We start from the raw sequence: 57671 nt of genomic DNA on the forward strand, positions 1-57671 counted from the left end.
ATTAAAGAGATAAATGAATAATACAGATATGTGTATTACGGTTTTATCTAAACATTTTGCAGGTTATTTCGCTTTTGATTTAGGAATAGCCTCGGCAATAGAAACATAACAGCCAGTATCAATAATTCGATTGAGTTTTAAGTCGGCGCTATCAAGTAATTCTTTCAATTCCTCTTCGCTGCGAGTTTGTCCGCCATCAAAACTTGCTAAGAGTAATAGGTCAATCAAATTACCGCCATGCCAACGGTTACCTGCCGGAATAATAGGTTCTAAAATTAGCAATTTAGAGTTGTCATGCATTGAGTTACGGCAAGTTTGTAATATTTTTCGTGCCTGATCAGTGGGCCAATCCATAGTAATGTATTTCAATAAATAGAAATCGGCCTCTGGGCATGATTCGAAGAAGCTACCTGCTTGAGTTTTCCACCTATTGGGATTTTCTAAATCACCAAGTCGATGTTTTTTCAAAATTTCAGGTTGATCGAACAATATGCCATGTAAAGTCTCGTTACTTTGTAAAACGGTTAGCAGTAGCCCGCCCATACCTCCTGCAATATCGACGACGGTTGAATTATCTGTAAATTCATATTTTTTCGTTAAAAAGTAGTTTTCAATTGTAGACATTGAAGACATGCCTGTATGGAAACTATAATTATCTTTATAATTTTTTTTGTCGGCCCAATATTCATAAAACGATTCTCCAAACATATCTTTAAAAGGAGTATCGCTACGTAAGCTATGAATCAGGTCACCTAAGGGTTCCCAAAATGTTTTATCCGTTAGCATTAACACGGCATCATGTAATGAATGGAATTGATCGGTACGAAGAAATTCAGCTGCGGGGGTTAACTCAAATTTACCGTCACTGGTTTGCGCAAAGATATCTTTGGCGGCCAACATCCGCATAACTCTGAAAAGTTGCTTAGGATTCACATCAGTTTCTTTTGCGAGTTCATCAATCGTTTTCGCACCATTTTTTAGCTTATCAGCAATACCTAAAAGTGTAGCTGCTCGTAGTGATGCTTGGAATGTAATCCCCATTGCTTGCTCTAATAAATAGATGGCCGCACTTTCATTTTCAGATATAGAAGTATCATTCTTTAACATATATTTATTCCTCTTAATAATTAAATAGTTAAAAACACGGCTAAAATTAATAAATGAATCTATCTTCTATTGAAGCTATATATTTAAATTTAGTTTCATGAGCACTCATTAACATTCATGAATGAAATCATTCTTATTTTTAATGTTTTTATCAACAAATACATGTGAGGTTTAAAATTAACAAACCAAAAAACGCTAAATCAATCTTGCACCCACTTTCATTTATGATTTCAAATCAATAATAATATCAATTTGAAATAAAACCCTGAGAAACTATTACATTTGATTTTTAATCATTACAAATACATTTAACCTTTACGTTTAATACTTATTGATTCTGGCTGTTTTTCACATAAAGTCAAGATGATAATAATTCATCTTCAAAAAGTTGAAGCTTAAATTAATTCATTATTTATCATTGAATTGCAAATATATGAACTTATAATTAACTTGGTTTTATTTTATTTAACGATTTATTTTTAAAAAAATTATAATTTTAATTACGTAATAATATATATAAGATACAGTTAGCTTTATAAACATTTCCAACAATTAAAAGTAAGGTATGAAATTACAAATCACGAACTAATATAGTCAATAAATAATTAACACTGTAAATAACCACTCATTTAATGTAACTGAAACTGAATGACTTTATTGTATTTCTTATTAAAAACAATAAAAATGAGTAATGACTGGAAGTTATGGAAGGAAGGAAGGAAAAAAAATAAAAAATTGCCGTACCTTGAAAGTTTGTCATTAAATTTCTAGATACGGCGAATTTTACTAGCGACCGCCGAATAACGACATGCTATTTAAATCTTTAAAAATACTTTGCGAAGCTTCAAACATCGCTTTTTCTTTATAGTAATCCGTGGTGGTACCCGTCCAGTTAGTACTTAACAACTCACTTTTGCGCTGTTCGTTTTGAATAGTGCGTGTGTCTGCCAAAAAATCTAACTTATCGATTTCTTGTAACTGGAGACCTTGTTTTGCTTCAATATTAGAAACCTGATCCAATGCTAATTTAATCGCACTATTAGCGTTCCCTATTGCGGCTTGCGCAGCATCCACCTCATCTTTCGATGCATTTTCCTGTGGCATTTTCAGGGCTTTAATCCCTTCATTCAGTGATTTGAAAACATTCACAACATTATTGCTATCTGTTTCAAAAACTTGAGCACCCGTAAAATAAGCGATCATTTCACGGTCACTAGAGACATTTTGGGTGATGGGTTTGTCGCCACCGTGATAAACCACTTCGCCATTCGCATCAATTTCAAAAGGCGGTTTATCCGATTTAAACCCGGCAAAAATATAACGCCCGTTACCATCAGTGGTATTACCCAACGCTACGAGCTGATCTTTAAGACCCGTTAATTGCTCCGCTAGTGAATTACGGTCTTTATCACTTAAACCACCTTGGCTTGAAGCTTGAATAATCGTGGTATCAATTTGCGTTGTTACATCGGTCATTTGTGACAAGATGCTCATTTGCAGTGTCATACCGGTTTTTGCAAAACCACGGCTTGAAACATATTGCTGATTACGATTTTCAGACTGGCTGATCCGCACCGCTTGGGATGACGCTTGCGGATCATCGGATGGCTTACTCACTCGTTTACCCGATGCGAGTTGGCTACCTGCATCCATCCAACGCGACTGTGCATTATTCATATCTTGCAAGCGTTGGTGGTAAATCATATTGGTACTTAAACGCATAACTAAACCCTTCCTTAATCGCCATACTCGTCATACTTCAAGTGCATTTAAATTACGCGACTTGAAGTATGGTGAATAAATTAGAACGCACGCATCAATGCATTGAATAAATCATCTACCGTTTTTAAAACTTGTGCATTGGCATTAAAAAACTGTTGAATTTTTTGCATCTGAATACTTTCTTCATTCATATTTACGCCAGAAATTGCTTGTTCTTGTTCATAAAAACTTTCTGTCATTTTATTTTGTGTTTCAGAATCAATTTGCGCTTGCTTCGTTTTGCTACCGACATCATTAACCAGTGATGCATAGAAATCTGAGAAAGTAGAGCCGCCATCAATCAATTTTTGATCTTGCAGTTTAACCATCTCTTTTAAATTTTCATTGTCACCAGGCCCGCTATCTTTGCTACCTGCCGCAGCAAAAGCAGCCGCATCACTCACAATGGTATTCATTCCGTTGATCACACCGCTAACCGGTTTTACAACAAATGAATCCCCTTTTGCCACCGTGCTATTACTGATTTTAATTTCAATGCCATCAAACTTTAATGTATCTGCCGTTGCACTATCCACGGTTACCTTTGTACCTTCAGGTAAGCGAGTCACATTCCACTCATTGCCATCAAAGCGCATTTCGTAGTTTTTACCTGTGACGTTAGAAACATCGCTATAGCTTAGATCAAAATCTGCTTTTCCTTGGTTAAAGGTATTACTAACAACATTACCTTTACCAATTTCAAAAAAGTCTTTACCGGTATTGCCGTTCGCGTCAAAACCTTTGCTATGTACTTCGTTGAATTTTGTAGCAAACACCAGTGCAAGTTTGTTCAACTGCTGATAAGCCGGATCAATCACTTCTTGGCGTGATCGCAAAATACCGCTTAGCTCACCGCCACGAAATGATTCATCGGGAATTTCACGTGCCTGACCGTTTGCACCGACAAAACCGATACTAAAACGGCTGTCATCTTTTGATGATGGAACGGCTTCAAGTCGGTTAGCCTTTTCCCCAGTCACTAACGGTAACCCATTGGCAAAGGTCACATTATAGTTACCGTTTTGCTCGATAACTTTAACGCCAACCAAGGAATTTACTTCATTAACCAGACGATCACGCACATCAAGTAAATCATTTGGCTCAGAACCGCTAACGGAACGTACTCGTGCAATTTGTTGGTTTAAACCGGCAATTTTTTCTGCATAAGTATTGATATCTTTCACCTTATTTTCGATTTGGTGATTAACATCGCGTTCCATTTCTTGTAGCCGTCTATCGGCTTCTTTGAATTGACTGACTAAAGCATTCGATTTGCCCAAAAAAACATCAATTAATGTTTTATCGCTGGCATCACTACTCGCGGCATCCAATGCAGTAAAAAAGCTACCAATGTTACTTGAAATATCTTCAATATCATTGGTAAGCAAATCATCGACTTTATTACAGTTCTTAACATACGCTTCATAATCGCCACTGCGTGCACGCGACTGGCTATATTGAGCGTTAATAAACTCATCAAACTCACGGCGAACATGGCTGAAATAAGTGCCGTTACCAAAATAGCCATTAGGTGTCATCGTACCGGGATTCTCCCCGAAAACAGCACTTTGGCGGTGATAGTAGCCCACACCGGCGTTGGCTAAGTTGTTAGAAATAACACTTAACCCACCTTGCGCGGCATTCACACCACTTAGCGCATTATTCATTACATTGTTCAGCATCAGCTTTTCCTATTCTTGGTGCTCATCGTCTGGCGATAGCAACCTGAATTTCTTCACTTAATTAGTTATCGGAGAATTGCTAAAAATATTTAGTACTAACTACCATTAATACCTTAAATAATTCACGGTACCGCCTAATTCCCATTAACCGAAATAGGATGGGAATCAAAAAATGTCATTTAAGTCGATACTGTAAGCCTGTACGGCTTTTGAAGCGGACGTATTCATCGGTTGCGCCCCTCTAATTTGGTTAATCAAACTAATTAATTTATCCGAATAACCTGGGTCAGTTGCATACCCAGCCTGATGTAAACGTCGTGCGGCTATTTCTGGGGTTGCCGCTTGCTTAACCCCTTTATAGCGCGGGTTGTCCGTTAATAAGCTGATATAATCTGAGATCGCTTCCTCATAAGAACCATAAACCCGAAAATCATCCCGCATTTTAATGGTTTTACCGTTGATAACTTCGGTGGTCATAATATTGGTGCTCGCGCCTTGCCAGCTTTTGCCGGCTTTTATGCCAAATAAGTTATGACTGGTTTTGCCTTCTGCGGTGAGGATTTCTCGTTTCCCCCAGCCACTTTCCAGTGCTGCCTGCGCTAAAATCAAAAAATGTGAAATACCGCTTTTTTGGCTAGCCGCTTTTGCAGGTTCGAGTAGTCGACCAATAAAATTGCTACTATTAAGGGATAAGGATTTAATTTTTTGAAACGGCGCTGATAGCGCATCCCCCATTGGGGCAAAACGCCGCATCATTTGTTCCATCGCAAAAGGGGGTAATGATTGCAACGCTTTTTCATCCAATGGCATGAACGTCGCTTTAGTGGGTAAATCATTTTGTTGCTGTTCACCCGAGAGCTGTTGGTACATCATCTCGCCAAAACCTAACCCTTTTTGCGATAAATCTTGGGCGATTTGTTGGTCATACATACTGGTTAACATACGCGTTTGGTCATTGGAAAAAAGACCATCTTGTGGCAAGGCCTCACGCATACTTTTTAGCATCATCTGGACAAATGTTGCTTCAAGTTGCTGAGTAACCTGACGCAGCCCTTGCTCAGCGTTTTTGTTAAGCTCGCCTTTCAAACCGCTTAGGGACTGTAAATCAAACGCCGCGCCTTGCAATAGCTGCATATCACTCATTAGATGATCTCCAATTTCGCACGTAAACACCCAGAACTTTCCATGGCTTGTAAAATTGACATCAAATCGTTCGGTGTTGCACCCAATGTATTAAGTGCTTGAATAACTTGGTTCAGTTGTGCACTCGCATTCACTTTTTGCAGTGCACCACCCTGATCGCGGACACCAACATTGGTATTCCGTGTCACCACCGTTTGACCGCCCGCAAAAGGGGTATCTGGTTGGCTAACTTGGGTTTGCCTTTCGACGGTGACCGCTAAACTACCATGAGCCACGGCGCAGCTTTCTAAGGTCACACTTCGATTGATAACAACCGAACCTGTCCGTGAATTTAAGATAACTTTGGCTTCCGCGATTGGGGTACGGACATTCAGTTCTTGTACGCGGGATAAAAAGCGCACTTGAGCTTGATTATTCGCTGGAACCAGTAATTGAACGGTACGTGAATCCAATGCCGTTGCGGTGCCCACGCCGCCCATTCGGTTAATCGCGTCAGTAATATCTTGCGCTAAGGTAAAACTGTCGTCATTAAGTTGTAGATTGATAGCCCCACTTTGGCCAAAATTGCTCGGCAATTCACGCTCTATTGTCGCACCACCGGTGATACGTCCACCATTAAGCTGATTGACTTTAATACTACTACCGCCACCACTTGCACCTACACCACCAACTAAAATATTGCCTTGTGCCATGGCATAAATTTGCCCATCCACCCCTTTAAGTGGGGTCATTAATAACGTACCACCCCGTAAGCTTTTGGCGTTACCCATGGAAGAGACCACGATATCAACGGACTGACCTGAACGAGAAAAAGCCGGTAACTTCGCTGTTACCATTACCGCCGCAACGTTTTTGAGCTGCATATTGGTGCCAGCAGGCACCGTGATCCCCATTTGGGATAGCATGTTATTTAGACTCTGAGTAGTAAATGGTGTTTGCATGGTTTGGTCACCCGTACCATCCAACCCAACCACTAAGCCATAACCAATTAATGCGTTATCACGCACCCCTTGCACGGTAGTGAGATCTTTAATACGTTCGCTGTGCGCAGGTGCTATAAAGATGCAAAGTAGTGATAGCAGAATTAATACTGTGTTTTTCATTGAATTCTCTCAGCTATTTTCTTGTTTGTTTTCTAGGCTATTCTTTTGTTTAATAAGGAGAAACATTTAAGAAAAAGCGCTGTAACCAGCCCATGTTTTGCGATTCATTAATATAACCATCACCGACATATTCAATTCGCGCATCGGCGACCTGCGTTGAGCTCACGTGATTATCCGCACCAATTGTGCGAGGGTTAACAACCCCTGAAAAACGAATGGATTCCGTGCCTTGATTGATAGCAATCCGCTTTTCACCGACAACATGCAGGTTGCCATTCGCCAATAATTGGTCAACTGTCACGGTAATGGTGCCTTTAAACGTGTTGTTCGCATTCGCACCACCTTTGCCGTTGAAATCACTGGTGCCTTTAATATCTAATTCCGTATTTTTACCGCCGATCCATCCTTGCATGAATCCCGGGAGGATCGCCGCCAAGAAACCTGTTTTCCCGCTACGATTGGCATTCGCTGATGAATTTTTACTCGCACTCACATTTTCTTGTAGGTTGATGGTGAGAATGTCACCAACGTTGCGAGGTCGCCTATCTTCAAATAGTGGTTGATAACCATAGTAAGCAGGCTGCGCACTTTGAAATATGGCACCATTCGGGGACGGTGCAGTCGGCGCAGTGGGTATTGCAGTTGTTTGTGTGTCGACCAATGGACGCGATTTTATTTGCGCACAACCACTGGTGGTTAACACCAAAACGGCCACCAGCCATGTCTGTTTAGGCGTCAACGAACGCGAATGCAAAACTGTTTTTTGCTGTTGTGGAACCATGCCGCTTTCAATCATCATGCTACTCTTTTGCTGCTGTATAGGTTTTGATATCACGAAGAGTTCCTTCTCACTGTCAACTCACAACTGACTGCGTTGTGAGTTGTCGCTCATTAAGGTTTCCTATCAAGTCCCCGAATTACAGTTGGGTCAGACGTTGAAGCATTTGGTCTGATGCCGATACGGCTTTACTGTTGATTTCATAGGCACGCTGAGTTTGGATCATGTTGACCAATTCTTCGGCAACATTAACGTTAGAAGTCTCTAACATATTTTGATAAAGCAGACCGGCACCATTAGTCCCCGGCGCGCTTTCATTAGGCGCGCCTGAACTCGCGGTTTCCATGTAGAGGTTTTCACCCATACTTTCAAGACCTGCATCATTAATGAAAGTTGTCAGAGTGATTTGCCCAATTTGCTGCGGCTGGTTATCACCAAATACGGTGATAGACACGGTTCCATCACGGGCAATACTGATGCTATTAGCGTTATCGGGCATCATAATCGCTGGAACGATTTGATAACCGCTAGACGTGACCAGTTGCCCGTCTTGATTGGGTTGTAAAGCACCATCACGCGTATAGGCATCAGTACCATCTGGCATTTGTACGTGTAAAAAACCTTGGCCTTTAATCGCAATATCCGTGGTATTACCGGTTTGATTCAAATTACCTTGAGCATGAATTCGCATGGTAGAGACGGGTCTCGCCCCGGTTCCCATTTGCAAACCTGATGGCAATGAAGTCTGTTCTGAGCTATTCGCCCCCGGCTGACGGATATTTTGGTACATTAAATCTTCAAATACCGCGCGTTGGCGCTTAAAACCATTGGTACTCACGTTTGCCAAGTTATTGGAAATAACGTCAAGGTTAGTTTGTTGAGCATCAAGCCCTGTTTTCGCAATCCATAGAGAACGGATCATAATAATTCCTTACTGAAAATTAGCTGACGGCAAGCAGTTGGTTTGCCCGCTGTGCATTTTCATCAGCACTGCGAACGACTTTCATTTGCATTTCAAAATGCCTTGCATTGGCAATCATCGATACCATCGCTTCGGCGGCATTGACGTTACTTCCTTCAATCACCCCCGCAGTGACGATGCCACGTTCGCTTTGAGGTAAAACGTTGCCATTAGTCGCTTGCGCTTGGGCTGATAAATGAAATAGCCCATCTTCGCCTCGAATAAGATCTTGCGGCTGCGCTTCAACCACTTTTAAACGGCCGATTTGCCCTAACATTGTTGGCGGATCAGTTGCCAATAATGCGGTAATGGTGCCGTCTGCGCCGATGGTTAAATCTGCATTCGGTGGGACATTGATAGGCCCGCCATCCCCTTGTAGGCGACGCTCACCAATCATCAATTCACCTTCCGATGAAATTTGAATATTACCGTTACGGGTATAAGCCTCTGCACCATCTGCCAATTCAACCGCAAGGAAGTGTTTGTCGTTAAGGGAAACGTCTGTCTGTTTGCCGGTATAGTTAAGCGGCCCTGGACTCATATCTGCACCCGGCGTTGAGGCAACCACCAGTGTGCGAGTGGCTGCAGTATCCCCATTAATCGGAACCGCACGCATCGCAGAAAGCTGCGCTTTAAAACCTGCCGTTGATACATTGGCAATGTTATTCGAAACAATCGCTTGGTTTTCAAGCGCATGACGCGCTCCACCCATCGCGGTATAAATGACGTGATCCATGGCCACCTTCTCGGATTATCGTAAGTTAACCAGTGTTTGTAACATCTGATCTTGCGTTTTGATGGTTTGCGCGTTTGACTGGTAATTACGCTGCATCACGATCATGCTGATTAGTTCTTGGCTCATATCCACGTTCGACGATTCCAATGCGCCACTGGTTAATTTACCAAACTGCCCCACACCCGGAACACCATCCATTGGGTTTCCTGATGCATTGGATGATGCCCAAACGTTACCGCCTTGAGAAACTAAGCCATTTGGATTAGCGAACGCAGATAGCGCAACTTGGCCCACGACGCGTTTTTGTTGGTTGGAATAGTTAGCAACGATTAAACCGTTGTCTTCGATTTTGAATGTGGTGTATTCACCTGCGGGATAACCATTAACATCGATAGCACTAACCGAAGATTCACTGACTTTTTGTTGACGAGTCTTACTAAGATCAACTTGAAGCGTGTCGTTATTTGCGCCATTTAACCCGGTATAAGCAAAAGGGAATGTTGCATTTTCAGCATCTTTCAATTTACCGTTGCCATCAAACTCCATTTCGCCAAGCAGCTTCGCTTCCTTATCACCGGCATCTTTCGCATAGGCCGTCCATTTGTTGTCTTCAGTTTTCACAAAATAAACTGAGATTTCATGGGTATTTCCTTGGCTGTCAAACGCACTCATGGTGGTGCTAAAATTATAACTTCCGGTGTCATCCGGTTTGGTCACATCAAAAGGTTTATCTCTGATTTTATCTTCTGAATTCAGATTGATGGTCAATTTAGCGAGTTTAGACGCTTGCGCATCCATCATATCGGTTGGAATATTCAGACCAGCAGGCACACCGCCACTTTGTACCGTGATATTACCTTTTTCATCCACACTTGCAGGGTAGCCAGTGACAACCATGCCTTGGTTATTGACTAAATTACCACTTTTATCACGTTGGAATTGACCATCACGGCTATAAAAAACGTCGCCATTTTGATCTTGAACACGGAAAAAACCATTGCCAGAAATCGCTACATCCGTCCCTCTATCGGTACGTGTAATAGGGCCATCTTTGAAGTTTTGTGTGACCGCAGCAACGTTAACACCAAGGCCAACACCTGAACCTGCGAACATATCAGCAAAGGAAGCTGTTGCACCTTTGAAACCATTAGTTGCGGAGTTGGCAATATTATTACCAATCGAATCTAGCCCCGCGGAAGCTGCATTTAAGCCACTGACTGCTTGTGAAAAAGACATATTTTCTCCATGAGTATTGGGGGTATAAAATTAAGAAGAAGGATACACTTTGAAAATGCTGCTAAGGGGCACACTCTGCCCAATACCAACATCCAATAAAGGCGCGTCAGCACCCGGTGTAACGCCATTGACACGGGTATAGCCTAGTTTGGTAACTTCAATTTCAGCCCCCATCCTGACGGCTTTCACATCAAAGAAATATTTACTTTTTGTGTCTAAAACTAAATTACCGTTGTTATCACGCCCGTCCCATGCCATATCATAAATATCGGGTTTAACTTCAGTGTCATAAGAGATGGTGCGTACCACCATTCTATTTTTATCTCGGATGGTGATTTCAACGCTGTCGGCCAATTTTGGTAAAAAGAAACCAAACGGTGATGAGATATAATCCGTTTGCGGCTCTTCCGTTCCCTCTTCACCCTCAATCGCGCCTTTATCACTTAAGGCTTGGCTGTTTGGTGTGATCCCTTCATCGGGTAATGGGTTAGATGGCTTAGATATGCTGCTAGGCTCACCATTGCTTTCTTTTTTCAATGGTGCTAACACAATCTCGTTGCGCGGGATTAAGACCCCTTTACCCACCAATTGAGTCGTCTGTAATGATTGCCCTGAACCAATTTGCTGAGAAATACCGCTGACACTATCGCTGAGCTTATTCATGCTTTCCAGCGTTGCTATTTGCGCTAGCTGACCGGTCAAATCCGTATTATCCATTGGCTTGGTTGGGTCTTGGTTTTGCATCTGCGTGATAATCATTTTGAATAAAGTATCCCGCATATCATCACTTTGGCTTTTCTTTGGTACATTGCTCGCTGCCGGCGCAGGGCCAGCAGTGGTATTGTCCAAAGGGTCGTACATCGTGGCTGCAATCCCCATACCGAGTCTCCGTTACTGACCGAGAGTTAATGTTTTTTGTAGCAAGGTTTTTGCTGTATTCATCACTTCTAAGTTGGCTTGATAGCTACGTGATGCTGAAATGGTGTTGATCATTTCGCCTACCGTGTCGACGTTTGGCATCTGAACATAGCCTTTTTCATTTGCAAGAGGATGACCGGGTTTGTATTCCATACGCGGTGGCGCTGGGTCTTCAATCAGTTGGCTAACACGAACACCACCCACTTCATTGCGCCCCTGTGGTGCCATCTGAAATACCACTTGTTTAGCACGATAAGGCTGCCCATCAGGACCCGCTACACTTTCAGCATTCGCCATGTTGCTCGCACTTACGTTTAGTCGTTGAGATTGAGCTGTCAGCGCAGATGCTGAGATATCAAAAATACTCAGTAAGGCCATAAAGATTACCCTTGCTGTAAAACAGCCAGCATGCTTTTGATGCGGCTATTGATGAATGTAAGATCAGCTTGATATTTCAAGGTGTTGTCTGCAAATTGGCTGCGTTCTACATCCATATCAACGGTATTACCATCCATCGATGTTTGGTAGGGAACACGATATTTAAGGTCAAGGTTAGGGGCTTTCATACCACCACCTTCGATATGACCTTTCGCTGTCACTGCCAGTGAAATACCTTTTCCTTTCACGACACCTTTATCCATCGCTTGTTGTAATTGACGATTAAAGTCAATGTCGCGTGCCTGATAACCTGGTGTATCCGCATTGGCGATGTTAGATGCTAAGACGGTCTGCCTTGCCTCTCTTATTGACAAAGCCTGTTGCTGGAAAGCAAACGTGGCATTTAATTTATCAATCATGGTTACCCTCAATGGATGTAAAACGGTTCTTGGATCATTTTGGGCATATATTAGCTGTTCGATAAAAAATCTAATGGAGGGATAAAGGCAAAATAATTGACCTATTTGACTCATTCATTATTCAGAGGGTGCGTAAACTGCAAGCGTGAAAAAGTTTGTTTTCCGAGGAGGCCACTTAATATGCATCGAATTCATACACTGACTTGTTTGTCGACAATCAGTCTATTTGGCCTATTCCCTACTCTTGTAGCAGCCTCATTACCACAGGATATTAATCAATATTTTCGACAAATTCATGGAAAACAAAATACCGTTTCAATTGAAATAAAAACCCCGATTGATCGCTGGCCTAATTGCGAAAAACCGCAAATTAGTCCCCCTATTGGTGGAAGAAATATGGGCAATATTTCTTTACCCGTTCAATGTGGTAAGAAAAAACAATTTATTCAACTAACCGTTAATGTGACGGGGCAATATTATGTCGCTACTCGCAATGTAAGCCGTGGTGAGACGGTTGAGTTTGTCGATATTGGAACAAAAAAAGGCCTGCTTCATAAGCTACCGGCAGGCTCTGCAACTGATAAAATGGCAATACGCGGTGGTATCGCGCTACGCAATATTACTGCTGGGCAAACCTTTACCCATGCCATGACAAGAAAGCCTTGGGCAATTAAAGCGGGACAAACGGTATTTGTATTTGCTACCGGAGATAATTTTTCAGTCAAATATGAAGGTCGTGCCATTAATAATGCCGTCACGGGTAACAATATCCGCGTACGCTTAGTTAATGGGCAAGTTGTGAATGGTGAAGCACTAGAAAATGGCAGTGTTAATGTTGCTTTAAAGTAATTAAATCAATAAAATAAATTAATTCTAAAACTAATTTAATAGTTACTTTTCAGAGTATCTCTAAAATAATTTGAGATACTCGCAGGGGATATTAAAGAAATTTTAACCACCGCCGATAACAGTTATATGACAACTATCGGGAACAGGAAAACACATTATGGCCATTGAGCAAACATCTGCAATTTCTGCGTTGACTCAGGTGACAAACCGCGATCCACAGGATGCGACAGCCCCGATGCGTGATAAAAAAGTTTCAGCTAATGAAGCAATCAAAGAAAGCGCATTTGCACCGAGTGAATTGCAAAAAAAATTATTACAACCTCAAGCAACTGATATCGACAGCGCTAAAGTTGAGAAAATTAAGCAAGCGATTAAAGACGGCACATTGAAAATGGATGCTGAGAAAATTGCTGATGGCATTTTACGCGATGCCCATGAATGTATGTTATTAATGAAATAAAATTATTATGAATGACGAATTGTTTTCCTTACTCGAACAACAACTATCCCATTTGCAATCATTGCATATCGTGATGAAAAATGAAGCGTTATTACTGGGTTATCACCAAGTACCCCCATCTCCTTTTCAGGAAACGACTGAGCAAAAACGTTTTCTTGTTGCCGCGATTGGACATGGGGAAAACCATCGATTACAGCTTGAAGAGCAAGTTCAATTAGCCGCTCCCTATGAGGATAACCCTGAACTCAGTGGTATTTGGGATGCGATAAAAATACTGACAACTGAGCTAAAAGAGCTAAATTACCGCAATCATCAGCTACTGCAATTGCATATTGAACTCAACTCCGAGCGCCTAAACTTTGTGAAAAAACACAATAATCAATCAACCTACGGCGCAGACGGCTTAGAATCAAAACGTCCTGTTTTGGGTAAAAAAATTTCGATTTAGGGTATTAAAGGCTTTATAGCCTTTAAACTTCGATGAAATGAAATCAGTGCCCACCTTCCCCTCAAGTTTAAAAAATTTCAATCCCCCTTGATTTGGGGTAATTTCGCCTTACTCTCACTTTAATACGCTGAATAGATCTCGCTAACAATGAGTTAGACTCAGCAAATTTAGCTTTTGGTTCCTTTGCTTTTATTCTAACTTGTCTACTTCGGTCAACAAAAAGAGGACCGATAAAGTCCCCTTGTTATTCAAATCATAGTGAAAAGGATAATTTAGGATCCGCTGATCATTGACGTCATCCTAATCTCTCGGCGATCGCTCAGCTCAAGGTTCGACATTACCACCAATTGTGGCAAACTGCGGCGTAAGAAGCGTGACAAAATCAACCTTAATCCATGATTAACTAGTAATACCGTCGGCGCGCCCATCGCTTCTTGATGAGCAACGGCCTCTTCCGCTTGGGTTTGAATAAACTGTGCAAGATTCGGCTCTAATCCACTGCCATTTTTTGCGGCTTGCAGTAAAATTTGCTCAAGCCCTGCATCCAACCCAATAACTTGAATGTCTTCTGAATTTCCAAACCATTGTTGGGTGATCGCACGGCCTAATGCAATCCTGACTTGAGACGTCAGATAATCGGTATCTTTTTGCTCACCATTTTCTCCTGCCATCTCAGCCAGAGTTTCTATAATGGTACGCATATCGCGGATCACCACATCTTCCATTAACAAATTTTGTAAAACACGATGCAAAATAGTTAATGAAATAGTGTCTGGAATTAAATCATCTGCCAATTTTGGCATCTCTTTTTTCACCCGGTCATACAACATTTGTGCTTCTTGGCGACCAAACAATGAACTTGAATTTTGCAATAGAATTTGATTGAAATGTGTCGCCACGGCGGTACTTGCAGAGACAACCGTATAGCCTTGAATTTGCGCTTGTTCGCGCAAATCATCATCAATCCAAACCGCAGGTAAACCAAAAGCAGGCTCTTTCGTCGCATCCCCTTCTAATGACCCTGCCGCATTACCCGGGTCAATCGCAAGGCTTCGCCCCGGCTGAGCTTCACCACGTCCCACTTCCGCACCTTTAATTAAAATGCGGTATTCACAAGGGGATAACGCTAAGTTGTCGCAGATATGCACAACTGGAGGTAAATAACCGACCTCTTGAGCAAACTTTTTACGTAGCCCTCTTAAGCGCCCTAACAGCTCACCTTGCTGGTCATTATCAACCAATGGAATTAAGCGATATCCCACTTCCATCGCCAATAAGTCTTCCAGCTGTACATCATCCCATGTCGCTTCAACCACTTTATTGGCTTCTTTAAAGTGTTGAGCTTGGCTATTATCACCCGTACTTTCAGGTTGTTTGGATTTTCGAATCAAATACCAGCCAAGTCCAGCTAACGCAGCGGTAAACAATAAAAATACAAAATTGGGCATACCGGGAATTAAACCAATTAACCCAAGTACTCCAGCACTCAACCACATCACCCGCGGGTTATTAAACAGCTGGTTAACCATCTGCTCGCCGACGTCTTCATCGGTGGCAACTCGAGTGACAATCACCCCTGCGGCGGTTGATATGATCAACGCAGGAATTTGCGCGACCAAACCATCTCCAATGGTTAACAACGTATAAGTACTGCTCGCATCCCCCAGAGACATATTGTGCTGTCCAACACCAATAATCAGGCCACCAATTACGTTAATGACCATGATCATGATCCCGGCAACCGCATCTCCTCGGACAAACTTACTCGCACCATCCATAGAGCCATAAAAATCAGCTTCTTGCGTTACTTCTGAGCGGCGTTTTTTAGCCTCATCATCACTGATAATTCCAGCGTTGAGATCCGCATCAATCGCCATCTGCTTACCCGGCATACCATCAAGGACAAAGCGCGCTCCAACCTCGGCAATACGACCCGCACCTTTGGTAATAACCATAAAGTTAATTAAAACCAAGATGATAAATACCACAATACCAATCGCAAAATTACCGCCGACGAGAAAGTGCCCGAATGCTTCCACCACTTTCCCTGCCGCATCCGGTCCCGTATGGCCATCAAGCAAAATAATTCGTGTTGAGGCAATATTTAGCGAAAGCCGTAGTAATGTTGCGAAAAGCAAGATGGTTGGAAATGCAGCAAAATCAAGGGTGCGCTTAGTGAACATCGCCACTAATAGCACCATGATAGAAAGTGCAATATTAAAGGTAAAAAGCAAGTCCAATAAAAATGCCGGCAGAGGTAACACCATCATCGACAAAATTAATAGGATAAGAATCGGGCCGGCGAGTATTTGCCACTGTGTACCCTGTAAACTTTTCGGCAATTTTAAAAGTGCAGCCAAATTAGCCATCGCGATTGTTATCTCCAACAAAATCCAGCGTCGGTGGCACTGGTAAATTTTTCGGTTTTTTGGGTCTGAGTCCACCTTCACGACGCCAACGGCGCAGTTGGTAAACCCATGCTAAAACTTCTGCTACCGCTGCGTACAAGGCAACAGGAATACTTTGTCCTATTTCTGCATGACGATATAACGCTCGAGCCAACGGTGGGGCTTCTAACTGTAAAATACGGTTTTCTTCACCAATCGCTTTAATACGTTGGGCTATCACGCCTGCACCTTTAGCTAATACTTTCGGTGCCCCCATTTTTTTATCGTCATATTTCAGTGCAACTGCATAGTGAGTCGGGTTGGTGACGATAACATCTGCACTTGGTACATCCGCCATCATGCGATTACGGGCAATTGCCCGTTGCTGCTGGCGAATTTTTGCTTTGATGTGTGGGTCACCCTCTTGTTGCTTAAATTCGTCCTTAATCTCTTGGTGACTCATGCGTAATTTTTTCAAATGAGAACGAAATTGATAGAACACATCAAATGCCACCATCGGGATCAGCAAAAAAACAATCAAATAACCCGCAAAAATAACCTTCTCCAATGCATTGCCAAGCGCTGTCACTGGTGGCTCCATCACTAAATGCAACAGTGATGGGAAGCTTTGCCATAAAAAAATGTACGTGCCCAACCCAACAAATAAGCATTTCAAAATAGCTTTAAATAGCTCGGAAAGTGCATTCATCGAAAAAATGCGTTTTAACCCTTTGATAGGATCTAGTTTTTTCGGATCAAACTTAATCAACTTACTATTAAAAACTAACCCACCCACAAGAGACGATGCCGAAATCCCCACTAGCGCTAATCCACCAATGACGGGTAATAAAGCAAACAACGCTTCGCTCACGACACGGCCTAAATAGCTGATCATCAAACCTGTATTTTGCAAATAATGGCCATCAAAAATAAAGCCTTGGCGTACCGTTTGGCGCAGTTGATCCGCTAAGTGTCCACCACTAAGCCATAGTAAGCTGATACCCGCTAACATCATCATCAGCGAATTCAATTCTTTTGAACGAACTATCTGCCCATCATCTTTGGCTTTTTGCTTTTTATGGGGGGTGGGTTCTTCTGTTTTTTCTACATCGCTTTCGTCGGACACACGAGTTCCAAAATTTAAGCACATTGCCAGTTATCGCTATAGCATGACAGACTGTCAAAAATTCAATGCAGGAAAATAGGGACACTTCGAGGGGGTTATTTGGCAATTGGGTGATATACATTCATTTTGCGAAAGGCCTCTCAAGGAATTAAATTCTATTTTGAAGCACTGATACCTAAAATAAAAATGAAGGTAAAGTACACCTATTCATCACAAACGTGCTACATTACACGTGTTTTAACACGTGTAATAAAGGAGTTACCATGAGCTCTACAGCGCATAGAATGAAAAAAACCGTTAGTGTCACTGTGACACCTGAGTTATATGAACAAGCTAGACGCGCTAAATTGAATTTCTCTGCTATTTTATCTAATGCTTTAATTATTGAGCTAAAAAAGGCTGAAGCATTAAAATGGAAAGAACAAAATAGAGAAGGTTTCAATGAGTTAAATAGAATAAGTGATGAAAATGGATTACTGTCCGATAAGTACAAGGAATTTTAATGCAATATCACCTTTATCTAAATCGTGGCGATCGTATCCGGTACCCATATTTACTTGATATTCAAAGCGATATTATTGATATGCTCAATACTCGTCTCGTTATTCCTTTATATGATAGTAAACTTGTCCAGAAACCATTACCTGAACGATTAAATCCAATTATATACATCGATACCCATGCCTTTATTTTAATGACCCATCAAATGGCTTCAGTACCTCTATCTGTATTAGGAAAAAAAGTTATCCATATTAAAAATGAAAGAGAAAAAATCAAACAAGCCATCGATTTGTTAATTGATGGATTTTAATTATTTATCGCTCACTAATCTTACTTAGAGGCCTAGTACCATGGATATTTGTCACCTTGTTGCCCCGGATATCAGTTTAGAAGATGCCCCTAAAGAAGCGCAAAGAATGCTGAGTTGGCTAAAATCACAAGGCATTATTGATCCTGATTTCCAAGCCGTTGAAGACGACGAAACTATTTATCGCCCACCCCCTGAATACAAACAACCTGTTAACTATATTATTGATGGCAAAATAGTTCCAACGCAACTCCCTGAAGATTCAATAAAAAATTGTTTATCCATCGTTACAGAGCGCACTGTTTTTCATGCGGGTGGTAACGGCTTTGGAATTTATTGCCCACAATGTACCAGCGAGCAAAGTGAACGCTGTCATGCATGGAGTGATACAGTAACCGATTGGTATGAAGGCAAGCCTGAGAGCCTTTGCTGCATTAATTGCGGCTTTACCGCCCCACTATCAGATTGGCGGTTCGACCCTCAGTGGGCTTTCGGCAATCTAGGTTTTAGTTTTCACAATTGGGAGATGCAGGATGATTTTATTGCAGCGTTTGAACAAGCGCTTGGTAATGAAGTTGTCGTTGTTTATCAACATGATTGACCTATCCTGAATCGTCAGCGATTTTTTAATAAAACAAATTTTGTTTGTATTAACTTATTTTTGAGAAAAATCGACAGTAATCCGGCCACCCACAGCCTCTGCATATTTTAATAATGTACCGAGTTTAGGATCAAATTCGCCTTGTTCTAGACGAGATACATTCTGCTTTTGCGTATGCATTCTGTCTGCGACTTGCGATTGTGTTAATTTTTTGGCAATACGTGCTGACTTGAGATCATAAATTAAAGCTTTACGTACCTGTAATTCAAGATAACGCTGTTGAACCTCATTATCTTGCAATAACTCAGCTTTTAAGTCAGCAAGAGAAACAAGCGCTAAATCATCATTTTTCATTGTTTATACTCCTTTTAAGGGCCTTCATTCGCTGCTCAGCAACTATTAAAATTGACTGAGGCGTTTTTTGGGTCTTTTTTTGATAAGTTAATACAATGTATATTTGTTTGCCTTTTTCGAAAAAAACAGACTTCGAGCAATTCCTTCTTGGGAATTAATCCTTAGCTCTTTTAACCCATGTCGTCCTAGATCTCTTACGCTTGGCTCCTTTAACGCAACGCCATATTGGGCAAGCTCCTCTAAACCATCCAACATCGCAGCTTGCAACCCACTCGGTAATTTTTTAATTTCTTTGCGTACAGCGTTAATAACATTAAGTCTATACATTAGCTCAAACATCCATGTGAGTATTAATGACTTAATGTAATCATACATGATGACTTTTATATTATCATTAACCAAACCTAACAATAGATAACAGACAAAGTTATGACGGAAAAATAAACAACGATATCGTCCTTATAACTTAAAGGATCAATAGCACAATAATAATCTAAATAATTTGAGTTATAGGAGGACAGTAAACCAAGATACCCCTAGCCACATAGGTTGCTACATGACTAGGGTGAAACTGACCACTCAAAGAAAGAGCGGAATAGTCAATTAAAAGCCAAGCTCGTCTAGCAAATCATCGACTTGTGATTGTGACGCCATCACATTCACACCTTCTTTATTGATTTGCGGACCATTTAATAAGCTATCATTTTGCTGCTTAGCACGCATTTCGGGTGGCGTATTCTCCACTAACAAAGCCAGTAGCTGTTTTTCAGCTTCTTCAACTACTTCCATCATTTTTTTGATCACTTGACCCGTTAAATCTTGGAAATCCTGCGCCATCATGATTTCTAATAGCTCGGCTTTAGTGATTTCACTGTCTTGGATCACTTGACCTAAAAAGGCTTGTGTTGATTGACGCAATTCTACGGGAACAGTATCGGCGGTACAGTCTTGCCATTGCTGCTGCAACACGATGGCATCTTTGTTCATTTCCACTTGTAATGGTTTGATCACATCAATGCCATTGAGGGTTTTTTCTGCGGCTTGCGCTGTCATTTGAGCAATATAGCGCAACCTGTCTTTTCCATCAGGAATGCTCGCTACCGCTTGTTGCACACTTTTTTCAAGACCAAGCTCACGCATGCTCTCTCTGAGTGTTCTCATCAAGGTTCCAATCCGGGTAATGACTTGTTTCAAATCTTCATTACCGCTGCGATTGCTTCCCATAAATGTTGGTTCTGTCATCACAATCTCCTTTGGCAAGCGCGCTTATTGCAGCCCCATTTTTTCAAATACTTTATTCAATTTTTCTTCAAGAATGGCGGCAGTAAAGGGTTTCACAACATAACCGCTCGCCCCTGCTTGCGCAGCAGCAATGATATTTTCTTTTTTCGCTTCAGCCGTTACCATTAATACAGGGATATGCTTAAGTGCTTCATCGCCACGGATAGTTTTAAGTAACTCTAAGCCATCCATATTTGGCATATTCCAGTCTGCAACAACAAAATCGATATTGCCTGTACGAATTTTTTCTAATGCATCTACACCATCTTCTGCTTCTTCTATTTTATTAAACCCAAGTTCTTTTAATAAGTTACGAACGATACGACGCATTGTGGAAAAATCATCAACAACCAAAAAACTGAGATCTTTAGCGGCCATAACCACTCCTTCAAAATACAATGATGAAATTCTGTGACCGTTAAACGCTCACAGAAGAAAGTTTTGCGAGAATACTTGGGGCGATTTTAGTGATATCTTGCACCTCATCTACCGCATCCATTTCAATCGCAGCGCGTGGCATACCAAATACCACACAACTACTTTCGTTTTGGGCGTAGGTGATCGCGCCTTGTTTACGTAAATTAAGTAACCCTTTAGCGCCATCCATCCCCATTCCGGTTAGAAGAACACCAATACATTTACGTCCAACACATTGAGCGACTGAATCAAACAGCACATCGACAGAAGGTCGATGGCGATTAACAGGCTCACTTTGCTGCAAGATAATTTGAGAACCTTTGCCCTTGTCGACTATCAACATATGAAAATCACCCGGCGCAATATAGGCATACCCTTTTTGCAGCAACTCGTTATGCTCGGCTTCTTTTACTGTTAGAGCACATAGCTTATTGAGCCTTTCAGCAAATGAACGCGTAAACCCGGCGGGCATGTGTTGAGTAATCACCACAGGAGGACATTCGCGAGGTAACATTTCTAAAAATTGGCGTATTGCCTCCGTTCCCCCCGTTGATGCACCAACCGCAATAACGCGACTTTGACACACATAGGGTGGCAACGGTTTCGCTAACGTCGTTGGTTCGGTAACATTTTTTTCTGTACGCGAAAAACGGCTTTTTATCGTAATTTTCGACATCGCTGCCGCACGGATTTTCTCACCGATCATATCTCGGTAGCTCATCATGGTTTCGCGAATACCAATTTGTGGTTTAGTGACAAAATCCACCGCCCCTAGCTCTAAAGCTTTTAATGTCACCTCAGAACCTTTCGAGGTTAATGTTGAAACCATCACCACAGGCATTGGATGTAAACGCATTAATTTTTCTAAAAAATCAATACCATCCATTCTTGGCATTTCAACATCTAGCGTAATAACATCCGGTTCTAATTGTTTAATTAAATCACGGGCAACATAAGGGTCTGGCGCGGTATCAACTACCACCATATCCTCATGACTGTTAATAATTTCACGCATCAACTGACGCATAAGTGCAGAGTCATCGACGCAAAGAACTTTAATTTTTTTCATTACCGCTTCCTCGCAGCCTGTACGCTGTAGACGGTTTGACCTTTAATCACAAAGCTTTGGGTTAGCTGTGATAAATTTTCAGAATGACCAATAAACAGCAATCCATCAGGCTTAAGCAATGGAACAAAACGCTCAAGCATTTTTATTTGCATTTCTTTATCAAAATAAATCATCACATTACGACAAAAAATGGCATCAAAACTATTTTGTAACTGCCAATCAGGATCACTCAGATTGAGATGGCGAAACTCGATCATTTGGCGCAATGCAGGTTTTACGCGGGCATAACCTTCGAATTCCCCTACCCCTTTCATAAAATAACGTTGCCTTTGCAAGGCACTCAATGACTTGAGCTCCTCAATGCGGTAAACACCCTGCTTCGCTTTTTCTAAAACTTCGGTATCAATATCACTGGCGACTACTTTGGCATTAATTGCATTAGGGCCGAGAACATCACTTAGCGTCATCGCTATGGAATAAGGCTCTTCCCCTGTAGAAGATGCTGCGCACCAAATATTAATATTGCTGTTACGCCTTGACCGAACAAAATCGGTCAATGTGACAAAATGATGAGGTTCACGAAAAAATGCCGTTAAATTGGTGGTTAATGCATTAACAAACGCCTGCCATTCAATATTTGACGGCTCCCGCTCTAACATCCGTAAGTAGTCAGAAAAATTGTCGACATGACATTCACGTAATCGTTTTAATAACCGGTTATAGACCATGTTTTTTTTATTCATGGTGAGGACGATGCCTGATTTTTTATAAATAAATCGACAAACCCGACCAAATTCATCATCAGTCAGTGGTTCTATTTGTGGTACAAAAAGCATCGTACTTGTCGTCCTATTCAATAAAAATCCAGAGGCAGCCATTTATTGGCTGCCTAATAATTACTTCAAAATTAATTAAACTCACCGTTGGAGGCGGATTGTTTGGTTGTCCGGTAACTCAAAGAAAGCCACGGTATCGACTAAGTTATTGGCTTGATCTTCTAGAGCGGCAGTCGCACTGGTTGATTGCTCAACTAACGCGGCGTTTTGCTGCGTGACTGAGTCCATTTGGCTTACTGCAGTAGCAACTTGTTCAATACCCCGGCTTTGTTCATTAGATGCCGATGCGATATTTCCCATTAATTCAGTTACCTGATTAACAGCAGCAACGAGTTCAGTCATCGTTTGTCCTGCATCATTAACCAATTGAGAACCTTGACTAACTCGACCAACTGACTCATCAATCAAGCTTTTAATCTCTTTAGCCGCTTCTGCACTACGTTGTGCTAAGGCACGAACTTCGCCTGCAACCACTGAAAATCCGCGACCTTGTTCGCCAGCCCGAGCCGCTTCGACGGCTGCATTCAGCGCTAATATATTGGTTTGGAATGCAATACCATCAATCACGCTAATAATGGCGCTAATTTTCTGCGAACTATTCGAGATTGCGGTCATGGTTTCAATGACATCACCGGTAATTTCGCCGCCTTTTGTTGCTGTTTTCGAGGCCGTGACAGCTAATTCGCTGGCTTGACGGGCATTATCTGCGTTTTGTTTAACGGTTGCCGTTAACTCTTCCATACTCGCTGCGGTTTCTTCTAGCGATGCCGCTTGTTGCTCTGTACGAGATGATAAATTGTTATTACCTAACGAAATTTCACGGATCCCCGTGTACATTTGGTCGGTATTCGAGCGCAATGCAGTGACCGATGTGGCCAGTGATTGCTGCATCAATTTTAATTGTTCAAAAACTTCGCCGATTTCATCACGCGTTGTCACTTCAATATGCTGATTGAGCTTACCTTCCGCGACTTTTGCAAAATGTTCATTCATACTTTTCAGTGGCTGAAGTAATTTCCGTTTCATCCAATAATGTGCAAAAGTGCAAATAATAATGATGATAACAATGACACTGGCAAATGAACTCCAAGCAAAGTTGTTATAGAAAATGGCATCATCTAACGCATCTTTATTTTCTGTATCAAGGATTGAATAATACTCATCGATAACAGCGGACATCTGATCTTGATGTGCTTGTGCGGGTAATTCAATATAAGACGCTAAGTCATTATTATTGAGAAAATCTTTTAACGAATTAAGTGTTAAAACAAATGCCAGATATTTTTGTTCAAGAGCGCCTAAATTTTCTTTGTCGGTAAGAATAGGCAATGCTTTAAATGTTGCATAATCTTTCTCTGCTGCCGCAAGCAATTTATCAAACGTTGAGTGAGTTTCTTCCATTAATGACTCATTGCCACCCACTTTGCTCAGCAGAGCAATTTGAGTCAAACTATTACGAGCTTGAATTAAATGTTTATTGGTTTCTTCAAGTAACGCGCGTTTTTTAGAACCTAAATCGACGCGTTCTAATGCGTTTAATTCACTCACCACAATTCCGACAGACACGCCGCTAGACACAATCTGCATTCCACAAAATAAAACCAGAAGCAGATATAAACTTATTGAAATCCGTATATTTTTACCAAACATAAACAATCCCCATGTGTGCTAGCTAAGTGACCTGCTCGTTTAAAACGTTGCTTTGTTTTCTAATGCACAGAAACGCTGCAAAGCTTGGCCTTGCAGCGTTAAGCTGGACTTAACCTTTAGAAAGTTTCCCAATTGTCATCATCTTTATGCTCTTTCGATGATAGTTTTTTCAGATCCGGAGTTTTAACAATATTGGAAATTGTTCTTGCTGCGGGCTGAATATTTCGAACCTCTTTATGCGTTAGAGCTGGTAGGCGGAAAATAGAAATCAATTGCGATAATTTCGCAACTTGCTCTTCCAACACATTGGCTGCTACCGCAGATTGTTCAACTAATGACGCATTTTGCTGAGTCACTTTGTCCATTTCTGCAACGGCAATGCTGACTTGTGAAATACCTTTGCTTTGTTCATCAGATGCCGTGGCGATATGCGACATAATATCGGTGACACGCGTTACAGCATCGACAATTTTAGTCATCGTCTCACCGGCATCTTCTGCCTGACGCGCCCCTGTTCCTGTACGTGAAACCGAGTCTTCGATTAGCGTTTTGATCTCTTTTGCTGCATCGGCGCTGCGCTGTGCTAAGTTACGAACTTCATCCGCAACTACCGCAAACCCACGACCATGTTCCCCAGCTCTCGCCGCTTCAACCGCTGCATTTAAAGCTAAGATATTGGTTTGAAAAGCAATGCTATCGATAACCGCTGTGATATCAGAGATTTTCTGTGAGCTATCAGCAATATTCAGCATGGTGTTAACCACGTTTGACACCACCTTGCCACCCTCTTTCGCGATAGAGGAAGCTTGATTAGCGAATTCACTCGCTTGATGCGCATATTCTGTATTTTGCTTAACCGTCGCAGTCAACTCACTCATACTTGCAGATGTTTCTTCTAGGCAAGCCACTTGCTCTTCTGTTCTCGATGACAGATCATTATTGCCAGCCGCTATTTCAGTCGTGCCTTGATAGATGGTTTCACTTCCATCCAGCACACCACGTACGGTATTAATGAGTTCCTGCTGCATGTGTTGGACACCGCGTGCAAGCTCACCTATCTCATTGTTGGCGGAGGTATCCACATTTGGCGTTAAATCACCAGATGCAAATACTTTGATACGTTCAATCAATAAAATAAGCGGTTCAATAATGCCTTTGCGTACATAGCGATAGCTCAATAACCCAACCAACACTAACGCAATCGATAAAATCACTAACATATAAAGTGATTGACGATAATTGTTATCCGCATTGACAACTTCGGCTTGGAAGTCGGATGAAATATCGGCAAAGTAAGCATTGAATTGCTCTTCAAACTTCACTTGATGACCTGAAGTTCTATGAGCGTAGAATTTTTCAAGATCCCCCTGCTCTGCATATTCGCCTAACTTAACGAGTGCATCACGGTAGGTTTCATAGGTAGCAAACAACTTTTCAAACTTTTCTTTATCATAGGTCGAGTCCTGCGTGAGCTTGTTGTAGCGAATATAAGCATCATCCGCTGCTTTAAAGTTACGCTTAGCCGCTTTAATCAAGTCTTCAGTTGTAGCATCGTCTTGAATTTTACGACCTTCCAATAAATAAGCGTTTATTGACCTATTTAAGTTGGCACGAGCCTGTAATAAATTAACCCAGCTTTCCGTTAAAACTTGTCTTTGGCGTTGGAGCGAATTCAAATAACTAATACTGTCACTGTTATCGCCGAGTTTGGTAAACATCAACCCACTTGATACCAGCTGCAATAAAATAAAGATAAAAATGACGGACAAAAGTCCTGATACGATTTTAATTCGACTATACATGACGTTTTACTAACATAATTTTGTTGTATTTTGGATATCGGTCATCTCACTAAAAACTTTAGTTAATGAGATATTAATTTTTGAACAATATTTGAAAGCGGAGTATTACTCCGCCATGCTGTCGATCAGCGCCATTTCATCGCTAGTCAGCAGTTTTTCAATATCAACCAAAATCAGCATCCGATCGTTCACGGTACCAAGTCCGGTTAAATATTGAGTCGATAGCGTGACAGCAAAGTCAGGTGGTGCTGCAATTTGTTCTTCATTAAGCACTAAAACATCCGATACACCATCGACCACAATACCCACTACACGGTCTTTTAAATTCACCACAATAACCACGGTATTGTCGTTATAAACCACATTTTCATGGGAAAATTTCACGCGCAAATCAATGATAGGAATAATGACGCCACGTAAATTCGTAACGCCCTTTATAAAATCGGGGGTATTTGCAATACGCGTCACTTGCTCATAGCCTCGAATTTCCTGCACTTTTAGGATTTCAATACCGTATTCTTCTTCACCCAGTGTAAAAATCAGGTAGCCTTCGCCATTTTTTTCTTCATCAAGCTTATTTAAATCATCATCAAACATAGACATGGTGTATAACCTCTATTTAGTGCACGACAGGTTGCACAACCTGTTGTTTCTTTTTAATCAAAATGCTGTTATTCATTTTTTGTAATTCGGCAACATCTAAAATCAGCGCCACCGAGCCATCACCCATAATAGTTGCTGCAGAAATACCGGGGATCTTGCGATAATTACTTTCGATATTTTTCACAACGACTTGTTGCTGCCCGACCAATCTATCGACCAACAATGCAAAACGATGACCCGCATTTTGAATAATCAACACGATGCTATTATCTAAATTGCGCTCGGCGCCCGTAATACTAAAGACTTGATGTAATTCGACTAGTGGCAGATATTCTCCCCGCACTAACAGCATTTTTTCTTCACCGGCTAAGCGGTAAATATCGTCTTGCCGAGGTTGTAATGTGCTTATAATGGCACTCAACGGGACGATAAAGACGTCATCCGCAACTTTTACGGACATACCGTCTAAAATAGCCAGTGTTAAAGGCAATAAAATACGAATAATTGTGCCTTTACCTTCCGTAAATCCGATTTGAACACGGCCACCCATATCCTGAATATTTCGTTTCACAACGTCCATGCCGACGCCACGACCCGAGACATCGGTAATCACTTCCGCCGTTGAAAAACCGGGTGCCATAATCAGCATTGCCACTTCTTCATTGCTCATTGACTCATGGACATCCATTCCTTGAGAGCGCGCTTTAGCTAAAATACGTTCACGATTTAAGCCAGCGCCATCGTCACGAACTTCAATACAAATATTGCCGCTTTGATGTGCCGCTGCGAGGGTGAGTGTTCCTGCCTCCCGCTTACCATTAGCAAGACGAACTTCAGGTTTTTCAATGCCATGGTCAAGGCTATTGCGGACGAGATGGTTGAGAGGGTCAACGATGCGTTCAATCAAACTCTTATCAAGTTCAGTGGTACTTCCTTCCACTTTAAGTTCGATTTTTTTCCCTAATTTTGAAGCTATATCACGAACCATTCGAGGAAAACGGCTAAATACATAGTCCATTGGCATCATGCGAATAGACATAACGGACTCTTGTAACGCCCGAGAATTACGCTCCAATTGCACAATAGAGCTCAGCAAATCGGCATGTTCATTTTGATCAACCGTTTGGCTGTGCTGAGTCAGCATTGATTGAATAATAACTAACTCACCCACCAAGTTTATTAGCTGATCAACTTTCTCGACAGCAACTCGAATGCTACTTGAATCACCTTTAGATTTTGTTACCGTAGCCTTAGGTGACGCGCTTACTTTCGGTGTTTCTACCGCTTTAACTTCCTCTGCGATATTCTCTTGGGAAGTGGGTTCTGCAATTACAGTTTCAGTCTCAATATTGCTATCAATTGCTTCAATCTGCGATTGAATAAAAGGCAAACAATCATCAAAATTAATAACTTGGTGACTAATTTGTGATTCATCCACGACAAAACAAAGAACCCCACAAATATCATCGAGTTGTGTATTCGTTCCTAACCAAGCTTGTAGGGTATTTTCTGTTTTATCTGTGTGATACAAGGTGCCAAATAATCCGAGTTCATCCGCAAGTAAATCAACCTCTGTACTTTTCAGTTCATTTAACGTGATGATGAAATAGTGAGAATGCTCGCCTGTTATTGTTTTAATTTCGTCGCTTTCATTAACGGATTGTATTGAGTGTTCGACAGGCATGGATTCGATCATTTCTTCCGCACGATGCTCTACACTGCTTAGCACATCATAAATACGCTTGAATGTTTCTTCGTCGGGTAATACACCATTTTTATAAGCATCCAACTGGGATGCCATCACATCTTTGGTATCCAAAAATATATCGATGATATCGGGAGTAAGAGTGAGCTCATCATGCCTCGCTTTATCCAGTAGGTTCTCTAAGGTATGAGTGGTATTTTGCAACTGAGTGAAACCAAAAGTTGCCGCTCCCCCTTTAATCGAATGGGCACTACGGAAAATGGCATTTAGCTGCTCGCTATCCGGGTCAAAAGGATCAAGCTCAAGTAAATGTTGTTCCATATCCCTGAGCAACTCATCGGCTTCATCGAAAAATGTTTGATAAAACTCGGTAATATCCATGGTTTTTATCCCGTCTCGCTTAGGTTTCACTTAACGCTGACTGCCGGACAACCCAGCAGCGCAACTAAAATAGATTAATGTTTAATATCATCGATTTGTTTATCGGCACATTCATTGCTGAACTTTAACCGTCACAACTTCATTCATTGTGGATATTGGTGTGAGCTTTGGCTCTTTATTCAGCACATCATTGATGGGCGTTGCCCCATCGTATTCACGTAAAATCTGTTTTGTCTCTTCATCATTCAAAACAATAATGCTTATTCGTCGATTTACGGGAGCAAGCCCATTTTCTTTATCTAAGTGAATAGATGCTGCCATTCCCACCACACGAAGCACCTTATTTTCATCCATACCACCAATAATTAATTCACGACGTGAAGCATTTGCGCGATCTGATGAAAGCTCCCAGTTACTATAATTTGCACCATTTGCATAAGGCAGATCATCGGTATGCCCTGAAATACTAATTCGATTAGGGACATCATCGAGAAGAGGTGCAATTGCACGTAAAATATCGCGCATATAAGGCTCTACATTGGCAGAACCTACTTTAAACATTGGGCGATTTTCACTATCAACGATTTGAATACGTAAACCGTCATTAATCATATCGATGAGTAAATGAGGCTTTAATTCGTTCAGGCGAGGGTCTTTTAAAATGGCTTGTTCAAGAGACTGTTTTAATTTTTCAAAGCGATAGTTAGCTTTACCTTCAATCATATTATTGGGTTCAGGGAGGACATCCCCCTCACGGTAAATCGGGTCTTTTCCGCCACCCGGAATAGGATTTGTTGCATCACCACTTTTTTTACCGGGGTTTATTGCGGTGCTCAGTGGAGTGCGAAAATATTCAGCAATTTGGGTCAATTCTTGAGGGCTAGAAATAGAAATAAGCCACATTACGAGGAAGAATGCCATCATCGCCGTCATAAAATCTGCGTATGCAATTTTCCATGAACCACCATGGCCCACTTGGTGGTTTGAGGAACGCTTTTTAACTCGAATAATGTGAGGACTTTTCGCTGTCATCGACCCGCTACTCCTCACTCGTTTCTTGTGAGCGATTACCTATTTTCACTTCGCGGACCCTATCTTCAAGCTCTAAGAATGAAGGTCTATCGGCACTAAATAAAACTTTACGACCAAATTCCACCGCAATTTGTGGGGCATAACCTTGCAATGCAGAAAGAAAAGTCACCTTAATGCATTCCATCATTTTTAATTGTTCGCTTGTCCGTAACCGAATTAGCGACGCTAATGGTAAAATGAATCCATAAGCCACTAAAATACCAAGGAATGTACCAACCATTGCATGAGCGATTAACGCCCCAAGCTCACCCGCAGGACGATCCGCAGATCCCAATGCATTCACAACCCCTAATACAGCCGCAACAATACCGAAAGCCGGCATTGAGTCTCCTACCATATTTAAACCAGAAGCGGGGACTTCATTTTCTTGGCGAAAGGTTTCTAACTCTTCATCCATCAACGCTTCAATTTCATGACTTTGCAGATTACTCGTGACCATCAAACGTAAATAATCCACGATAAACATTCGCATTGATTCATCTTTCAAAATTCGGGGATATTGTGAAAAAATCTCACTTTCTTGAGGGTTTTCAATATCTTTTTCTAGTGCAAGTAACCCTTGCTGGCGAGATTTATTCAACAATTGAAATAACAATGCCATTAAATCCATCGACATGGCTTTGTTATAGGAAGAACGACGAAAAAGGCGAGGTAATACTTTGCATAACGCAATAATCGATTTACCACTGTTACCAACAACAAAGGCTCCTAAACCTGCGCCTAAAATAATAACAAATTCAGCTGGTTGATATAGCGCGCCTAAATGACCACCAACCATAAGGTAGCCACCAATAACCGCAACTGTAACAATGATATACCCGATGAGTATTAACACAATATTCCCTTTCACTCCGTTGGTTAACAGATGGCAGTCAAAGGGAATATTAGGTGTGACAGGCAAATATGTTTGCCTGGTTTACCAAATCAATCCAATTACATTACCGCTTTAGTAATGCCATCCTGTCGATATAGCGTAATATCGGCGAGATGCTCGGAAAGTTTACGTTTTTTTATTGCTCGTGATGGAGGCTGACATAAACTACAAGTAAAACTATTTTCTGGGATGTGTGCATAGGTGATAAATGAACCACTGCAGGAACGGCAATCAGAACATTGCAGCATGCCACTTTCCACAAACCTAACCAGTGTCCAAGCCCGGGTTAATGCCAATACAGGTTCTTCTCCTGGTGATGGTGGGCACTGTTCCAAATAAAGACGATAGGCTTTCAGTATTGCATCAACACCGTGACAATGACCGCTTTTAAGTAAAAATTGGTAGGCATTATAAAACATAGATGAATGAATATTTTGTTCCCATGTCATAAACCAATCTGTTGAAAAGGGTAACATTCCTTTTGGTGGTGGGCAGCCTCTCAGCTCTTTATACAGGCGAACCAGTCGCCCACGGCTGATTTGTGTTTCACTTTCTAACATTTGAAGGCGAGCACCCAATGAAATTAACTCCATCGCTAAACGGATGTCATTAGCCTCTTTGACAATGCTTTTTTCAGCTACGGTGCTCATCTTTTTCTCGCTATTTCAGTCTTACCCTCATTATGCGTTTGCAATAGTCGGGTCGATAGTAGGATACCTGTATGAATTTGTTGTAATTCATCAACCCTAGAATCACGTGTTAATTTCTCTATTGTGTCGCTACTCTCAAATCTAAATTGACAGATTAGCTGGTTTGTTTCTGCTAATTTGACTAATTGAGGAAGTGAAAGGTCTGCTAAAGTAGTTGCCATTGCATCAGAAATGCCAAGGCGAAACATTGCGGACGCTTTTTCTTGAGAGATAAGTTTTTGGGCTAACAGCAAATATGAGAGGTTAATATCGTATATATGCTTCAGAAAATCTGTCGTCGAGCTCATTTTTTTTCCTTTCCGAATATTTATCAACATCTGTGTGCAAAAGAACAAATATGAAATTGAAAGTATTATGTGGACCAAATTTTTAAATATAAAAGTAAATAAACTAGATAACCGTATTCCATTACGTTCCCATGTAATCCGTTTTCAAATACCCAGTTTGGAGTATAAAAACACAAGTTTTCAATCTTAAATTAAATACATTTCCTGAATACCTACAAACAATAAAAAATGACTAAAAAATTAGCATTTTCAGTAAAAGTCAGATTTTGCCGATGTCATTATTAGTCGTTATTTATTATGCACCACTAAATTAACTATTCAAGATACTTATGTTTCTTTTTGCCTTATTAGATAACAATCCATTGATACATTAAAAAATCTTCATTATTTCTATATATTGCCCCATCTTATCTTAAATATCTACGATATTTTGGATCGACTTAAATCAAATGACAGGATTTTAATCAAACAGATTACTCTCATTATGTGATTAGTAAGGTTAAAAACCCACTCATAACTTAAAAATCGAAATATTGATCCAAATCAATATTTATTATTAAGAAACCCAGTTGGTTATAATATGGATTAAATTTTATCGGCATATTGAGAATAAAATTTAGTCATTAATTTCAATTGGTTTTATCAAGGTATTAGCCTTTATTCAAAATTATTCAATTCCTACCTTTATGGTTGAAGGCTTCTTTTTGTCATACATATAGCGCAAGACGAATCAAATACCATTAGATAAATTTAACATTCATGCAAATTACCAAATAACGTCACATTAATAAAATTAATTAAATTTCTAGATAATTATTTATTTCTGATTTTAGTTAATTTATCGAAACCTTGAATGTTATTCCATAATTCATTCTTATTTGATCGTTATTTTGTTATTATTTCATTACAAATTTATTTTAAATAAATTAATTTTCCTATTTTTTCTTTAGAAAGATGAAAAAATATTTTTTTTAATAAAAAGATCAACCTACAGCATCTGTCAATCGCCCCCTCTTTGCAAAAAGTAAAATTTTTTCACGTGTCTGCTCTATTTTTTACATGCTTTTCATACGGTTTTGAAAAATTTGATTAGTTAACTAAATAAGTTTATTTCGGTGTTAGTTGATCGGTAATTTTACTTAGCAATCATATTGTATAAGCTGTAACCATTAAGAATATAATAACATATAGTTACAATAACAACTGATCACTATATACTTTTATTTTAACAATTCATCTAATAATGATGATTTCCTTAAGTGAAACCCCTTAGTTTTCTCCCCCCTTTTTAAATAAAACTATTCGCTTTATTTAAAATAATTCAGTGAAGATAAAACAAACAAAAATTGCCCAAAATATCCATTTTTAATAAAAAAAAGATTATTAAAACTGAGACTTACTTCACATTCAATTTCTGCCTTTCCTAATAGTTTCTTAATAAAACTATTTTGTCATTGACCTATTTTGTGACGTAGAAAAAATAGACCTACAATCCCTCCTGTATTCATTTCCCTCGAAGCAACAATTAACCAGATGCTTTTCGCTAAATGAATTATACTCCCAAGGATAGACCAAGTGACAAAATTTTAATTTTTTAAGTTGTTAATTAATAAGGGAAAATATGTTTAATTATCTGGCAACCGTAGAATTTATCGAAGATGAAGGTACATACGAAATTAGTTATTGTGACTTCCCCGATATACAAGGTGTCGCATATAAAGAAGAAAATATTGAGTTTGAAGCTGAAGAAACATTAATATCGACAATTGCTGAACTTATTTCGTCAAGATTACCTATTCCACTCCCTACAACAACGGTAGCAGATGCATTTTCAGTCCATTTACCGGTTCTCACCTGCTTAAAGATTGCATTAAATAATGCTATTATTCAATCGGATACACAAAAACCCGACCTTGCCCGTAAACTTAATCTTAATGCCCAGCAAATTGAAAGATTACTGGATATTCGTTACGCATCAAAAGTAGAGATACTTGAACAAGCTCTCTATTTACTCAATTTTGATATTGCCATAACGGTCATAAAAAGATCTTTTAAAGAATAACACAGCGTAGTTTTAATCATTATTACTTATGACAAACATAAAAATACTCATTTAGTGGTATTCATAAAAAGAAATGGAGTTTTCTTTAATTAAATAGCCAAAACTCCATTTAATTGACTTATTTAACTATTTTTTGTTTAGATAACAGTCTTTTTGATAGACTCGTTTATCAATTGTTTATTATTTATATTACTTTAATTTTTATTCATGCCTTTAAAATAGGTTTTATATAACCGAATTATTAACCATCAATTAGTTAACATAAAGACAAATACATTAACAATTCAATCAAATGATTAAAAATGACATTTCAATTTGAGATAAAAAATAGCCCCCTCGGACTCAATTTCTCTTTGGCTTAAATTGTAAACATTATGCCTATTGGTGATTTGGCTACAATAAAAAACCTCGCTATACGAGGCTTAATCACTACGACTTAAATTACAGCCCATACTTGCCTCATCTTGGGCATATGCTGTAACGACGGCTGTTAAAAAAGCCTCTTAATCATATTAATCTCGATAAGAGGCTTCGAATATTTATTAGATATAATTATCTAAAACATAGATTATTTTTATTGTTTATACCGCCATCGGTAGAGGTATAGCCTAAACAGCCAAGGAGACTATCAAAAATTTCGTGATGAAAAAATGTCCGAGATTGGCTATTTTGTTTTAGGTTGTCATATAAGCCTTTGTTATTTTCCATATAGGTATCCGACATCCAAACAATCAGAGGTACTCTAAATTGCTCAACAGGTGCAATTCTGCGCGGTGTACCGTGTAACCCTTTATTTTCCTCAATAGATTCACCATGATCAGAAGTATAAAAAACAATCGCATTTTTATCTTTCAATCTATCAATTAGGTTAGAGATTACCGTGTCCGTATACAGGATTGAATTATCATATGAATTAATTAACTGCTCTTTTGAACATTTGACAGCACTATCGATGCATTCAGGCATAAATTTTTTAAATTCGGCAGGGTAACGCTTAGAATAAAGATAATGCGAACCTTTGGTATGCAAAATAATCAGATTCATACCACTGGTCTTATCTTGTATGACATTATCAACTTCATCCAATAATAGTTCATCATGAATTTCCTTACCACGCGAACTGTTTTTTGAGGTGATCATTTCACGTATAAGGTAGTTATCAACATCAAGTTTATTATAAAACCAGACTTCGCTTTGCATCGAAAATAAGTTGGATGAGAATCCGAGCTGTTTCATGACAGAAAAAATATTGTTTTCGGTAACGGTACGTTGCTCGTTATCTTTTACTCCACCTTCTCGAACAAACATACATCTGAGTGATAATTTGGTTGAGGTATCACATGAGGTTCCTTTGAATGCAATAACATTCTTCTCACTCGCCAACCGTGGAGTCGTTTCTCTTTGGTAGCCTAACAATTGCATATGATCCCAACGCGCCGTTTCTCCTATCACAAAGACCACATAGACATCTTTATTTTTTTCATTTGGCTTATAGGTAAACTTATCAAAGGGGTCTAACAAATTAGTCTCATTAAAACTATCATCGTATTTGACGATGCCATATTGAACTAAAGGGATCATCCAGTTTGTTGGCAAATAAGAGTAGCCAATGCCACCACCATAGCTTGATATATCAATATTTTTTTTACTTTCATTCTCTTTTTGATAAGAATCGACAAGTTTGATATAGGTAAAAATGAGTAGCGGAATGAGGATAAAGGTAAATAACCTTAATAGGCGGCTTCGTTTTTTGCTCAGTACCGTTTTTTTTGTAAGCCAAATGAGTATTACTGGTGGAATCGAGAGTAAAAGGAGCCAAATAAAGAAATTATTGTCAATGACTTCCTGAGATAAATCAATATCCGTTGTAAGGGTTGAGATTAAAATCCCATAACCAACCACAACATCATAAAATGTAATGTAATAACTGATAGCAATACTGATTAATATAATTAATGTAGATAAAAGCTTAAAGCTAAACAATCCCAGTACAGCAACTAGCCTAAACAAAAAAAATGAAAACAAGATATTGACGATAATTTCCGCCACTAAGTATAGGTATCCATTGTTTTCATTGAGTAATATCTGTGAATGAAATCTTGATATATAAACAGAATAATTTAAGAAAAAACCAAGATAAATTGCAAGAATTATAGAAACTGCAATATCATTCCTTACTACTTTTAATAACAAACCCTTATCCATTTAAACTCATCACTTACTTTACTTTCACCATAAAAGAAAATTAGAGTGTAACTTTAGGGTTAAGTTCAAGCTAATCATTGGCCATTACACAGAACTTCAGCGCAGGAAACTGTAAAGATAATATCTTAATTGTTTTAAAGGCTACTAGGTTTCCTTTAGCAGGAGGGCGCTGGCTTTTTTTTTAGGATCTCTTTCTCCATCCTAAGTTCTTTTTTTTCCTTTCTAAGCCTTAATAGCACCACTCTCTCATCTGAATTCAAGTTGCTACCTGATTGCTCGGCTTCGAATTCTGCTTTCCAGTTATAAAGTAATTTTGTAGTGGCACAGTTAATCGAGGTATAGTTGCTAACTATTAATACTCCCCCTTCAAGGATATTCTAATGTACAAAATTATCCCTATTATTCTTTCTCTGATATCAATAAATTCATTTGCTTTTAATAATAGTGACCTTGTTGGTATTTGGGCTATGGTTCCACTAAAAAATGGCATTGCTAATGTGGTTGAATATAAAGCAGATGGCTCATCCATACTACAGCCCTTCAATTGTTCAAAGCCTGATAAAAAGGATGAAAGCGAGCATTCAAGCTATTCAATTAATAGTGAAAATGATGTAATCGCACATAAGTCTGAATTTGGTAACTTTGATTTAAAAATATTAGAGATAAACCAAAATACGATGAAATTAGAACAAAAAATAACTGATGATTTCAGTGTTTCTCTGCTGTATATCAAGGTAGATAAGGTTTCCCCCTTATGCTACCTATACGCAGGTGCCGTAAATGAACCACCGAAAACAGGATATACGTCGAATGACTTTACGCCATCACCTGTAATACCTGCAAATGCTGACATTAATAAATATATAGGGAAATGGGCTCTCGAAGATGATATACAAATTGAAATAGCTCAAGATAAAAACGGACAAATATTTCTAAAGAAAGACAGGAGTGAAAACTGGAATCACTTATACAATAATGCTCGCTGGATTAATAATGAATTGCATTATGAATCTTATAGCTATTCAGACAAAAAAAGCCTATATAACCACCCTTTCCATAAGTCGCAGCACAGCTCAATTCTTAAAATAATATCTGATGAAAAATTACTATATTCATTTTTTATTGATGATAAGCAATATGACTATGAGTTAATAAAACTACAGACTACAAATTAATCGCTTACTCGAAAACAAGCACTACAGTTAATTATTAATTCTGCTATAAAATAGATCAAATATGAAAGTATAGTATGCACCTTCGTGATGCATACTATAACGCATGGAATGTTTTTGAGGCACTGGAGGATTTTTATTTTGCCAAGAAAGAAGAAGCTCAACAAAAAATAAGCATTCGTCAATCAACAGCAAAAGAACTTACTCCGCTACGTCAAACTGCCAAGCGTTTAATTGCTACTGGTATCGCTAATATTTACCCTGATACTGGAAGTACGTTCACAAGGAGTTCGGTGTTGAGCATATCAATGAGCTTTTTCCTGAGCAGATACCGCAAGCTATTTCTTATCTTGATGCGCTTGAAGGTGAGTATTTGCCTAAAGAAAACAAACCTGTTATTGGTGGAGCATTCCTAATCGATGAAGAATTACTTAATCTTTGCTATGTGTGGAATGATTCAACAGTAATGATCCGTAATATGCTAGATATTGAACCGTTATTGCAAGTTGCAGAGCACAAACTAGCTGGATCATTTTATGAAAAACCACGGGATGCAATGAGAAAAACAAATGCATTACGCCGAACAATTGAAAGGGCTACCCAGCACATTCAAATAAAGCGCAATGAAATGAGTGCGTGGAATATATTACACCGCATTCGTATTCCTGCCTTGGTAATAACCACCCAGCCCAAGGACGGGCTAGATTAGCTATTGAGCGTAACTGTGTTATTTGTAGTCTAGCGCTAACGCTATAGCAACAATAGTCATAACTAAAGCGCCAATGCAGATAAGTACGATAATGCACCCTATTGTCTTTTCAGTTTTGTTTTCCATCTCACTACTCCACTATTCAATTTAGGTTATGTTACTTTATTGGGAGTGCAAATTGAAGCAAACAGAAAACCTGCCGAAGCAGGTTGATATTATTTTAAAGTTACTATTCCGTAGTAAAGAAGTAGGTTTTTCCCTCTTTTACTACCATGGCTGGAAGGCCATATTTGTACATTGGTTTAAAATAAAAAATAAACCATGGTGGGAGGTTTTCACTTAATTTTTGTGCAATTATCATTTTTTTTCTTTGTAGAACCACATCACTAGCAATTGTTCTCGCAGGCATTTCGACTGGATAAATATCTATGCTTGATGGTAGCACTCGATCATCATTCCTAGGCGTAAATAAATAACTCTTTCCTGTGCTATTTAATGGTAAAAATGATGGTGTTGTATACTCTCCTCGCGGAAAGCCTTGCGAGATGTATATGCTTGAGCATTCACGTTTTTCTTGTTTTTTCCGATCAGGTATAGCACACACTATATTCTTATCATGTTGATCAAAGTATATGTCCGCCAATCTTGTCGTTTGATTATAAGCGCCGCTCATTGCAGCCTGTATGATGCCAGTGTCTCCACCATAACCATCTTTGTTATTTCTATCTTTATATCTATTATTTGCATTACCGTATGCTTTTCTTATTGCGTTCTCCATTGTAACGACAACCAACTCTCTTGCATCTTCTGGATTTGCAGCTAACTCATTAGGCACCCAAACAAAAAGGCCATCTATTTCAAAATCCTGACTAGACCAACCAACGTTATAACTTGGCATTACAGACGAAAAATCCACAAGACTTAAGTTATGCTCTTTATCGCTTAAATCTTTCCATTTCCATTCTGGATTTCCAGATATATTCTTAGCTATATACTCGGCCTTAACATCTTTGAACGCTTCTTTTTTTGCAGCAGTAGATATGTTCCATGCATCACTATGCTTGTTATCATACTTATACTTACCCATAGTTAAATCATGGACATTTGATAAAACCGCTGTACATCCAGTAATCAATAATGCAAATAAAACTACCAACCCCTTTTTCATACATCACCATATTTTAGTTAAGTACGTGAATACTAGGATAGATGAAGAATTCAGGCAATAAAAAACCCACCGGAGCAGGTTATTCATTGGGGCTTATGTTTGCTAAATGCGTACATAACAAAAATAGCAGCAGGTGGCATGACAATCACATCAGCCACAATAGTAAATGGTGTAGCTATTATCTTTGCGGCCAAATTCCCAGTACTAAAAGATTTCTTATCTTCAGCAGAATATAGCTCAACTGTATATAACTCATTAAGCTTATCGCCTGATATTGCAGGCAAATTCATATCATTTCTGTCAATAACATACCCTTTAATTGGTACTGTTTTTATCCAAGATGATTTACTATTTCCTTCAGACTTTTTCTTAAAGCCTGCTTGTTCTAATATTTTTATCTGTTCTTTTGTAAGTTTATAATTAGAGTCCGTGTAAACAAAATAATCCTGCATAAATTCAATCGGTGACTGACTGTTGCTATTTGGAAGTATTTTTATTCGAATTATTCCCTCTTGATTATCAAATGCAGCTAACGGTATTTTTTTAACTATTTCATTTAACTCCATTAATTCAGTAGACCCGCTAGTCAATAAATAAGCATATTTTTCTCCCGCGAAACCAAATCCAGAATTTGGAATATTTGCATCATCTGTATCTTTTTTTGTTGTTTTACCTTGAATTTTAATGTTTTTATATTCAAAAGTAGTAACTATCTTATCTGTTAGCTTAACAACATTTTGTGATTTTGTTTCAACCGTAGGATTATCTTCCCAAACACTTTTTGTTATACATCCAGTAGAGCTTAAAATTGACACGCTCAAAAAACACGCAAGTAATTTATTCATTCCATTGCCTTAATAAGTTTAGCTTAAGTTCATAGAATGTTATTGCAACACTTCATTTATGGCAATAAAAAAACCACCGGAGTGGGTTCACTTTATATTTCCATGGCAATTTTTATATTTTTTACCACTACCACAATCATACGGGTCGTTCCTTCTTATACGGGTAGGCTCATTTTTATCAATTTCGGTTGTTTCACTTACGATTTTAAAGTGATTTTTACTTATATCATCAACTATGTCTTTAAAGCCCATAATTTCAGATGCATGTATAACAAAACCTAAATTTAACATTGTACTGGTAGTGAATTTAGCATTTTTCTGCGAAGGTATTTCCGAATTAATAATTTTTCCCTCTATAGTCGCGACAGGCCCGCCCCATAATACCCCCAGCAACGAAACTCTACTCCCTACTCTTATCTCACCATCATTATCTACATAGCTTCCTATATTTGCTAAAAATACAGGCGAACCACTAGAGCCAGGAAAGCAAGCAGCATCAATCAAAAATTCAGATCTTCCGTTATATTTTTTTTAGGGTGAGTTGCTGTGATCCCCTTTCTAATGATTGGAAGGTTATTTACTTCATCCCATAGTGAATTTAGGTATCCTCGCCTTCCGGCTTTAAAAGGTCATCCGACCGTTCGTTATGTGGTATCCACCCAATAACAGGTATAAAAAAAGACCCCATTAGGAGTCTCTTATTTGTGCGTTTTTTTACAGCCCTGCTCGGCGAAACACCTCACTATTAATTTGTTTAAGTTGCTCTAGCGTCATGTATTCACCTTTATCCGTATCCGTCACGCATGAGCGAGGCACGAGTTTTACCAGTATTTCATCTTGCCTCTCTGGCTTTTGGCTTCTCAACCAATCAGAGTAATTAACCTCAGAGGGGATTTGCCCATCCATACTGGCTCTTGAGCTATTAGGGATATCACGAATATCAAACCCTAATTCTTTCTCCGATTTCAAAACAAGTACCTCTGTCGAACGACAACAAAAATGCAGCTTGCCGGGGTCTTGTAAATACGGGATTTTATGTCCAATGGGCTTGTTATCCATTGTGTACATAAGCTGGTCGCGGATCATACACTCTGGCGTTGTTCGTTTATCCAATGTTGATATCCATCGTTTGCCTTTAACAATGTCACTATTCGCACTAGCAAAGTGGTCACGACTTACTGATGCCATATGTCCTAATGCAGTCTTAGTAATACTGATTGCATTCAAACGACTGACTTGTAAGGCGCTATCTTGATAACCTCTATTAGCATGACCTCGCACTTTTCTAGCTATCTGCTCTGTTGTATCTCCAAGTAAAAATCCCTGACGGACAACATTCGATATCCTTGCCATGCGGTCAGCTTCAAGATTCTTCATCTAGCCTTTCAATAAGCAACAAGCAATGGAACCCGAGCAACATGCAAGATGTTGTCTTGTTCGCTTTGGCTTTGCCAGTGCTTAATGTTCAAATTCGCGAGATTTAATAATGGAGGCGAGCCTCGCATGAATCCTGTTCGTTTCGTGTAAAGAGTAACTAGTGGAATATCATCACGAGAAGTTTGCCATTCTTCATGTAGAACCCATGCTTCGTACCCATTCGCACCTTTGTTTCTTCGATAAATAACAACTTTTCTTGGCATGATATGCCGAATTTGCTCTACCTTTGTTTGTCCAAAATCATTTCCATCAACAGTGATAACTTCTTTTACACGTAATTCGGTGAGAAACGTCTTTCCGCCTTTAGTTTCTGACTTCCAACCAATGACTTGCCGAGGGTTTAGCGTCATTTAAAGTATGTGCTATCAATGCATACTTAGCAGATTCAAACAGAGCGGCATCTAGCTGCACAATACAAACAAGTGTAGTAAAGCCAAGTTGACGAGCCTTTAAAATTATATTGCGTGTATTCATACTGCTCAGGTGTCATTCTAAACTTTACTTTTTTACCTCTTTTGTTAGTAATGAAATAAAGATTATTTAGACGCCAAAATCTATCTTTAAGGTTCTTTTTTAACACCTCAAATTGCTGATTTTTTGCAGCCATATCATGACTCCGAGGATATCTCTTTCAGCAACTCAGACATTTGCTTAATGGCTGCTTTCGGATCATGGAGTTTTAACTTGATGCCGTCTTTACTTGCTGTGAGTTCAGATATTGCTGCTAATGATTTAGGGTCTTGCAAGGTGGAGTCTTTAAATTTCCACACAGCTTGAATAACAGGATTGCCATCATCATCAACGCCCATTTTATGCTCACTGAACTCTACCATTTCTGTGAGCTACGTCCGATTGAAGATAGCCGCTCTAAGGCTTCCTCACGCGTCATGATGTCACTAGAAATGGCGGTCTCATTCACTGAATCCAAGAACGATTTCACGTTAGGATTTGTTAGGATTTCACTTGCGCATGAGCGTGCTGTTTCTTCTGTCTTAGCCTTATAGCCAGCCTGTTTATAGGCATCTGTTTGATTCAGTCCTTTCAAGATGCCTAATACGAATTTCTGCTGTAATTTCGTCAGGGCATCAAAAAGAACCTTTTGCTCATCTGTGAGCGTCGGTTTTTTCTGAGCCATAGTGTTTCCTTTAATGTATGCTTTATAAAAATGAGCCTATTTAGATAAGCTCCGCCATAACTATTTCGTTTCAAGGATGACTGATGGGTATAACTGCTGAATTCATTGAGGTGAGAGTCGTATTGACCTCCCTTTTTTGCCTGTTATTGACATAAATTATTTGTCCCATAGGGCATATTTAAGTTGCAAAGTAATCATATATTTCGATGAGGAGCCTAAGCGTATCCTAAATATATATTCAGCACGTGATAAAGATGGATATGTTCTTGAGCAATGCTTTAAGGAAATTAAAATTAATCAGGAAATAGTCGCGATTCTTCATGGTGTCCATGTGCACCTCTATAATCTAGAAACAGGCTCTACATATAGTGTTGCTTTTAATGATTACGTTGGGCACATCTACTCAACACCTAATATCCATTCCAACAAGCTCACTTCAGACTTTATCGTAACCACTTTTCAATATGCTTTTCTCGTGAATATTAATAGTGGGATTAAGTGGCGATCACCGCAATGTGCAATTGATGGCGTTATTATTCACGAGATAGATAATGACATCATCTATGGTTCTGGCGAATGGGACCCTCCTGGTGGATGGGAGCCTTTTCAGCTAGATATTTATACGGGTAAGTTTTTACACCATCTAAATTAAAAAGCCGGCTCACTCGAACTGGCTTTGTGATTAGCTATTTTTTGTAATATAAAAACCCGCACTAGGCGGATTGGTGTGTATAGATAATTAATTTCCCATGTGGTCTGCTTGGCATAGGCATCCAATGTGTCACTTTGTCGCCGTGAAAATGAGTGTTTCCATCAAAAGAAACATCACAAAAATCATATTCATACCTAGCAACATCCACACCACTTTCTGTACAAATAATAAACATGGTTTGTTGAGTAGCTGGCTTTGGTAATTCATCTTTAACTGAAACTCAATGCATGATATAGCCTCTTTCTTTGAATTAGACTACGTATTATCACATAAAAAAACCGCAAAGTGACATGCCATTACTGATTACTTAGCCTTTTCTTTAATGCTTTAGCGTTTTCCAAAGATGTCTTAGCACTGCTTAATTCACTCATCGCATTTTTAATCATTCTACTTTCTTTGTTCGGGTTATTTCCCCTACAGTCCCAATTGGGGTCAGTAACCTTTTCAACTCGTTGTTGTGCAAGCTGTAGCCGCCTCTCCGCTGCTTCAATATCGCTTGCAGAAAGCAACCATTTATCATAATAATTCTTGGCTTCTTCCGTTTTTTTTAAAAATTCAACAACATCATTTTTTCTAACCGTCATGGAAGACAAATAATATAGACACCACTCTTTAGCGTCTTTAGGCTTGAAATACCAATCTCGAACCCACATCCCATCAAAATTAGTTAGGTCATGAGTAAAAACAAAGCCATTCAAGCTGTGCTCTTTCTGTAAAGCCATATAGCCCCCATTATCTATAAAAAATAATTATAAATCATTTCATAGACTCTGGTGTATGGTTCTATATTCAATAAGATTGCTTGCATGAAAAATTATGACAAAGGATTGTTTATCCTTATATCAGTTAATTCCTTTTCGGTTAAACCAAAGCTAATTATCGATTCTGCTTTCAAAGTGTCAGAATCTCCTAAAAGATGCTTTCTTATATCTATCAATATCTGCTCAATATTTTTCGCCCCTTTTTCATGAGCAAGAATCTCAGATAAATCACTGGCAATTTGCTCAGGCAGCCAAATAAATGCCTGATATGTCAATGTTCGTAGTTTTCTCCTATCACTAGGACGACTCACCCACTCAGCCAATAATTCAGCAATCAAGGCAGACTTCAGCCTTACCTCCCTTGAATTTTTCTCTTCCTCTAAATTCAGTAGGTTTTGCGTTTTTATTTCTTCCAACGCTTTATTATATTGATGCTTTACAGAGTTATTGATTTTCGCTGATATCCATATACGTAAAATAAACGGCATAGCAGTAATTAATAGAAGGGTAATAATTTGCAATATAATTGTTGAATTCATCTAATTCTCCATTAGATAATAGTTTTTTGCCTAAAAAAAGCTAACAGATTCTATCTAACTTTAAATAATTTGTAATGCGTTAATAATCTTCAAAAGACCTCCACAGAAAAGCTTTCGCATAAAAAGGCCGCTAAGCTACCTATTCAATATTTGGTAAGTACATTTGAGCCTCTTTTAAAATCCGCTCCCTTGCAGTAAGCAATAATTGTTTTCTACCACCTGCCCCCCAATTGGCCATTGCCCTTGCGCAACTACTTACGTTTTTAGTTTCAGTGTTGATGATATGGTCTAGTTTGTTCAGCTTATCCACCCCCTGCGGAGTGTTCCGTGATTAAAGTTAATAGATAGCCGCGCACAATCTCTATGCGTCAATTAAGTGTGGTTGATTAGAATTCTGTGGCGGCGTATACGTGACCATCTTCCCGACGTTGGCAAAATGGTAGAAGCAAAAAAGACCACACTAGGCGACCTCTTGAAATAGAATTTATAAAACGAACATCAGAATAAGAAGAGCTACCAGCATAAATCCTTGGATTTTAGCTATTATATTATGTGCATAATAAGGTGAGCTCTTACGAGCCGCCTTTTCACGGCTCTCAAACGAGAAAGCCACACATGATAATGAGTAGATTCCATAACAAATAGTAATACCGACCTGTACGAGGATAACTGAAAAATATTTACCCACTAGCCAGTGGTCTTTTCCATTATTAAAAAAAATGTTACTTACTGATAAATATACGAAGACCATTGCACCAATAAAAAATAAAAGCCACATCACTGTATCTTTATAATTTTTTTGCATTCTACGTCGACCTAAAACGTTACATTTAAATTTACTTTAACTTAAGTGTTTCAAATTTAGCATGTGAACTATCCGGAAATTCCGGAGAGTTGGAATTTAAGGTAATGCGTGATAAAACATATGCACTTAACTTAAATGGAATTTACTATGAATGTCTCTTTTTTGAGCTTCAACTTTTTCATAATATCTCTTTTCTTTTTCATTATTCCCTTTATTTATATTATATCGAACGAAAATAAAGATGACCCCTTCACGACACTTAGCTCAACATCAATTATTTTTTACGTTATTGTGTGCTTGCTATTATTTGAATAACTATAAAACGTAACAAAGCCCCTCCAAAGTGAGGCTCTGCTTTGAACTTGTTAACCGCTCTATGTTTTAATGCAGTGAGTTTATCACAAACTATACATGTAAATTTCGCGATATCCAGTCTTTCCTCGTCGAAAAAACACTATGTGGTATCGATTGTTTGCTATTGTTCCAGCTCCTCTCTTTTTATTGCGTAATATAGCTCTTCTTCCAAAATTTCAAGCGCCCATTCAATGTGTCTCGTACATTGTTGAATGCTAACATCTTGTCAGAATCTTAATTCTCACGCCATCTTTTGCGTGTATTTGCAGTCACAATAACGTTTAATTGCTACATGACGGATTGGGTTACTTAGTTTGAATGTCTTGTTAATAACCATCTCAATAAAAGCGGCATCATCTGATTCTTTGGCGAGAGCGATGAGGTCGCTTACTTTTGCGTTTAATGTTTGATGGGATATCTTAAATAACTCTTCACCGCGGTAGCTCTTCTTAAAGTAATCGTTAATTACTTTGATAATTCGAGTTCTGTAGTGGCTTATTTACTTTAAAGGTAGAAAATTAAGCTCTATCACTAATAATGAATGCCAAGACTTGATAGCTAAGATGAAAAACAGGGGGTCACAGAAAGGCTTCCCATCTCAATCATCGAAGTATTCACACTTGGCATTTATTCGCTCACTACTGAGGATGGCTGCTAATGAGTGGGGTTGGTTAAAAAGCGCTCCATATATTAAGGCCATACCACCAAGGCAAGTTAGGGTTAAGTGTCTGACTCGAGAGCAAGCTACAGCGTTAATTGATAATGCCGTCGATTACCTAAAGCCAGTTATTACCTTTGCATTGGCTACTGGTCTGCGAAGGGGGAATATACTTGGCCTTGAATGGAGTCAGGTTGATTTAGTGAGAAAAGTAGCTTGGATTAACCCTGAGCAATCCAAGAACTATCGTGCAATAGGTGTTTCGCTCAATGACACTGCTTGTCAGATTATTCGGGATCAGATAGGCAGACATACTAAATATGTTTTGTCAGAGAGCGTAAGCAAAATGGTGTTATTGATTTAGTGCCAATGACGGTTAACGCAAACAAGGCATTTAATTCTGCCATGAAAAGAGCGGGTATTGAAGGGTTTCATTTTCATGATTTGCGTCACACTTGGGCAAGCTGGTTAATTCAAGCCGGTGTACCGTTATCGGCATTACAAGAAATGGGCGGCTGGGAAAGCATAGAAATGGTTAAACGATATGCTCATTTATCACCCATTCACTTGCAAGAACACGCCAAAAACATCGATGATATTTTAAATGTGAATGGCACGAATATGGCACGCAAGATAATTTGATAACTCACAATCACACGTAACACATTGTTTTATTTGGTGGGTTGTGTGGGGATCGAACCCACGACCGAGTGATTAAGAGTCACCTACTCTGCCAACTGAGCTAACAACCCACTACGAAATATTTAACGCCTATCAATTGGTACAGTCAATGATATTCTGCTATTTTTATTGGGTAAGTTAATTTTAAGTTACGAATGTTAAACCTACGATAATAATAGCTTGATTTAGCATCACTCCGATTACAGTACGTGAAGTTTTTCTTACTCTAATTGAGATTTATGTCACAATATTTCGCGCAAACATAACCACATAAATAAAAAAATACTGTGGCCAAACACAACAAATCACTACCGGACATATTACAGTATGGAAGAAAATGCGACTTCAACTCCTAGTCAGCCCACGGCTGACCGAAATCAATTACAACGTAGTCTAAGTAACCGCCATATTCAGCTCATTGCAATAGGTGGTGCCATCGGCACTGGCCTGTTTATGGGTTCAGGGAAAACCATCTCTCTTGCGGGTCCATCAATCATATTCGTCTATATGATCATTGGCTTTGTGCTCTTTTTTGTGATGCGAGCCATGGGGGAATTACTGCTTTCAAATCTTGAATATAAATCATTCAGTGATTTTTCAGCGGATCTTATCGGTCCATGGGCAGGATTCTTTGTTGGTTGGACCTATTGGTTCTGCTGGGTTATCACCGGTATTGCAGACATCATTGCAATTACGTCTTATGTTAGTTTCTGGGTTCCTGATTATCCTGAGTGGATTACCTCTTTTATTTGCGTAATAACACTACTGACATTAAACCTTGTATCCGTAAAATTATTTGGCGAAATGGAATTCTGGTTTGCAATGATAAAAATTGTTGCCATCGTTGCTTTAATCGCCGTGGGTGGCACTCTTATCGCAATGAATTTCCAGTCACCAACAGGTCATACGGCTTCATTAAGTAATATATGGAATGATGGCGGAATGTTCCCAATGGGGATCAGCGGCTTTTTTGCAGGTTTCCAGATAGCGATATTTGCCTTCGTTGGGATTGAGCTTGTCGGCACTGCCGCAGCAGAAACCCGCGATCCTGAAAAATCACTCCCTAAAGCCATCAATGCTATCCCTATTCGTATCATTGCATTCTATGTTTTATCATTAATTGTGATCATGGCCGTCACGCCTTGGCGTACAATATTGGCAGATAAAAGCCCATTCGTTGAAATGTTTGTCTTGATTAGCCTTCCAGCAGCAGCAAGTATTGTGAACTTTGTGGTATTAACCTCTGCGGCCTCTTCCGCGAATAGTGGCGTATTTTCGACTAGCCGTATGCTATTTGGTCTATCCAAAGAGGGAGATGCCCCTAAACAATTTAGCCAGCTATCGAAAAAAGCGGTGCCGGCTACAGGCTTGATATTCACCTGCATTTGCTTAAGTTTTGGTATCGTTCTTATCTATTTTATTCCAGATATCATGCATGCATTTACGCTCGTGACAACGGTGTCAGCCATTTTGTTTATGTTTATCTGGAGCATGATCTTATGTAGCTATCTCAATTTCCGTAAGAGACGCCCTGAATTACATAAATCTTCACGCTACAAAATGCCTGCGGGTATCGTCATGTCATGGGTTAGCTTAGTATTTTTCGCATTCATGATTATATTGCTCGCATTTCAACACGATACAAGGCAAGCATTAGTCGCGACACCTGTTTGGTTTATTATCCTCTTTATAGGCTACCAAATTGTGAAGCGCCGTAAAGCCAACTAAGCCCTTGCAAAAAAATGATATATGACAAAAAGGCCTGAACGTGGAAATCATGTTCAGGCCTTTTAATTAGCGAGCTAATTAATCATAACGAAATAATTATTTCACATTATATTCAGCTTCCGCTTCTTCAAACCGCGCTTGTGCCGCTGCACTTGGTGCTTTGGTCAGCATACTAACAACATAAATAGCTATTGCGGCGAAAACAAAGCCTGGAATGATCTCATATAAACCAAACCATTTAAACTTCATCCAAACTAGAACCGTCACTGCACCAACAAGCATACCCGCTAGCGCACCTGTCCGAGTCATACGCTTCCACATTACAGACATGAGTACCACAGGCCCAAATGCTGCACCAAAACCAGCCCATGCATTACTTACCAATGCCAATACTTTGCTGTTAGGATCCCGAGCAATATAGATAGCTATCGCTGCAACCAATAGCACCATAAAACGCCCCACCCACACTAACTCTTTTTGGCTTGCTGTTTTGCGAATAAAAGGTTTGTATAAATCTTCCGTTAACGCACTTGCACACACTAATAATTGGCAACTTAATGTACTCATGACTGCGGCTAGAATTGCTGATAATAAAATACCGGCAATCCATGGATTAAACAGTATTCCTGCAAGTTCCATAAATATGCGTTCATTATTATTATTTACCGCAGCAGCTTGGCCTGGATTCATTTCAAAATAACCAATTCCGAAAAACCCTACGGCGATCGTCCCTACAAGGCACAATACCATCCAAGTCATACTAATTCGTCTTGCAGAACGAATGGTATGATGTGAATCAGCCGCCATAAAGCGCGCTAAAATATGGGGTTGTCCAAAATAGCCTAAACCCCAACCCAATAATGAAAGAATGGCAATAAAGTTCATGCCTTTAAACATATCAAGATATTCAGGATTCTTTGCTTTAATAACCTCAATCGAGGTATCTATTCCACCCATTGATAGAATAACTACAACCGGTGTTAATATCAGTGCAAAAATCATCAATGAAGCTTGAACGGTATCTGTCCAGCTAACGGCTAAAAAACCCCCTAAGAATGTATACGCAATGGTTGCTAACGCACCAAGCCACATCGCTTTTTCGTAACTGATATTAAATGTACTTTCAAACAATAAGCCTCCAGCGACGACCCCTGAAGCACAATAAATAGTGAAGAAGACTAAGATAACCACTGCGGAGATAATCCGAAGAATTTTGCTTTTATCTTCAAAACGACTTGTAAAATAATCAGGTAACGTTAAGGCATTATTATTTTTTTCAGTTTGAACGCGTAAACGACCTGCGACAAACAGCCAGTTAAGATAGGCACCTAGGCTCAGACCAATTGCTATCCAGCTTTCTGAGATCCCAGCAAGGAAAATCGCGCCGGGTAATCCCATCAGCAACCAGCCACTCATATCTGAGGCGCCGGCTGATAAGGCCGTGACTACACTTCCTAAACTTCGTCCTCCCAAAATATAATCATCAAAGTTTTTCGTTGAACGATAGGCTAGGTAGCCAATAAGTAACATGCCAGAAATGTATACGATGAACGTGATAATCATCGGAGTGCTTACAGTCATCCGTTATCTCCATTGAATAGCTTTTTGTTATCTTTAATACTCATCAAACCTTAAGGCGAATAGTATTGACTGTATTGATAACTTTTTAATTTCACGATGTTGCACTTAATTGTACAAATATAATTTATTATATGAACACCATGTATGTTGTGATTGTTTGTGTTGCACTAAATTAACAACTTAGCTATTACATGCTAAACAGAGTTACCTATCTTTAACAAGAAATTAACTATTTTTTATTCTATAAATAGAATCCATATCACAAATGTTAATATTCTAAGTCAAATTCTTAATTAATTGATTAACTAAACCCTTATTTTCAAAATTGATTTAATCATTTGATATATATACAGATTAATTATTAATTTTTTAAAATTATATTTGATAGTTTGAAAAACAAGATATGTTTCACATTTCTTCTCGATATCGCATTAACAATGTTGCACAAAGTTGCAACATTGAGGTAATGTTGTGTAACTTTTCTATTTTTAAACACCTTTTGAACTAGAGGAATTAAGATGAGTAGCACAACAACTATGGGTGTGAGACTTGATGAAGCAACTCGTGAACGTATTAAATCGGCTGCTCAACGCCTTGATCGGACCTCTCATTGGCTTATCAAGCAAGCTATCTATAACTATTTAGAACAATTAGATAATGAACAATTTATTCCTGAATTATCAGGAAATGCAGAGAATAAAGATAACCAATCAATTGATGATGACTCAAGCATAGAGTCTAATTATCAGCCTTTTTTAGATTTTGCCGAACATATTTTACCACAATCAGTAAAACGCTCAGCGATTACTTCCGCCTATCGGATCCCTGAAACCCAAGCAGTTCCTATGTTATTGCAACAAGCGCAACTCCCTACAGAGCAAGCAGAAGCCGCACATAAATTAGCCTACTCAATTGCCGAAAAACTGCGTAATCAAAAAAATGGTGTTGGCCGCTCAGGACTCGTACAAGGGTTGTTACAAGAATTTTCACTGTCGTCACAAGAAGGTGTGGCACTTATGTGCCTTGCAGAAGCCTTGTTGCGTATTCCAGATAAAGCCACTCGCGATGCACTTATTCGCGATAAAATTAGCAACGGCAACTGGCAGTCACATTTAGGACAAAGTAGTTCTATGTTTGTGAATGCGGCAACATGGGGATTGCTCTTTACTGGTAAATTGGTCTCTACCCATAATGAAGCCAAGCTCTCTACCTCACTAAACCGTATCATCAGCAAAAGTAGTGAGCCATTGGTGCGCAAAGGTGTAGATATGGCAATGCGCTTGATGGGAGAGCAATTTGTTACCGGTGAAACTATCGCTCAAGCACTCGCTAATGCAGGAAAATTAGAAAGCAAAGGCTTCCGCTATTCTTATGATATGTTAGGTGAAGCCGCTTTAACGGAAAAAGATGCTCAAGATTATATGGTGTCTTACCAACAGGCTATTCATGCCATCGGTAAAGCCTCTAACGGTCGTGGTATTTATGAAGGCCCTGGTATCTCGATTAAATTATCTGCGCTACATCCTCGCTATAGCCGTGCGCAATATTCACGTGTTATGGATGAGCTTTATCCCCGCTTACTCTCATTAGTTTTGCAAGCACATCAATATGATATTGGAATTAATATTGATGCAGAAGAAGCCGATCGACTGGAAATATCGTTAGATTTACTCGAAAAACTGTGTTTTGAGCCACAACTTGAAGGCTGGAACGGAATTGGTTTTGTTATTCAAGCCTACCTTAAACGTTGTCCATTTGTCATTGATTCAATTATCGACCTTGCGCAGCGCAGTCATCGTCGCCTTATGGTGCGTCTCGTTAAAGGTGCTTATTGGGATAGTGAAATTAAACGAGCACAAGTTGATGGTCTAGAGGGCTATCCAGTCTATACCCGTAAGGTATATACCGACGTTTCATATCTTGCTTGTGCGCGTAAATTATTATCTGTTCCTAATTTAATTTACCCTCAATTTGCGACCCATAACGCCCATACGCTTTCAGCTATCTATCAGCTTGCAGGGCAAAACTATTACCCGGGTCAATATGAGTTTCAATGCTTACATGGCATGGGTGAACCTCTGTATGAACAAGTCGTGGGCAAAGTGGCGGATGGAAAACTAAATCGCCCATGCCGAATTTATGCGCCTGTTGGCACACATGAAACCTTACTTGCCTATTTAGTTCGTCGCCTGTTAGAGAATGGTGCCAATACCTCATTTGTGAACCGTATTGCCGATGCCACAATTCCTTTAGATGAACTGGTGGCTGATCCTGTTAAAGATGTTCTTGAATTATCAAAAGTAGAAGGTCAAATCGGCTTACCACACCCTAAAATCCCACTACCTCGCGACTTATATGGTCAACATCGAGTTAACTCAATGGGGTTAGATCTATCGAATGAGCATCGCTTAGCCTCTTTATCTAGCGCTCTACTGACTGCCGCAATGCAAGAAAAAATTGCTGAACCATTATTAGGTGCGGGCTTCAAATCAGAACAACCAACACCTGAATCGATTACGATTATCAACCCAGCTTGTCATAAAGATATTGTCGGCCATGTTCGTGAAGCGACAGAACAAGAAGCGGATCATGCTTTAAATATCGCTAATGACGCCGGTGCTATTTGGTTTGCAACCCCACCGTCAGAGCGTGCAGCCATTTTATTACGTGCTGCAGATATCATGGAGCAGCAACTTCAACCATTACTTGATGTTTTAGTTCGCGAAGCAGGGAAAACTTACGCCAATGCGATCGCTGAAGTTCGAGAAGCTGTTGATTTCTTAAATTATTATGCAACTCAAGTCAGAGATGATTTTGATAATAACACTCATCGCCCGTTAGGACCTGTGGTTTGTATCAGCCCTTGGAACTTCCCTTTAGCTATCTTTTCGGGACAAATTGCAGCCGCTTTAGCCGCTGGTAACCCTGTACTGGCTAAACCTGCGGAGCAGACTCCTCTTGTCGGTGCAATAGCGGTTTCCATCATGCATCAAGCAGGGATCCCTCGAGAAGTTCTACAGTTTTTACCGGGTAAAGGTGAAACTGTGGGCGCAAAACTGGTTGGTGATAGTCGTGTTCGCGGCGTGATGTTTACTGGTTCAACCGAAGTCGCTGGGTTACTACAACGTAATATTGCAGGTAGGTTAGATGCTCAAGGTCGCCCAACGCCGCTAATCGCAGAAACAGGTGGCTTAAATGCGATGATTGTTGATTCATCAGCGCTTACTGAACAAGTTGTCACTGATGTTGTAGCATCAGCATTTGATAGTGCAGGCCAACGCTGCTCAGCTTTACGTATTCTTTGTATTCAAGAAGATGTCGCTGACCGTACCATTCGTATGCTAAAAGGCGCAATGGAAGAGTGTCGGATGGGTAACCCAGAACACCTCTCGACCGATATTGGCCCTGTTATTGATGCCGAAGCAAAAGAGAATATTGAGCAACACATTCAGCAAATGCGCAGCAAAGGCAAACCTGTTTTCCAAGCGGTATTTGAAAGTATCGACGATAAAAAAGAGCAAATGGAAGGAACTTACGTTAAGCCAACATTAATTGAGCTTGATGATGTCAGTGAGCTGAAAAAAGAGATCTTTGGTCCTGTTCTGCATGTTGTTCGCTACAAACGCGAAGCGCTAGGATCATTAGTCGATCAAATCAATGCCGCGGGTTATGGATTAACATTAGGTGTTCATACGCGTATTGATGAAACCATCAATCAAGTAATCAACAAAGCGAAAGTCGGTAATCTTTACGTAAACCGTAATATGGTCGGTGCTGTCGTTGGTGTACAACCATTTGGTGGTGAAGGTCTATCCGGTACTGGGCCTAAAGCCGGGGGACCATTATATTTATACCGCCTTCTAAGCGAACGCCCTAATAATGCGGTTTGTCATACATTAGAACGACAAGATAGTGAATTACCAATGGATGCGAGTGCACGACCTGAATTACTCGAATCTTTCGAAGCCTTCTCTACATGGGCACAGAAAAATGACTCTCTTATTGAATTATCTGTTATTGAATCATTCTCTCGCTTAACGCAAGCGGGTACATCACGTTTACTCCCCGGTCCAACCGGTGAGCGAAACACTTATACCTTGCGCCCTCGTGGCACTATATTATGTCTTAGTGATACTGAAAAAGATTGCTTAATCCAATTAGCAGGCGTGCTCGCAAGTGGCTGCAAATCACTCTGGCCAGAAGACGAGCTTCATCAAAAATTATTTAAATCACTGCCCGAAAAAGTGCGAAAAACAATTTCAATGACAACAGATTGGCAGGGTTCCCAAGAAAGAATTGAAGGCGTTATTTACCATGGAGACAGTGACCAACTTAAGCATGTTTGTGAAGCTATCGCAACGCGCAAAGGGCCAATTATCTCAGTACAAGGCTTTGAGCGAGGGGAAACAAATCTACTGATCGAACGCTTTGTTCATGAACGTTCTCTCAGCGTTAATACTGCCGCAGCTGGTGGTAATGCAAGCTTAATGACCATTGGTTAGTTAGGTCATTAACTTGTAAATACCTAAATAACTTTCAGATAAAAGACAAAGGCCTGAATTCGAAATTAAATGAATTCAGGCCTTATTATTAAGTTAGTTACCTATACCCACTGATTTCGAGCTGTTAGATAGTGAAAGTAATTCATTGAAATATTAGATAAAAAAGGTAAAACCTAAAACGACAAAAGGTGTCCATCGGACACCTTTTTATTATAAGCGACTTAAGTGATTTAAAAACTCACTATTAATCTGACATGTTTGTGCTTAGCTCTTTTCTGATTCCCAGAACAAATACTGCTCATACTTACGTAAAGCAATATTATAATTACTGAAAGCAGAATCTGTCATTTTATCACTTAATTGCTCTTGAACTTTACTTGCAGTAAATTCTTTCATTGAGAAATTAGATGATGACAGTAATTCGTCTAAACGACGTAGACGAACAACATATTCACGAACGGTACTGTGGCTCATTTCAGTCTGTAAGAACAAATACTGCTTAAATGACATGATATCAAAATAATCAGTATTGCTATTGCAATAAATTTCACTACAAAAACGACAAAGTGCAGTAAATTTACCTTGTAATTCGCTCCATGAACCTTCATCAACCAATTCAGTCATATCAGCGATAGCTTCTTTATTTAAGATGTCATCGTTGAATACTAAAGAGATACGATCAAGTGTTTTATGGCAATGCGCGCAATTAGTTTGGCTATGTTTAAAATCTTTGATGTAACGACTCAGAGGCCGTTTCTTTACAATAGAAGCAGACATAATGGTAAAGCCCTGTGTGTAAGTCTAAATATAAAATTGTAACAAGATAAATCCGGTTACATACATGTCATGCCCATAGCATTAATTATTGTCTGCTATGTTGCATCTTGATACGGGTAGACCCATATCTCGTTTTCTTACTTTCCCTTTAGGCGAATATTCATCCTGAGAATGTAATGTAAGAAAATTTATATCCCTTTATTGGATACATTCTATCGTGTCTATCGCTCTTTGGCGAATTTCTACAATCAGTAAATTTTGCTCTGGATCAAGTCAAGCGTCAACTTTAGGAAGCGAATACAAGTTAACCTAATGCGCATATTTTTAACACAAAATACAATAAATGCTAAACACTGAGTCAATCCAAGGCCAAAGACTTTACCTGATAATTCAGCATTCGTACAAAGGAAATTTAATTTAAAAATCAATCTTATACTCATAAAAAGGTTTAAATGGTAAATCTGTGAACCAGCTCACCTTTCGCTTCTATGATAGCATCTTAAATGCGCAGCGATTAATACTGCTAATATTTGATAGAGTAATATCATCTTCATGATGTAAAAATTTTTTTACAGTTTAGCCTGATTTAAAATGTCTTAAGCACATATACAAAAAAGTAATAATAGGCATTAAAAGTGTTATAAGTATTTTATATAAAATTCATTTTTTGAGATTTAAGTAACCTTACTTATTCATTTTTTATGAATATTTAGAGCCCCCCCGCCCTGTCCTTTCTTTTTCACACTAAAAATGATGTTTCTCTGATATCAAAACAAGATATATTCACCAAATTAAAAAGTAACAATAACCTCACCCACGATTAAATCGTTTTTTATTATGCATTAATTTGCCAAAAATCTTTAGACCCAAGCTAATCAACTGTTTATCGATATAATTTTAGCATTAATATCTTAATTATTTATTAAATTAATACTATCAAAACCAGTCAAATTTTAGGATTTGTTACATTTGATCTGTCATTTTTCTCTTATATACTTTAGTTGCTATATATAAATAAATAATTTAAAGGTTGATTATGAAAAAGTTAATTTTAGCTTGTGGTATGGGTTTATTGGCACTAACGATCACTGCATGTTCTGATGAAGAGAAAAAAGGCGAGGTTGCTGGTGCAACTGAAACTTGTAATACATACTTCGCTGAAGTTGATAGCTTAATTACTAAAGCTTCAGAAAACCCACAGGCCAAAGCTCAACTTGATGCGATGAAAGGTCAGTTGGAAGAAGGCAAAAAACAAGTTGCAGCTCTACCTAAAGATCAGCAAGATAAAGCTTGCCAACAAGGTATTGATGCCATGAAACAAATGAAAACGGCATTAGGCTTACAATAAGCTTAACTCGTTATCTGATAAGGGTCATTATTATGGCCCTTTTTTATATTCACAATATGTTATTTAATCAAAGCACTATTAACATCTCTCTCACCTGCGTATTAAAAATACGTTTTAAATAATAATCCAATCAAAATAAAACCGTCCTTGGTTTTATTCCGTAAACAAGTGATTAATATTCTACAGCCACGTACCAAACCGCTTGATATAGTATTGCTTCATTAATTGAGCAACAACACAGTAACTAACTAATGTTAAAACAAGCCATGGAAAATATTCAATAGGCAAAGGCTGAAGTCCTATCATTGTTCCAAAAGATGAGAATGGAATATATAGCCCCAAAGCCATAATCAGCCCTGTCGTTAATAATACGGGTAATGCTGCTGTACTTTGAATAAATGGAATTTTTTGTGTTCTTAACATATGAACAACGAGTGTTTGAGATAAAAGTCCTTCAACAAACCATCCTGATTGAAACAATGCTTCATGTGCAATACTATTTGCTTGGAATACATACCACATCAATGCAA

The 57671-nt window shown here is 39.3% G+C and carries 55 protein-coding genes, 1 tRNA gene and 6 pseudogenes (1 of these 62 running past the window's edge); 16 read left to right on the forward strand and 46 right to left on the reverse strand.

Going from position 1 to position 57671, the window contains the following annotated elements:
* Positions 1-63: 63 nt before the first annotated feature.
* The 12 genes from M998_RS03840 to flgB form a co-directional block, all read right to left on the reverse strand.
* A complete protein-coding gene (locus M998_RS03840; protein WP_068907654.1) occupies positions 64-1107 on the reverse strand; it encodes a methyltransferase in 1044 nt (347 codons plus the stop codon).
* A 786-nt stretch (positions 1108-1893) separates the two neighbouring features.
* Positions 1894-2829 (reverse strand): flagellar hook-associated protein FlgL, encoded by a 936-nt coding sequence (flgL, locus tag M998_RS03845; protein WP_068442632.1) that lies wholly within the window; start codon positions 2827-2829, stop codon positions 1894-1896.
* Between the two features lie 80 nt (positions 2830-2909).
* On the reverse strand, positions 2910-4550 hold the full coding sequence (flgK, locus tag M998_RS03850) for a flagellar hook-associated protein FlgK (protein WP_068907656.1): 1641 nt from the start codon (positions 4548-4550) through the stop codon (positions 2910-2912).
* Positions 4551-4715: 165 nt separating this feature from the next.
* The gene (gene flgJ, locus M998_RS03855) at positions 4716-5693 is read right to left on the reverse strand and encodes a flagellar assembly peptidoglycan hydrolase FlgJ (RefSeq protein WP_068907658.1); all 978 of its coding nucleotides are present in this window, start codon (positions 5691-5693) and stop codon (positions 4716-4718) included.
* Complete coding sequence (locus M998_RS03860; protein ID WP_068907660.1) at positions 5693-6796, reverse strand: flagellar basal body P-ring protein FlgI; 1104 nt, start codon at positions 6794-6796, stop codon at positions 5693-5695. Before M998_RS03860 ends, flgJ begins: the two co-directional genes overlap by 1 nt.
* Positions 6797-6845: 49 nt before the next feature.
* A complete protein-coding gene (locus M998_RS03865; protein WP_068442621.1) occupies positions 6846-7592 on the reverse strand; it encodes a flagellar basal body L-ring protein FlgH in 747 nt (248 codons plus the stop codon).
* A 121-nt stretch (positions 7593-7713) separates the two neighbouring features.
* Entirely contained in the window at positions 7714-8496 is a 783-nt protein-coding gene (gene flgG / locus M998_RS03870) for a flagellar basal-body rod protein FlgG (protein ID WP_068442618.1), read from the reverse strand.
* A gap of 19 nt (positions 8497-8515) precedes the next feature.
* Positions 8516-9271, reverse strand: a complete 756-nt coding sequence (locus M998_RS03875) for a flagellar basal-body rod protein FlgF (protein WP_068442616.1) — start codon at positions 9269-9271, stop codon at positions 8516-8518.
* A 15-nt stretch (positions 9272-9286) separates the two neighbouring features.
* Entirely contained in the window at positions 9287-10507 is a 1221-nt protein-coding gene (flgE, locus tag M998_RS03880; RefSeq protein WP_068442614.1) for a flagellar hook protein FlgE, read from the reverse strand.
* 30 nt (positions 10508-10537) lie between these two features.
* Positions 10538-11386 (reverse strand): flagellar hook assembly protein FlgD, encoded by an 849-nt coding sequence (locus tag M998_RS03885; RefSeq protein WP_068907662.1) that lies wholly within the window; start codon positions 11384-11386, stop codon positions 10538-10540.
* 12 nt (positions 11387-11398) lie between these two features.
* Positions 11399-11803, reverse strand: coding sequence for a flagellar basal body rod protein FlgC (gene flgC, locus M998_RS03890; protein WP_068442607.1), 405 nt, complete (start codon positions 11801-11803; stop codon positions 11399-11401).
* Positions 11804-11808: 5 nt separating this feature from the next.
* Complete coding sequence (gene flgB / locus M998_RS03895; RefSeq protein ID WP_068442604.1) at positions 11809-12222, reverse strand: flagellar basal body rod protein FlgB; 414 nt, start codon at positions 12220-12222, stop codon at positions 11809-11811.
* Between the two features lie 180 nt (positions 12223-12402).
* On the opposite strand from flgB, the gene flgA reads away from it, so the two are divergent.
* The 3 genes from flgA (at position 12403) to M998_RS03910 (ending at position 13979) form a co-directional block, all read left to right on the forward strand.
* A complete protein-coding gene (flgA, locus tag M998_RS03900; protein WP_068907664.1) occupies positions 12403-13071 on the forward strand; it encodes a flagellar basal body P-ring formation chaperone FlgA in 669 nt (222 codons plus the stop codon).
* Between the two features lie 157 nt (positions 13072-13228).
* Positions 13229-13531, forward strand: a complete 303-nt coding sequence (flgM, locus tag M998_RS03905; RefSeq protein ID WP_068907666.1) for a flagellar biosynthesis anti-sigma factor FlgM — start codon at positions 13229-13231, stop codon at positions 13529-13531.
* Between the two features lie 7 nt (positions 13532-13538).
* On the forward strand, positions 13539-13979 hold the full coding sequence (locus M998_RS03910) for a flagellar protein FlgN (protein WP_068442595.1): 441 nt from the start codon (positions 13539-13541) through the stop codon (positions 13977-13979).
* Between the two features lie 272 nt (positions 13980-14251).
* Here M998_RS03910 and flhA read toward each other — a convergent pair whose 3' ends face one another.
* Positions 14252-16348 (reverse strand): flagellar biosynthesis protein FlhA, encoded by a 2097-nt coding sequence (flhA, locus tag M998_RS03915; protein ID WP_068442592.1) that lies wholly within the window; start codon positions 16346-16348, stop codon positions 14252-14254.
* On the reverse strand, positions 16341-17492 hold the full coding sequence (flhB, locus tag M998_RS03920) for a flagellar biosynthesis protein FlhB (RefSeq protein ID WP_068442590.1): 1152 nt from the start codon (positions 17490-17492) through the stop codon (positions 16341-16343). Before flhB ends, flhA begins: the two co-directional genes overlap by 8 nt.
* A gap of 263 nt (positions 17493-17755) precedes the next feature.
* Here flhB and M998_RS03925 point away from each other — a divergent pair, with 263 nt between their 5' ends.
* The 3 genes from M998_RS03925 to M998_RS03935 are packed head-to-tail and all read left to right on the forward strand — an operon-like array spanning position 17756 to position 18901.
* Positions 17756-17995: a type II toxin-antitoxin system CcdA family antitoxin gene (locus tag M998_RS03925; RefSeq protein WP_068442587.1), complete on the forward strand. Its 240-nt coding sequence runs from the start codon at positions 17756-17758 to the stop codon at positions 17993-17995.
* Complete coding sequence (locus M998_RS03930; protein ID WP_068907667.1) at positions 17995-18303, forward strand: CcdB family protein; 309 nt, start codon at positions 17995-17997, stop codon at positions 18301-18303. The genes M998_RS03925 and M998_RS03930 overlap by 1 nt, the downstream gene beginning before the upstream one ends.
* A 40-nt stretch (positions 18304-18343) precedes the next feature.
* The gene (locus tag M998_RS03935) at positions 18344-18901 is read left to right on the forward strand and encodes a hypothetical protein (RefSeq protein WP_068907669.1); all 558 of its coding nucleotides are present in this window, start codon (positions 18344-18346) and stop codon (positions 18899-18901) included.
* Positions 18902-18955: 54 nt separating this feature from the next.
* On the opposite strand, the gene M998_RS03940 is transcribed toward M998_RS03935, so the two are convergent.
* The 14 genes and pseudogenes from M998_RS03940 to flhD form a co-directional block, all read right to left on the reverse strand.
* Complete coding sequence (locus M998_RS03940; protein WP_068442579.1) at positions 18956-19255, reverse strand: helix-turn-helix transcriptional regulator; 300 nt, start codon at positions 19253-19255, stop codon at positions 18956-18958.
* Positions 19245-19630: pseudogene (locus M998_RS20155) on the reverse strand (type II toxin-antitoxin system RelE/ParE family toxin). Before M998_RS20155 ends, M998_RS03940 begins: the two are co-directional and overlap by 11 nt.
* A 228-nt stretch (positions 19631-19858) precedes the next feature.
* Positions 19859-20497 carry a protein phosphatase CheZ gene (locus M998_RS03950; RefSeq protein WP_068442576.1) on the reverse strand — a complete coding sequence of 213 codons (639 nt, stop codon included), beginning with the start codon at positions 20495-20497 and terminating at the stop codon, positions 19859-19861.
* Between the two features lie 24 nt (positions 20498-20521).
* On the reverse strand, positions 20522-20914 hold the full coding sequence (gene cheY, locus M998_RS03955; protein ID WP_068442573.1) for a chemotaxis response regulator CheY: 393 nt from the start codon (positions 20912-20914) through the stop codon (positions 20522-20524).
* A 40-nt stretch (positions 20915-20954) separates the two neighbouring features.
* On the reverse strand, positions 20955-22022 hold the full coding sequence (locus tag M998_RS03960) for a protein-glutamate methylesterase/protein-glutamine glutaminase (RefSeq protein WP_068442570.1): 1068 nt from the start codon (positions 22020-22022) through the stop codon (positions 20955-20957).
* Positions 22022-22858, reverse strand: a complete 837-nt coding sequence (locus M998_RS03965; RefSeq protein WP_068446439.1) for a CheR family methyltransferase — start codon at positions 22856-22858, stop codon at positions 22022-22024. Before M998_RS03965 ends, M998_RS03960 begins: the two co-directional genes overlap by 1 nt.
* An 81-nt stretch (positions 22859-22939) precedes the next feature.
* Positions 22940-24508: a methyl-accepting chemotaxis protein gene (locus M998_RS03970; RefSeq protein ID WP_068907672.1), complete on the reverse strand. Its 1569-nt coding sequence runs from the start codon at positions 24506-24508 to the stop codon at positions 22940-22942.
* Between the two features lie 116 nt (positions 24509-24624).
* Positions 24625-26310, reverse strand: a complete 1686-nt coding sequence (locus tag M998_RS03975; RefSeq protein WP_068442566.1) for a methyl-accepting chemotaxis protein — start codon at positions 26308-26310, stop codon at positions 24625-24627.
* Positions 26311-26415: 105 nt separating this feature from the next.
* Positions 26416-26913 carry a chemotaxis protein CheW gene (cheW, locus tag M998_RS03980; RefSeq protein ID WP_068442563.1) on the reverse strand — a complete coding sequence of 166 codons (498 nt, stop codon included), beginning with the start codon at positions 26911-26913 and terminating at the stop codon, positions 26416-26418.
* Between the two features lie 16 nt (positions 26914-26929).
* Positions 26930-28999: a chemotaxis protein CheA gene (gene cheA / locus M998_RS03985; RefSeq protein ID WP_068907674.1), complete on the reverse strand. Its 2070-nt coding sequence runs from the start codon at positions 28997-28999 to the stop codon at positions 26930-26932.
* A 111-nt stretch (positions 29000-29110) separates the two neighbouring features.
* Positions 29111-30031, reverse strand: coding sequence for a flagellar motor protein MotB (gene motB, locus M998_RS03990; RefSeq protein ID WP_068907676.1), 921 nt, complete (start codon positions 30029-30031; stop codon positions 29111-29113).
* A gap of 7 nt (positions 30032-30038) precedes the next feature.
* Positions 30039-30926 carry a flagellar motor stator protein MotA gene (gene motA, locus M998_RS03995; RefSeq protein ID WP_068442555.1) on the reverse strand — a complete coding sequence of 296 codons (888 nt, stop codon included), beginning with the start codon at positions 30924-30926 and terminating at the stop codon, positions 30039-30041.
* A gap of 98 nt (positions 30927-31024) precedes the next feature.
* Positions 31025-31615 (reverse strand): flagellar transcriptional regulator FlhC, encoded by a 591-nt coding sequence (flhC, locus tag M998_RS04000; RefSeq protein WP_068442552.1) that lies wholly within the window; start codon positions 31613-31615, stop codon positions 31025-31027.
* Positions 31612-31962 (reverse strand): flagellar transcriptional regulator FlhD, encoded by a 351-nt coding sequence (gene flhD / locus M998_RS04005; protein WP_068442549.1) that lies wholly within the window; start codon positions 31960-31962, stop codon positions 31612-31614. Before flhD ends, flhC begins: the two co-directional genes overlap by 4 nt.
* Before the next feature lie 1621 nt (positions 31963-33583).
* Between flhD and M998_RS04010 the strand changes: the two genes are divergently transcribed.
* Entirely contained in the window at positions 33584-34024 is a 441-nt protein-coding gene (locus tag M998_RS04010; RefSeq protein ID WP_068442547.1) for a type II toxin-antitoxin system HicB family antitoxin, read from the forward strand.
* A 552-nt stretch (positions 34025-34576) separates the two neighbouring features.
* Here M998_RS04010 and eptB read toward each other — a convergent pair.
* The gene (gene eptB / locus M998_RS04015) at positions 34577-36229 is read right to left on the reverse strand and encodes a kdo(2)-lipid A phosphoethanolamine 7''-transferase (RefSeq protein ID WP_068907678.1); all 1653 of its coding nucleotides are present in this window, start codon (positions 36227-36229) and stop codon (positions 34577-34579) included.
* A gap of 380 nt (positions 36230-36609) precedes the next feature.
* Here eptB and M998_RS04020 point away from each other — a divergent pair, with 380 nt between their 5' ends.
* From M998_RS04020 to M998_RS04025, 3 genes are all read left to right on the forward strand, one after another.
* Complete coding sequence (locus M998_RS04020) at positions 36610-37404, forward strand: hypothetical protein (protein WP_068442542.1); 795 nt, start codon at positions 36610-36612, stop codon at positions 37402-37404.
* A 74-nt stretch (positions 37405-37478) separates the two neighbouring features.
* Positions 37479-37817 (forward strand): hypothetical protein, encoded by a 339-nt coding sequence (locus M998_RS19525; protein ID WP_145980646.1) that lies wholly within the window; start codon positions 37479-37481, stop codon positions 37815-37817.
* Entirely contained in the window at positions 37775-38110 is a 336-nt protein-coding gene (locus M998_RS04025) for a P22AR C-terminal domain-containing protein (RefSeq protein ID WP_068442540.1), read from the forward strand. Before M998_RS19525 ends, M998_RS04025 begins: the two co-directional genes overlap by 43 nt.
* 229 nt (positions 38111-38339) lie before the next feature.
* On the opposite strand, the gene M998_RS04030 is transcribed toward M998_RS04025, so the two are convergent.
* The 8 genes and pseudogenes from M998_RS04030 to M998_RS04065 form a co-directional block, all read right to left on the reverse strand.
* Entirely contained in the window at positions 38340-39278 is a 939-nt protein-coding gene (locus tag M998_RS04030) for a hypothetical protein (protein ID WP_068442538.1), read from the reverse strand.
* Between the two features lie 83 nt (positions 39279-39361).
* Positions 39362-40123 carry a YidX family protein gene (locus tag M998_RS04035; protein ID WP_068442536.1) on the reverse strand — a complete coding sequence of 254 codons (762 nt, stop codon included), beginning with the start codon at positions 40121-40123 and terminating at the stop codon, positions 39362-39364.
* An 87-nt stretch (positions 40124-40210) separates the two neighbouring features.
* Positions 40211-40627 carry an SEC-C metal-binding domain-containing protein gene (locus tag M998_RS04040; protein WP_068442533.1) on the reverse strand — a complete coding sequence of 139 codons (417 nt, stop codon included), beginning with the start codon at positions 40625-40627 and terminating at the stop codon, positions 40211-40213.
* 210 nt (positions 40628-40837) lie between these two features.
* Positions 40838-41494: pseudogene (locus M998_RS04045) on the reverse strand (phage minor head protein); the annotation flags it as partial.
* Positions 41495-41511: 17 nt separating this feature from the next.
* Positions 41512-41904: pseudogene (locus M998_RS04050) on the reverse strand (DUF4055 domain-containing protein); the annotation flags it as partial.
* Positions 41900-42167, reverse strand: a pseudogene (locus M998_RS04055) (hypothetical protein); the annotation flags it as partial. The pseudogenes M998_RS04050 and M998_RS04055, both read right to left, overlap by 5 nt.
* Before the next feature lies 1 nt (position 42168).
* Positions 42169-42393, reverse strand: coding sequence for a hypothetical protein (locus M998_RS04060; RefSeq protein WP_068442526.1), 225 nt, complete (start codon positions 42391-42393; stop codon positions 42169-42171).
* A complete protein-coding gene (locus M998_RS04065; protein WP_068907680.1) occupies positions 42387-42695 on the reverse strand; it encodes a terminase small subunit in 309 nt (102 codons plus the stop codon). The genes M998_RS04060 and M998_RS04065 overlap by 7 nt, the downstream gene beginning before the upstream one ends.
* A 331-nt stretch (positions 42696-43026) precedes the next feature.
* Between M998_RS04065 and M998_RS19530 the strand changes: the two genes are divergently transcribed.
* Positions 43027-43347 carry a hypothetical protein gene (locus M998_RS19530; RefSeq protein WP_145980647.1) on the forward strand — a complete coding sequence of 107 codons (321 nt, stop codon included), beginning with the start codon at positions 43027-43029 and terminating at the stop codon, positions 43345-43347.
* A gap of 61 nt (positions 43348-43408) precedes the next feature.
* Here M998_RS19530 and M998_RS20160 read toward each other — a convergent pair.
* The 5 genes and pseudogenes from M998_RS20160 to M998_RS20035 all read right to left on the reverse strand — a co-directional run.
* A pseudogene (locus M998_RS20160) lies at positions 43409-43612 on the reverse strand (DUF551 domain-containing protein); the annotation flags it as partial.
* A gap of 91 nt (positions 43613-43703) precedes the next feature.
* The gene (locus tag M998_RS04075; protein ID WP_068907684.1) at positions 43704-44129 is read right to left on the reverse strand and encodes a hypothetical protein; all 426 of its coding nucleotides are present in this window, start codon (positions 44127-44129) and stop codon (positions 43704-43706) included.
* A 92-nt stretch (positions 44130-44221) separates the two neighbouring features.
* Positions 44222-44707: a hypothetical protein gene (locus M998_RS04080; protein WP_068442511.1), complete on the reverse strand. Its 486-nt coding sequence runs from the start codon at positions 44705-44707 to the stop codon at positions 44222-44224.
* Between the two features lie 139 nt (positions 44708-44846).
* Positions 44847-45011: pseudogene (locus M998_RS19800) on the reverse strand (KilA-N domain-containing protein); the annotation flags it as partial.
* A gap of 180 nt (positions 45012-45191) precedes the next feature.
* The gene (locus M998_RS20035; protein ID WP_068442509.1) at positions 45192-45512 is read right to left on the reverse strand and encodes a hypothetical protein; all 321 of its coding nucleotides are present in this window, start codon (positions 45510-45512) and stop codon (positions 45192-45194) included.
* Between the two features lie 917 nt (positions 45513-46429).
* Between M998_RS20035 and M998_RS19910 the strand changes: the two genes are divergently transcribed.
* Together M998_RS19910 and M998_RS19915 are read left to right on the forward strand one after the other, a co-directional pair.
* Complete coding sequence (locus M998_RS19910) at positions 46430-46888, forward strand: tyrosine-type recombinase/integrase (RefSeq protein WP_074379422.1); 459 nt, start codon at positions 46430-46432, stop codon at positions 46886-46888.
* A gap of 5 nt (positions 46889-46893) precedes the next feature.
* The gene (locus M998_RS19915) at positions 46894-47166 is read left to right on the forward strand and encodes a site-specific integrase (RefSeq protein WP_074379425.1); all 273 of its coding nucleotides are present in this window, start codon (positions 46894-46896) and stop codon (positions 47164-47166) included.
* A 34-nt stretch (positions 47167-47200) separates the two neighbouring features.
* Here the strand turns inward: M998_RS19915 and M998_RS04100 are convergent.
* A tRNA-Lys gene (locus tag M998_RS04100) sits at positions 47201-47276 on the reverse strand.
* A gap of 256 nt (positions 47277-47532) precedes the next feature.
* Here M998_RS04100 and cycA point away from each other — a divergent pair.
* A complete protein-coding gene (gene cycA, locus M998_RS04105) occupies positions 47533-48933 on the forward strand; it encodes a D-serine/D-alanine/glycine transporter (protein ID WP_068907685.1) in 1401 nt (466 codons plus the stop codon).
* 96 nt (positions 48934-49029) lie between these two features.
* Here cycA and putP read toward each other — a convergent pair whose 3' ends face one another.
* Complete coding sequence (gene putP / locus M998_RS04110; protein WP_068907688.1) at positions 49030-50514, reverse strand: sodium/proline symporter PutP; 1485 nt, start codon at positions 50512-50514, stop codon at positions 49030-49032.
* A gap of 518 nt (positions 50515-51032) precedes the next feature.
* Between putP and putA the strand changes: the two genes are divergently transcribed.
* A complete protein-coding gene (gene putA / locus M998_RS04115; RefSeq protein ID WP_068907690.1) occupies positions 51033-55016 on the forward strand; it encodes a trifunctional transcriptional regulator/proline dehydrogenase/L-glutamate gamma-semialdehyde dehydrogenase in 3984 nt (1327 codons plus the stop codon).
* 264 nt (positions 55017-55280) lie between these two features.
* Here the strand turns inward: putA and fliZ are convergent, their stop codons facing one another.
* Positions 55281-55793: a flagella biosynthesis regulatory protein FliZ gene (gene fliZ / locus M998_RS04120; RefSeq protein ID WP_068442498.1), complete on the reverse strand. Its 513-nt coding sequence runs from the start codon at positions 55791-55793 to the stop codon at positions 55281-55283.
* A gap of 1036 nt (positions 55794-56829) precedes the next feature.
* On the opposite strand from fliZ, the gene M998_RS04125 reads away from it, so the two are divergent.
* Positions 56830-57141, forward strand: coding sequence for a DUF5339 domain-containing protein (locus M998_RS04125; RefSeq protein ID WP_068442495.1), 312 nt, complete (start codon positions 56830-56832; stop codon positions 57139-57141).
* Between the two features lie 180 nt (positions 57142-57321).
* Here M998_RS04125 and mgtA read toward each other — a convergent pair whose 3' ends face one another.
* Positions 57322-57671, reverse strand: partial view of a magnesium-translocating P-type ATPase gene (gene mgtA / locus M998_RS04130; protein WP_068907691.1) — the final stretch only. Its footprint extends 2353 nt past the window's final position; 350 of the gene's 2703 nt are visible here — the last part of the coding sequence; its start codon lies off the right edge, out of view; it ends in the stop codon at positions 57322-57324.

The organism is Providencia heimbachae ATCC 35613 (assembly GCF_001655055.1).
Classification (GTDB): domain Bacteria; phylum Pseudomonadota; class Gammaproteobacteria; order Enterobacterales; family Enterobacteriaceae; genus Providencia; species Providencia heimbachae.

What these genes read in the sequence shown, in the direction of transcription:
- M998_RS03840 (WP_068907654.1), bottom strand. Translation starts at nt 1,107, where the DNA reads ATGTTAAAGAATGATACTTCTATATCTGAAAATGAAAGTGCGGCCATC.
- flgL (WP_068442632.1), bottom strand. Translation starts at nt 2,829, where the DNA reads ATGCGTTTAAGTACCAATATGATTTACCACCAACGCTTGCAAGATATG.
- flgK (WP_068907656.1), bottom strand. Translation starts at nt 4,550, where the DNA reads ATGCTGAACAATGTAATGAATAATGCGCTAAGTGGTGTGAATGCCGCG.
- flgJ (WP_068907658.1), bottom strand. Translation starts at nt 5,693, where the DNA reads ATGAGTGATATGCAGCTATTGCAAGGCGCGGCGTTTGATTTACAGTCC.
- M998_RS03860 (WP_068907660.1), bottom strand. Translation starts at nt 6,796, where the DNA reads ATGAAAAACACAGTATTAATTCTGCTATCACTACTTTGCATCTTTATA.
- M998_RS03865 (WP_068442621.1), bottom strand. Translation starts at nt 7,592, where the DNA reads ATGATTGAAAGCGGCATGGTTCCACAACAGCAAAAAACAGTTTTGCAT.
- flgG (WP_068442618.1), bottom strand. Translation starts at nt 8,496, where the DNA reads ATGATCCGTTCTCTATGGATTGCGAAAACAGGGCTTGATGCTCAACAA.
- M998_RS03875 (WP_068442616.1), bottom strand. Translation starts at nt 9,271, where the DNA reads ATGGATCACGTCATTTATACCGCGATGGGTGGAGCGCGTCATGCGCTT.
- flgE (WP_068442614.1), bottom strand. Translation starts at nt 10,507, where the DNA reads ATGTCTTTTTCACAAGCAGTCAGTGGCTTAAATGCAGCTTCCGCGGGG.
- M998_RS03885 (WP_068907662.1), bottom strand. Translation starts at nt 11,386, where the DNA reads ATGGGGATTGCAGCCACGATGTACGACCCTTTGGACAATACCACTGCT.
- flgC (WP_068442607.1), bottom strand. Translation starts at nt 11,803, where the DNA reads ATGGCCTTACTGAGTATTTTTGATATCTCAGCATCTGCGCTGACAGCT.
- flgB (WP_068442604.1), bottom strand. Translation starts at nt 12,222, where the DNA reads ATGATTGATAAATTAAATGCCACGTTTGCTTTCCAGCAACAGGCTTTG.
- flgA (WP_068907664.1), top strand. Translation starts at nt 12,403, where the DNA reads ATGCATCGAATTCATACACTGACTTGTTTGTCGACAATCAGTCTATTT.
- flgM (WP_068907666.1), top strand. Translation starts at nt 13,229, where the DNA reads ATGGCCATTGAGCAAACATCTGCAATTTCTGCGTTGACTCAGGTGACA.
- M998_RS03910 (WP_068442595.1), top strand. Translation starts at nt 13,539, where the DNA reads ATGAATGACGAATTGTTTTCCTTACTCGAACAACAACTATCCCATTTG.
- flhA (WP_068442592.1), bottom strand. Translation starts at nt 16,348, where the DNA reads ATGGCTAATTTGGCTGCACTTTTAAAATTGCCGAAAAGTTTACAGGGT.
- M998_RS03925 (WP_068442587.1), top strand. Translation starts at nt 17,756, where the DNA reads ATGAGCTCTACAGCGCATAGAATGAAAAAAACCGTTAGTGTCACTGTG.
- M998_RS03930 (WP_068907667.1), top strand. Translation starts at nt 17,995, where the DNA reads ATGCAATATCACCTTTATCTAAATCGTGGCGATCGTATCCGGTACCCA.
- M998_RS03935 (WP_068907669.1), top strand. Translation starts at nt 18,344, where the DNA reads ATGGATATTTGTCACCTTGTTGCCCCGGATATCAGTTTAGAAGATGCC.
- M998_RS03940 (WP_068442579.1), bottom strand. Translation starts at nt 19,255, where the DNA reads ATGAAAAATGATGATTTAGCGCTTGTTTCTCTTGCTGACTTAAAAGCT.
- M998_RS03950 (WP_068442576.1), bottom strand. Translation starts at nt 20,497, where the DNA reads ATGACAGAACCAACATTTATGGGAAGCAATCGCAGCGGTAATGAAGAT.
- cheY (WP_068442573.1), bottom strand. Translation starts at nt 20,914, where the DNA reads ATGGCCGCTAAAGATCTCAGTTTTTTGGTTGTTGATGATTTTTCCACA.
- M998_RS03960 (WP_068442570.1), bottom strand. Translation starts at nt 22,022, where the DNA reads ATGAAAAAAATTAAAGTTCTTTGCGTCGATGACTCTGCACTTATGCGT.
- M998_RS03965 (WP_068446439.1), bottom strand. Translation starts at nt 22,858, where the DNA reads ATGCTTTTTGTACCACAAATAGAACCACTGACTGATGATGAATTTGGT.
- M998_RS03970 (WP_068907672.1), bottom strand. Translation starts at nt 24,508, where the DNA reads ATGTTTGGTAAAAATATACGGATTTCAATAAGTTTATATCTGCTTCTG.
- M998_RS03975 (WP_068442566.1), bottom strand. Translation starts at nt 26,310, where the DNA reads ATGTATAGTCGAATTAAAATCGTATCAGGACTTTTGTCCGTCATTTTT.
- cheW (WP_068442563.1), bottom strand. Translation starts at nt 26,913, where the DNA reads ATGTCTATGTTTGATGATGATTTAAATAAGCTTGATGAAGAAAAAAAT.
- cheA (WP_068907674.1), bottom strand. Translation starts at nt 28,999, where the DNA reads ATGGATATTACCGAGTTTTATCAAACATTTTTCGATGAAGCCGATGAG.
- motB (WP_068907676.1), bottom strand. Translation starts at nt 30,031, where the DNA reads ATGACAGCGAAAAGTCCTCACATTATTCGAGTTAAAAAGCGTTCCTCA.
- flhC (WP_068442552.1), bottom strand. Translation starts at nt 31,615, where the DNA reads ATGAGCACCGTAGCTGAAAAAAGCATTGTCAAAGAGGCTAATGACATC.
- flhD (WP_068442549.1), bottom strand. Translation starts at nt 31,962, where the DNA reads ATGAGCTCGACGACAGATTTTCTGAAGCATATATACGATATTAACCTC.
- M998_RS04010 (WP_068442547.1), top strand. Translation starts at nt 33,584, where the DNA reads ATGTTTAATTATCTGGCAACCGTAGAATTTATCGAAGATGAAGGTACA.
- eptB (WP_068907678.1), bottom strand. Translation starts at nt 36,229, where the DNA reads ATGGATAAGGGTTTGTTATTAAAAGTAGTAAGGAATGATATTGCAGTT.
- M998_RS04020 (WP_068442542.1), top strand. Translation starts at nt 36,610, where the DNA reads ATGTACAAAATTATCCCTATTATTCTTTCTCTGATATCAATAAATTCA.
- M998_RS19525 (WP_145980646.1), top strand. Translation starts at nt 37,479, where the DNA reads ATGCACCTTCGTGATGCATACTATAACGCATGGAATGTTTTTGAGGCA.
- M998_RS04030 (WP_068442538.1), bottom strand. Translation starts at nt 39,278, where the DNA reads ATGAAAAAGGGGTTGGTAGTTTTATTTGCATTATTGATTACTGGATGT.
- M998_RS04035 (WP_068442536.1), bottom strand. Translation starts at nt 40,123, where the DNA reads ATGAATAAATTACTTGCGTGTTTTTTGAGCGTGTCAATTTTAAGCTCT.
- M998_RS04060 (WP_068442526.1), bottom strand. Translation starts at nt 42,393, where the DNA reads ATGGTAGAGTTCAGTGAGCATAAAATGGGCGTTGATGATGATGGCAAT.
- M998_RS04065 (WP_068907680.1), bottom strand. Translation starts at nt 42,695, where the DNA reads ATGGCTCAGAAAAAACCGACGCTCACAGATGAGCAAAAGGTTCTTTTT.
- M998_RS04075 (WP_068907684.1), bottom strand. Translation starts at nt 44,129, where the DNA reads ATGGCTTTACAGAAAGAGCACAGCTTGAATGGCTTTGTTTTTACTCAT.
- M998_RS04080 (WP_068442511.1), bottom strand. Translation starts at nt 44,707, where the DNA reads ATGAATTCAACAATTATATTGCAAATTATTACCCTTCTATTAATTACT.
- M998_RS20035 (WP_068442509.1), bottom strand. Translation starts at nt 45,512, where the DNA reads ATGCAAAAAAATTATAAAGATACAGTGATGTGGCTTTTATTTTTTATT.
- M998_RS19910 (WP_074379422.1), top strand. Translation starts at nt 46,430, where the DNA reads ATGAAAAACAGGGGGTCACAGAAAGGCTTCCCATCTCAATCATCGAAG.
- M998_RS19915 (WP_074379425.1), top strand. Translation starts at nt 46,894, where the DNA reads ATGACGGTTAACGCAAACAAGGCATTTAATTCTGCCATGAAAAGAGCG.
- cycA (WP_068907685.1), top strand. Translation starts at nt 47,533, where the DNA reads ATGGAAGAAAATGCGACTTCAACTCCTAGTCAGCCCACGGCTGACCGA.
- putP (WP_068907688.1), bottom strand. Translation starts at nt 50,514, where the DNA reads ATGACTGTAAGCACTCCGATGATTATCACGTTCATCGTATACATTTCT.
- putA (WP_068907690.1), top strand. Translation starts at nt 51,033, where the DNA reads ATGAGTAGCACAACAACTATGGGTGTGAGACTTGATGAAGCAACTCGT.
- fliZ (WP_068442498.1), bottom strand. Translation starts at nt 55,793, where the DNA reads ATGTCTGCTTCTATTGTAAAGAAACGGCCTCTGAGTCGTTACATCAAA.
- M998_RS04125 (WP_068442495.1), top strand. Translation starts at nt 56,830, where the DNA reads ATGAAAAAGTTAATTTTAGCTTGTGGTATGGGTTTATTGGCACTAACG.